General features: G+C 68.8%; 39 protein-coding genes and 4 pseudogenes (2 of these 43 cut by a window edge). 22 read left to right on the plus strand and 21 right to left on the minus strand.

Annotated elements, in window-relative coordinates:
• The 4 genes and pseudogenes from ACIQPQ_RS17200 to ACIQPQ_RS17215 form a co-directional block, all read left to right on the plus strand.
• On the plus strand, nt 1-413 hold the 3' end of the coding sequence (locus ACIQPQ_RS17200; protein WP_401304669.1) for an LLM class flavin-dependent oxidoreductase. The gene continues 1,060 nt to the left of window position 1, outside the view; the window shows 413 of its 1,473 coding nt (coding positions 1,061-1,473); its start codon lies off the left edge, out of view; its stop codon occupies nt 411-413.
• Nucleotides 410-1,188, plus strand: a pseudogene (locus ACIQPQ_RS17205) (DUF1684 domain-containing protein). Before ACIQPQ_RS17200 ends, ACIQPQ_RS17205 begins: the two are co-directional and overlap by 4 nt.
• A gap of 215 nt (nt 1,189-1,403) precedes the next feature.
• On the plus strand, nt 1,404-2,309 hold the full coding sequence (locus ACIQPQ_RS17210; RefSeq protein ID WP_401304672.1) for a S1 family peptidase: 906 nt from the start codon (nt 1,404-1,406) through the stop codon (nt 2,307-2,309).
• 441 nt (nt 2,310-2,750) lie between these two features.
• The gene (locus tag ACIQPQ_RS17215) at nt 2,751-3,833 is read left to right on the plus strand and encodes a S1 family peptidase (protein WP_401304675.1); all 1,083 of its coding nucleotides are present in this window, start codon (nt 2,751-2,753) and stop codon (nt 3,831-3,833) included.
• A 166-nt stretch (nt 3,834-3,999) separates the two neighbouring features.
• Here the strand turns inward: ACIQPQ_RS17215 and ACIQPQ_RS17220 are convergent, their stop codons facing one another.
• The gene (locus tag ACIQPQ_RS17220; protein WP_401304678.1) at nt 4,000-5,121 is read right to left on the minus strand and encodes a DUF3533 domain-containing protein; all 1,122 of its coding nucleotides are present in this window, start codon (nt 5,119-5,121) and stop codon (nt 4,000-4,002) included.
• Nucleotides 5,122-5,230: 109 nt separating this feature from the next.
• Between ACIQPQ_RS17220 and ACIQPQ_RS17225 the strand changes: the two genes are divergently transcribed.
• From ACIQPQ_RS17225 to ACIQPQ_RS17250, 6 genes and pseudogenes are all read left to right on the plus strand, one after another.
• Nucleotides 5,231-5,626: a VOC family protein gene (locus ACIQPQ_RS17225; RefSeq protein WP_401304681.1), complete on the plus strand. Its 396-nt coding sequence runs from the start codon at nt 5,231-5,233 to the stop codon at nt 5,624-5,626.
• A 373-nt stretch (nt 5,627-5,999) separates the two neighbouring features.
• Nucleotides 6,000-8,318 (plus strand): annotated as a pseudogene (gene dnaE, locus ACIQPQ_RS17230) (DNA polymerase III subunit alpha); the annotation flags it as partial.
• A gap of 199 nt (nt 8,319-8,517) precedes the next feature.
• The gene (locus ACIQPQ_RS17235) at nt 8,518-9,918 is read left to right on the plus strand and encodes a hypothetical protein (protein WP_401304684.1); all 1,401 of its coding nucleotides are present in this window, start codon (nt 8,518-8,520) and stop codon (nt 9,916-9,918) included.
• 410 nt (nt 9,919-10,328) lie between these two features.
• Nucleotides 10,329-11,858: a hypothetical protein gene (locus ACIQPQ_RS17240; protein ID WP_401304686.1), complete on the plus strand. Its 1,530-nt coding sequence runs from the start codon at nt 10,329-10,331 to the stop codon at nt 11,856-11,858.
• Nucleotides 11,855-13,966 (plus strand): integrase, encoded by a 2,112-nt coding sequence (locus ACIQPQ_RS17245; RefSeq protein ID WP_401304689.1) that lies wholly within the window; start codon nt 11,855-11,857, stop codon nt 13,964-13,966. Before ACIQPQ_RS17240 ends, ACIQPQ_RS17245 begins: the two co-directional genes overlap by 4 nt.
• Nucleotides 13,963-14,385 (plus strand): hypothetical protein, encoded by a 423-nt coding sequence (locus ACIQPQ_RS17250; RefSeq protein ID WP_401304691.1) that lies wholly within the window; start codon nt 13,963-13,965, stop codon nt 14,383-14,385. The genes ACIQPQ_RS17245 and ACIQPQ_RS17250 overlap by 4 nt, the downstream gene beginning before the upstream one ends.
• 50 nt (nt 14,386-14,435) lie before the next feature.
• Here ACIQPQ_RS17250 and ACIQPQ_RS17255 read toward each other — a convergent pair whose 3' ends face one another.
• From ACIQPQ_RS17255 to ACIQPQ_RS17290, 8 genes and pseudogenes are all read right to left on the minus strand, one after another.
• A complete protein-coding gene (locus ACIQPQ_RS17255) occupies nt 14,436-15,638 on the minus strand; it encodes a hypothetical protein (RefSeq protein WP_401304693.1) in 1,203 nt (400 codons plus the stop codon).
• A gap of 803 nt (nt 15,639-16,441) precedes the next feature.
• Nucleotides 16,442-17,938: a UvrD-helicase domain-containing protein gene (locus ACIQPQ_RS17260; RefSeq protein ID WP_401304696.1), complete on the minus strand. Its 1,497-nt coding sequence runs from the start codon at nt 17,936-17,938 to the stop codon at nt 16,442-16,444.
• Between the two features lie 53 nt (nt 17,939-17,991).
• A complete protein-coding gene (locus tag ACIQPQ_RS17265) occupies nt 17,992-18,480 on the minus strand; it encodes a hypothetical protein (RefSeq protein WP_401304699.1) in 489 nt (162 codons plus the stop codon).
• On the minus strand, nt 18,477-18,827 hold the full coding sequence (locus ACIQPQ_RS17270) for a hypothetical protein (protein WP_401305262.1): 351 nt from the start codon (nt 18,825-18,827) through the stop codon (nt 18,477-18,479). Before ACIQPQ_RS17270 ends, ACIQPQ_RS17265 begins: the two co-directional genes overlap by 4 nt.
• Nucleotides 18,828-19,028: 201 nt before the next feature.
• Nucleotides 19,029-19,361 (minus strand): annotated as a pseudogene (locus ACIQPQ_RS17275) (DUF6083 domain-containing protein); the annotation flags it as partial.
• 160 nt (nt 19,362-19,521) lie between these two features.
• Nucleotides 19,522-19,785 (minus strand): helix-turn-helix transcriptional regulator, encoded by a 264-nt coding sequence (locus tag ACIQPQ_RS17280; protein ID WP_365218625.1) that lies wholly within the window; start codon nt 19,783-19,785, stop codon nt 19,522-19,524.
• Between the two features lie 1,421 nt (nt 19,786-21,206).
• Nucleotides 21,207-22,118: a hypothetical protein gene (locus ACIQPQ_RS17285; protein WP_401304702.1), complete on the minus strand. Its 912-nt coding sequence runs from the start codon at nt 22,116-22,118 to the stop codon at nt 21,207-21,209.
• Between the two features lie 797 nt (nt 22,119-22,915).
• Nucleotides 22,916-23,596, minus strand: coding sequence for a hypothetical protein (locus ACIQPQ_RS17290; RefSeq protein WP_401304704.1), 681 nt, complete (start codon nt 23,594-23,596; stop codon nt 22,916-22,918).
• Nucleotides 23,597-23,623: 27 nt separating this feature from the next.
• Here ACIQPQ_RS17290 and ACIQPQ_RS17295 point away from each other — a divergent pair, with 27 nt between their 5' ends.
• The gene (locus ACIQPQ_RS17295; protein WP_401304706.1) at nt 23,624-28,186 is read left to right on the plus strand and encodes a hypothetical protein; all 4,563 of its coding nucleotides are present in this window, start codon (nt 23,624-23,626) and stop codon (nt 28,184-28,186) included.
• A gap of 656 nt (nt 28,187-28,842) precedes the next feature.
• Here ACIQPQ_RS17295 and ACIQPQ_RS17300 read toward each other — a convergent pair.
• From ACIQPQ_RS17300 to ACIQPQ_RS17315, 4 genes are all read right to left on the minus strand, one after another.
• Nucleotides 28,843-29,751 (minus strand): transposase family protein, encoded by a 909-nt coding sequence (locus tag ACIQPQ_RS17300; protein ID WP_401305228.1) that lies wholly within the window; start codon nt 29,749-29,751, stop codon nt 28,843-28,845.
• Between the two features lie 663 nt (nt 29,752-30,414).
• Nucleotides 30,415-31,182 (minus strand): hypothetical protein, encoded by a 768-nt coding sequence (locus tag ACIQPQ_RS17305; protein WP_401304708.1) that lies wholly within the window; start codon nt 31,180-31,182, stop codon nt 30,415-30,417.
• Between the two features lie 3 nt (nt 31,183-31,185).
• Nucleotides 31,186-33,273, minus strand: a complete 2,088-nt coding sequence (locus ACIQPQ_RS17310; RefSeq protein WP_401304711.1) for a hypothetical protein — start codon at nt 33,271-33,273, stop codon at nt 31,186-31,188.
• On the minus strand, nt 33,270-33,701 hold the full coding sequence (locus tag ACIQPQ_RS17315; RefSeq protein WP_401304713.1) for a hypothetical protein: 432 nt from the start codon (nt 33,699-33,701) through the stop codon (nt 33,270-33,272). Before ACIQPQ_RS17315 ends, ACIQPQ_RS17310 begins: the two co-directional genes overlap by 4 nt.
• A 652-nt stretch (nt 33,702-34,353) precedes the next feature.
• Between ACIQPQ_RS17315 and ACIQPQ_RS17320 the strand changes: the two genes are divergently transcribed.
• Entirely contained in the window at nt 34,354-37,779 is a 3,426-nt protein-coding gene (locus ACIQPQ_RS17320) for a DNA polymerase III subunit alpha (protein ID WP_401304716.1), read from the plus strand.
• Nucleotides 37,780-37,784: 5 nt separating this feature from the next.
• Nucleotides 37,785-38,756 carry a DNA polymerase thumb domain-containing protein gene (locus ACIQPQ_RS17325; RefSeq protein ID WP_401305229.1) on the plus strand — a complete coding sequence of 324 codons (972 nt, stop codon included), beginning with the start codon at nt 37,785-37,787 and terminating at the stop codon, nt 38,754-38,756.
• Nucleotides 38,757-38,821: 65 nt separating this feature from the next.
• Here the strand turns inward: ACIQPQ_RS17325 and ACIQPQ_RS17330 are convergent, their stop codons facing one another.
• On the minus strand, nt 38,822-43,549 hold the full coding sequence (locus ACIQPQ_RS17330; RefSeq protein WP_401304718.1) for a hypothetical protein: 4,728 nt from the start codon (nt 43,547-43,549) through the stop codon (nt 38,822-38,824).
• A gap of 233 nt (nt 43,550-43,782) precedes the next feature.
• On the opposite strand from ACIQPQ_RS17330, the pseudogene ACIQPQ_RS17335 reads away from it, so the two are divergent.
• The 3 genes and pseudogenes from ACIQPQ_RS17335 to ACIQPQ_RS17345 all read left to right on the plus strand — a co-directional run.
• A pseudogene (locus ACIQPQ_RS17335) lies at nt 43,783-45,075 on the plus strand (OB-fold nucleic acid binding domain-containing protein); the annotation flags it as partial.
• A complete protein-coding gene (locus ACIQPQ_RS17340; protein WP_401304720.1) occupies nt 45,072-46,040 on the plus strand; it encodes a DNA polymerase thumb domain-containing protein in 969 nt (322 codons plus the stop codon). The pseudogene ACIQPQ_RS17335 and the gene ACIQPQ_RS17340, both read left to right, overlap by 4 nt.
• Nucleotides 46,041-46,325: 285 nt before the next feature.
• Entirely contained in the window at nt 46,326-47,186 is an 861-nt protein-coding gene (locus ACIQPQ_RS17345) for an esterase/lipase family protein (RefSeq protein WP_383774826.1), read from the plus strand.
• A gap of 83 nt (nt 47,187-47,269) precedes the next feature.
• On the opposite strand, the gene ACIQPQ_RS17350 is transcribed toward ACIQPQ_RS17345, so the two are convergent.
• Together ACIQPQ_RS17350 and ACIQPQ_RS17355 are read right to left on the minus strand one after the other, a co-directional pair.
• Nucleotides 47,270-48,361: a lytic polysaccharide monooxygenase gene (locus ACIQPQ_RS17350; protein WP_401304722.1), complete on the minus strand. Its 1,092-nt coding sequence runs from the start codon at nt 48,359-48,361 to the stop codon at nt 47,270-47,272.
• Nucleotides 48,362-48,532: 171 nt separating this feature from the next.
• Nucleotides 48,533-48,679 (minus strand): hypothetical protein, encoded by a 147-nt coding sequence (locus ACIQPQ_RS17355; RefSeq protein WP_383774830.1) that lies wholly within the window; start codon nt 48,677-48,679, stop codon nt 48,533-48,535.
• 140 nt (nt 48,680-48,819) lie between these two features.
• Here ACIQPQ_RS17355 and ACIQPQ_RS17360 point away from each other — a divergent pair, with 140 nt between their 5' ends.
• From ACIQPQ_RS17360 to ACIQPQ_RS17380, 5 genes are all read left to right on the plus strand, one after another.
• Nucleotides 48,820-49,530 carry a class I SAM-dependent methyltransferase gene (locus ACIQPQ_RS17360; protein ID WP_401304726.1) on the plus strand — a complete coding sequence of 237 codons (711 nt, stop codon included), beginning with the start codon at nt 48,820-48,822 and terminating at the stop codon, nt 49,528-49,530.
• Between the two features lie 97 nt (nt 49,531-49,627).
• Complete coding sequence (locus tag ACIQPQ_RS17365) at nt 49,628-50,131, plus strand: winged helix-turn-helix transcriptional regulator (protein ID WP_401304729.1); 504 nt, start codon at nt 49,628-49,630, stop codon at nt 50,129-50,131.
• A gap of 229 nt (nt 50,132-50,360) precedes the next feature.
• The gene (locus tag ACIQPQ_RS17370) at nt 50,361-51,356 is read left to right on the plus strand and encodes a zinc-binding alcohol dehydrogenase family protein (protein WP_401304732.1); all 996 of its coding nucleotides are present in this window, start codon (nt 50,361-50,363) and stop codon (nt 51,354-51,356) included.
• Nucleotides 51,357-51,391: 35 nt separating this feature from the next.
• Entirely contained in the window at nt 51,392-52,291 is a 900-nt protein-coding gene (locus ACIQPQ_RS17375) for an alpha/beta hydrolase (protein ID WP_401304734.1), read from the plus strand.
• 104 nt (nt 52,292-52,395) lie between these two features.
• On the plus strand, nt 52,396-53,271 hold the full coding sequence (locus ACIQPQ_RS17380; RefSeq protein ID WP_401304737.1) for an MBL fold metallo-hydrolase: 876 nt from the start codon (nt 52,396-52,398) through the stop codon (nt 53,269-53,271).
• A gap of 35 nt (nt 53,272-53,306) precedes the next feature.
• Here the strand turns inward: ACIQPQ_RS17380 and ACIQPQ_RS17385 are convergent, their stop codons facing one another.
• Together ACIQPQ_RS17385 and ACIQPQ_RS17390 are read right to left on the minus strand one after the other, a co-directional pair.
• Complete coding sequence (locus ACIQPQ_RS17385) at nt 53,307-53,804, minus strand: DUF402 domain-containing protein (protein WP_401304740.1); 498 nt, start codon at nt 53,802-53,804, stop codon at nt 53,307-53,309.
• Nucleotides 53,785-54,714: a GNAT family N-acetyltransferase gene (locus ACIQPQ_RS17390; protein WP_401304743.1), complete on the minus strand. Its 930-nt coding sequence runs from the start codon at nt 54,712-54,714 to the stop codon at nt 53,785-53,787. The genes ACIQPQ_RS17385 and ACIQPQ_RS17390 overlap by 20 nt, the downstream gene beginning before the upstream one ends.
• Nucleotides 54,715-54,784: 70 nt before the next feature.
• On the opposite strand from ACIQPQ_RS17390, the gene ACIQPQ_RS17395 reads away from it, so the two are divergent.
• The gene (locus tag ACIQPQ_RS17395) at nt 54,785-55,150 is read left to right on the plus strand and encodes a GntR family transcriptional regulator (protein ID WP_383774850.1); all 366 of its coding nucleotides are present in this window, start codon (nt 54,785-54,787) and stop codon (nt 55,148-55,150) included.
• A gap of 67 nt (nt 55,151-55,217) precedes the next feature.
• Here the strand turns inward: ACIQPQ_RS17395 and ACIQPQ_RS17400 are convergent, their stop codons facing one another.
• The 3 genes from ACIQPQ_RS17400 to ACIQPQ_RS17410 all read right to left on the minus strand — a co-directional run.
• Nucleotides 55,218-56,312, minus strand: a complete 1,095-nt coding sequence (locus ACIQPQ_RS17400; protein ID WP_401304745.1) for a DUF5925 domain-containing protein — start codon at nt 56,310-56,312, stop codon at nt 55,218-55,220.
• A 96-nt stretch (nt 56,313-56,408) separates the two neighbouring features.
• The gene (locus tag ACIQPQ_RS17405; protein WP_401305231.1) at nt 56,409-57,182 is read right to left on the minus strand and encodes a polysaccharide deacetylase family protein; all 774 of its coding nucleotides are present in this window, start codon (nt 57,180-57,182) and stop codon (nt 56,409-56,411) included.
• Between the two features lie 131 nt (nt 57,183-57,313).
• Nucleotides 57,314-57,671 carry the final stretch of a glycosyltransferase family 2 protein gene (locus ACIQPQ_RS17410; protein ID WP_401304748.1) on the minus strand. It continues 764 nt past the right edge of the window, so 358 of the gene's 1,122 nt are visible here — the last part of the coding sequence; its start codon lies beyond the right edge, outside the window; it ends in the stop codon at nt 57,314-57,316.

Raw genomic sequence — 57,671 nt, forward strand, 5'->3', positions numbered from 1 at the left:
TCGCCGGCACCCCCGACGCGGTCGCCGCCCAACTGGAGGCGTACGTACGGCAGGACGCCGCCGACGGCTTCACCCTCCTGCCCGATCCCGTCCCCGTCCCCTTCCTCGGTGCCGGTCCCGGCCCCGGTCACGACGGCGGAACGGCCGACGGCTACGGCGGACTCGACGAGTTCGTCGACCGGGTGGTGCCCCTGCTCCAGGAACGCGGCCTGTTCCGCGAGGCCTACACGGGCGCCACCCTGCGTTCCCACCTCGGCCTCCCGGCCCCGGCCGACCCGCCGGGGAAGCCCACCCGCACGACAGATCCCGCGCGCACGACAGATCCTGCCCGCGCGACAAGTCCCGCCCGCACGGCGGGGTCCGTACGCAGGGCGGGGTCCGTACGCACGGCACGAAAGGAACAGCACCCGTGACGGACGAGGCCGACCGCTGGAAGCAGTGGCACGAGGAGCGGAAGCAGGCGGTGGCGGAGCCCTACGGGCCGCCGGCGCTCACCGGCACGCACTGGACCGAGGACTTTCCGGACGGTCGACTTCCGGACATCCCGGGGGTCTGGGTGGCCGAAGATCACGGGGTGGCGCTCACCGCGGCCGGGCCCGACGGCCTGACCCTGGACGGCGAGCCCTTCAGCGGCACCGTCCGGCTCGGCGCCGACACCGGCCCGGTCGCCGCCTCCCGCGTCGCGCTCGGCGCCCGCCGTCTGGTCGTCCTGGAGCGCGAAGGGGTCTGGGGCGTACGGCACTTCGACCCGGACGCCGAGGCCAGACACCGTTTCCGCGGCATCACCGCCACCCCCTACGACCCCCGCTGGCCGGTCCCCGGACGCTTCACCCCCTACGCCGAGGACCGCACCGTACGGGTGCCCCACGCCGACGGGCGCGAGCGCGGCCTCGGGCTCGGCGGGGAGCCGGCGTTCACCCTCGACGGACAGGAGCACACACTCCGGGTGAGCGTGCGGGGCGACGGCTCGCTCTGGGCGGTCTTCGCGGACGCCACCAGCGGAAACAGCAGTTTCCGATTCCGGTTCCTGCACCCCGCCGCGCCCGACGCCGAAGGACGGACGACGGTGGACCTCAACCGGGCCGTGCTGCAGCCCTGCGCGTTCGCCGACGCCTTCCTCCGCCCCTTCCCGCCCCGGGGAACACGCTGGTCAGCGCGGTCGAGGCGGGGGAGCGGGCGCTGGTCTGAGCCGGACGCCGAACGGGTCGGCACGTAAAAGTCGTTCAAAGCTTGACGGCCGAAAGGTGCCCTTGCGGCGACGGTCCGTCCGGCCGAATACTCCCCCCACAGCGCTTGTCAGGGCCACGGCACGTTCGCAATCCGAACCCGCCGTGGCCTTCGACTGCGCCTCACGGGCCCCGACCCCACGCGGGCCCCCGAATTCCCCTGGGAGGGAACGAAACGTGAGGATCAAGCGCACCACCCCCACCGGCCGCATCACGAGACGCACCCGGCTGATCGCCGTCTCCACCGGTCTCGTCGCGGCCGCCGCCATCGCAGTCCCCCACGCGAGCGCGGCCGACTCCACCCCCTTCAGCGCCGCCGAACTCAAGAGCGCCAGCGGCTCGGTGCTCAAGGCCGACGTCCCGGGCACCGCCTGGACCGTCGACGCCAAGACCAACCGGGTCGTGGTCACCGCCGACAGCACGGTGTCCCAGGCCGAGATCGCCAAGATCAAGGAACAGGCCGGCGGCAACGCCGACGCGCTGACGATCAAGCGCACCGAGGGGAAGTTCCAGAAGTACATCCAGGGCGGCGACGCGATCTACGCGACCAGCTGGCGCTGCTCCCTCGGCTTCAACGTCCGTGACAGCGCGGGCAACTACTACTTCCTGACGGCCGGTCACTGCACCGACGGCGCGGGCACCTGGTACTCCAACTCCGGCCGCACCACGGTGCTCGGCCCGACGGCGGGCTCCAGCTTCCCGACCAACGACTACGGCATCGTCCGGTACAGCAACACCTCGATCGCCAAGGCCGGTACGGCCGGTGGCGTCGACATCACCCGCGCGGCCAACCCGACCGTGGGCACCACCGTCTACCGCGACGGCTCGACCACCGGCACCCACAGCGGCCGGGTCACCGCCCTCAACGCGACCGTCAACTACGGCGGCGGCGACATCGTCTACGGCATGATCCAGACCAACGTCTGTGCCGAGCCCGGCGACTCCGGCGGCTCGCTCTACGGCAGCAACGGCGTGGCCTACGGCCTGACCTCCGGCGGCAGCGGCAACTGCACCTCCGGCGGCACGACGTTCTTCCAGCCCGTGGTGGAAGCGCTCAACGCGTACGGCGTCAGCGTGTTCTGACGCACCGTCCGCACCAGAGGGTGCCCGGGGCGGACGCGTCCCGGGTGCCCGGCACCCGCGCCTGAGCCCCCGTACGCCCGTCGGCGTACGGGGGCTCCGCTGTGCCCGGAGTGCCCGTGCGAGTCTCTCTCCAGAGGGTCCCGGCGCCTCTCGGCGGCTCCGGAACTCATCCGAACCCGCGGCCGCAGCTGTCCCCTCCGGCCTCAACTGTCGCTCCTTCAAGCAGCGTTACCGATAAGTAGCATTTGCACTGTGCATGCGAACGCGAAGGTCGGGAGTGGTGAAGGGGCAGGGGGCGTGCGGTGGCAACCGTGTGCGCGTCCTGGAAGCGACCTTGTGTGCGCCCTGTGAGGTTGAGAAGAGTGGTCGCTCGTCAACCACCCTTCCCGGCCCGGTCGGTCCCCACAACCGTTCGGGCCATCCCCCCACCGGAGGAACGAGTTGAAGCACCGACGCATACCCAGGCGACGGATCGCGCTGACCGGAGCGGGTGTCGCCGCTCTCGTCGCGGCGGGAGTCAGCTTCCAGACCGCGAACGCCAGCGAAGCCGCGAACACCGCTGAGCCGAAGACCCTTTCGGCCCTCGCGGCGGGCGAGCTGGCCTCGACGCTCGGCGCCGACCTCGGCGCCGACGCGGCCGGCACCTACTACGACGCGAAGAGCAAGACCCTCGTCGTGAACGTGGTGGACCAGTCGGCGGCGAAGACCGTCGAGGCGGCCGGCGCGCGGGCCAGACTGGTCGGGAACACCCTCGCCGAGCTGAAGAGCGCCCGCTCCACGCTCAGCAGCAAGGCCGCCGTCCCGGGCACCGCCTGGGTGACCGACCCGACCACCAACAAGATCGTCGTCACCGCAGACCGCACGGTGTCCGACGCCGAGTGGGCCAAGCTCACCAAGGTCGTCGAGGGACTCGGCGACACCGCCGAACTCCAGCGCACCAAGGGGGAGTACAAGCCCTTCGTCGCGGGCGGTGACGCCATCACCGGCGGCAGCGGCCGCTGCTCCCTCGGCTTCAACGTGGTCAAGGGCGGGGAGCCGTACTTCCTGACCGCCGGTCACTGCACGGAGTCCATCTCCAGCTGGTCGGACTCCTCGGGCACCCAGATCGGCACCAACGAGGTGTCGAGCTTCCCCGACAACGACTACGGCCTCGTCAAGTACACCGCCGAGGTGGACCACCCGAGCGAGGTGAACCTCTACGACGGTTCCTCACAGGCGATCTCGGGCGCCGCCGAGGCCACCGTGGGCATGCAGGTCACCCGCAGCGGCTCGACGACCCAGGTGCACTCCGGCACGGTCACCGGCCTGGACGCCACCGTCAACTACGGCAACGGCGACATCGTCAACGGCCTCATCCAGACCGACGTCTGCGCCGAGCCCGGCGACAGCGGCGGCTCGCTCTTCTCGGGCAGCAGCGCGGTGGGCCTCACCTCCGGCGGCAGCGGCGACTGCACCTCGGGCGGGGAGACCTTCTTCCAGCCCGTGACGGAGGCCCTGTCGGCCACCGGCACCGAGATCGGCTGACCGCCGGTCCACTGACCGGCCGGTCCTCTGACCAGCCGATCCACTGACCGACTGATCACCCGGCCGGACCCGAACCATCGGTGAAGTCCCGCCCCGCGCGCGAGGGGCGGGACTTTCCCGTGCGTACGGGCCACTGCGGGCCGGGAGTTGCTGTGAGGCCGTACGGTCACGCCGGACCCGGCTCCGCCCCGCGCCCCGGACCCGGCTCCGCCCCGCTCCCAGGCCCCGCCCCCGCCGGACCCGCTCCCGCCCCCTGCTCCCCGCGCCGTCGGTGCCAGGTGGCCGCGAGCAGGGTGACCGCCACGCCGCCCACCGCCCAGGCGGAGAGGACGAGGAGGGCCGTGGTGGTGTCGTTGCCGTCGAAGTAGGCGATCGAGCGGGCGACCCAGGTGCCCGCGCCCGGCGGCAGGGCCGGACCGATGGCCTGCCAGAACGGGGGCAGCATCGGGGCCGGGAAGGCGCCGCCCGCGCTCGGGTTGCCCGCGATGACCACGAGCAGGATGGTCAGGCCGATGCCGATGACCCCGAACAGCCCTTGGAGGGCGAGGGTCAGCGCGCCGACCGCGAAGATGGTCAGCGCCCCCAGCCCCCACAGGGCGGCCACCCCGCCGGGCAGGGCGTCCAGGACCGGCCCCACGATCAGCGCGCCGCCGAGCCCGCCGACCACGGCGACCGCCACCATCACCGCCAGCCGGATCAGCGCGCGGCGCGGGTTCGCGGGCCGGGCCCCCGCGCTGATGGCGAGGATCGAGGCGCACAGATATCCGCCCACGCACCAGCCGACGACCAGGTAGAACGAGGTCAGCCCGTTGAAGTCCCCGTCGGCGGCGGGCACCACGTCGACGATCCGCAGGGTCCGCCCCTGCTCCTCCTCCAGGGTGGTGACCAGCCGCCCCAGCACGGTCGCGAGGGCCGCGCCGCCACCGGTGGCGACCAGCAGGGTGTCGGCCGTGCCCGCCGGGTCGACGAGCAGCGCGCCGTCGATCTTCCGGTCCAGGATCTGCCGCTGGGCCGACGCCTCGTCGGCCACCGTGCGCGGGTCGAGCGGTGAACCGGGCAGCCCGTCCAGCCGCTCCACGGTCTGCTCGGCGGCCGCCTGCTGGGGCGCGACGACCCCGAAGGGCACGTCCTTGGGCTTCGGGTCGTGCAGGGCCCCGACGTAGGAGGCGATGAAGAGCAGCTGGAGCGCGAGCACGCCGATCACCAGCAGGGTGGCACGCGGGGTGACCGCGTCCCTGGCCTCGGCGAGGAAGGAACGGCCGGACGGGTCGGCGGCGGTCTGTGTCATGCCCCCACGGTCCGGGCCGCGGGCGGTTCCCGCAGGCAGGAGGGGCCCGAACGGATGCCGTACGCGCGTTCGGGTGAACGGGGCCGTGCCCCGGTCCTAAGATCCGCGCATGATCGCCGACCTTCAATGCGTGGTGCTGGACTGCCCCGATCCGGGGGAACTCGCCCGGTTCTACCGTGCGGTCCTCGGGGGCACCGTCGACCGGCCCGACCGGCGCTGGTCCCTCGACGACGACTGGTCCACGCTGCACACCCCCAACGGTCTCGTCCTCGCCTTCCAGCGCGTCGCCGACCACCGCCCCCCGCGCTGGCCCGACCCCGCCGCACCCCAGCAGTTCCACCTCGACTTCGGGGTCCCCGACCTGGACCGCGCTCAGGAGCAGGTCCTGGCCGCGGGGGCGACCGTACTGGACGACGGCACGGGCCGGGCCGGGGACACCGCCGAAGCGGGCTGGCGGGTCTACGCCGATCCGGCTGGGCATCCGTTTTGTCTGGTTCGGCACTGAGGCAGGCCGGGGTCCATCGAGTCGGCGGGGCCGGGGTTGAGCCGCGGGGCCGGGGCTGAGACGCGGGGCGGGGGCCCGCTGGACCGCTGATGAGTCCGGGCTCCGGGTTGTTCCCCCGGCCGTTCACCCGGCATGCCCCCGGCCGCTTCCCGTGGCGGGTCCGCCCGCCCGTGGCGGGAAAACGTCCCCTCCGGCAAGCGGTTGCCGAGAGCGTCCGGACGGTCGCGGGGAGGAGTGTTTGCCCAGGTGGGAAGGGCTCGGAGGGGTGTCGTACGTGTGTTCGATACTTGGTCTATGGTGGAGGTGGGGAAATTAAGACAGGTGTTCGATGGCGGGAAGAGTCGCTGACGGCTCACGAGTGCGGGAGGTGCGCGTGCCGGGATTCACGCACCTCCGTACCGTCTCCGGGTTCTCCCTGCGGTACGGCGCCTCCCACCCCGAGCGGCTGGCCGAGCAGGCCGCCGAGCGGGGCATGGACGCCCTCGCCTTGACCGACCGCGACACCCTCGCCGGTACGGTCCGCTTCGCCAAGGCCTGCGCCGCCGCGGGCGTACGGCCGCTCTTCGGGGTGGACCTCGCGGTGGCCGCCCCGGCGCCCGGCCCCCGGGAACGCCGCCGCACCCCGGTGCGCGGAGGTGTCTTCGTCGATGAATCGACACCCCGCGTCACCTTCCTCGCCCGCGACGGCGCCCGGGGCTGGGCCGAGCTGTGCCGCCTGGTCACCGCCGCCCACGCCGACGTCCGCACCACGGAGGGGCCACCGCTGCTCGCCCGAGCGGAGCTGGGCGCGGCCGCCCAGGACGGGCTGACCGTCCTGCTCGGCCCCGCCTCCGACGTCGGGCGCGCCCTCGCCGCGGGCCGCCCCGACCGCGCGGCCCGGCTCCTGGCCCCCTGGCGGGAGGTGTACGGCGACGCCCTGCGCCTGGAGGCCGTCTGGCACGGCCGGTCCGGCACCGGCGAGGGGTCCCTGCGACTGGCCGCCCGCACCGTCGGGTTCGCCGCCGAGCAGCACGTCCGCCCGGTGCTCAGCAACGGCGTCCGCTACGCCGACCCCGGTCAGGGCCCGGTCGTCGACGTCCTGGACGCCGCCCGCCGTCTGGTCCCCGTCGATCCGGCGAAAGGGCTGGACTCGGGGGAGGCGTGGCTGAAGGGCCCGGACGCCATGCTGCGGGCCGCCGAGCGGATCGTGGAGGCCGCGGGCTTCCGGCGCGAGACCGCCCACCGGCTGCTGGAGCACACCCGCGCCACCGCGGACGCCTGTCTGGTCGACCCCGAGGACGACCTCGGCATCGGCACCGTCCGCTTCCCCGAGGCGCGCCTCGTGGGCGCGGGCCGCCGCACCGCCCAGCGGGCGCTGGCCTCCCGCGCGACGGCGGGCATGCTGCGCCGGGGGTACGCCGGACGGCGGCCCTACTGGGAACGGATGCACCACGAGCTGGACGTCATCGCCCACCACGGCTACGCCTCCTACTTCCTGACGGTCGCTCAGGTCGTGGACGACGTGCGGGAGATGGGCATCCGGGTCGCCGCCCGCGGGTCCGGCGCGGGCTCGCTCGTCAACCACCTCCTCGGCATCGCGCACGCCGACCCCGTCGAGCACGGGCTCCTGATGGAACGCTTCCTGTCCAAGGAGCGGGTGGTGCTGCCCGACATCGACATCGACGTGGAGTCCGCGCGCCGCCTGGAGGTCTACCGCGCGATCATCGGCCGGTTCGGCGCCGAACGGGTGGCGACGGTCGCCATGCCCGAGACCTACCGGGTCCGGCACGCGATCCGGGACGTCGGCGCGGCCCTCTCCCTGGACCCCGCCGACATCGACCGCCTCGCCAAGTCCTTCCCGCACATCCGCGCCCGCGACGCCCGCACCGCCATGGCCGAACTTCCCGAACTCCGCGAGCTGGAGCGGGAGAAGGAGCGGTACGGCAGGCTGTGGGAGCTGGTCGAGGCCCTCGACGCCCTGCCGCGCGGGGTCGCCATGCACCCCTGCGGGGTCCTCCTCTCCGACGCCTCCCTCCTCTCCCGTACGCCGGTGGTGCCGACCAGCGGCGAGGGGCTGCCGATGGCCCAGTTCGACAAGGAGGACGTGGAGGACCTCGGTCTGCTCAAGCTGGACGTGCTCGGGGTGCGGATGCAGTCCGCGATGGCGCACGCGGTCGCGGAGGTGGAACGGGCGACGGGGGAGCGGATCGACCTCGACGCCGTACCGGAGGGCGACCCGGCGACGTACGACCTCATCCGGTCCACCGAGACGCTCGGCTGCTTCCAGATCGAGTCGCCGGGCCAGCGGGACCTGGTCGGGCGGCTGCTGCCGGCCACCTTCCACGACCTGGTCGTGGACATCTCGCTGTTCCGGCCCGGCCCGGTCGCCGCCGACATGGTCCGGCCGTTCATCGAGGCCCGGCACGGGCGGGCGCCGGTCCGCTATCCGCATCCCGCGCTGGAGGAACCGCTGAAGGGGACGTACGGCGTCGTCGTCTTCCACGAGCAGATCATCGACATCGTCGCGATCATGACCGGCTGCGGGCGCGGGGAGGCGGACCGGGTGCGCCGCGGACTGTCCGACCCGGAGTCGCAAGGCCGGATCAAGGTGTGGTTCGCGCAGCGCGCGGCGGCCCTGGGGCACTCTGAAGAAACGATTCAGCGCACATGGGAGATCGTCGAGGCCTTCGGCTCGTACGGCTTCTCCAAGGCCTTCTTGGGGCACTTCAGATCTGTCTCAGCGGCTGCCGCGTAACTCTTTCGGGTGACTGCGGTGCGGGTTGCCTCCCTGCTTCTCTACTGCTCATGGATGTCGCAGGGGAGGAGCAGGCATGCACTTATTTGCAGTTGACTCGGAGGTGGCCCGAGCTCACTTAGACAGCCCGCTGTTGTCTGGTGAGGAGGCAGCAGCGTTGCTCGAGTACCGCGCGATCTCGGATGGCACGCCGGTCTTCCTGGACGACGAGACGATGATGCCGGTGGAACCCCTCTGTTCCTGGGGCCGCGGACTGTCCTATGCGGATCTGGCTGAGGGCACGCTCAAGGAGTACGGCCGCATCTTGGCTCGCTTCGCTCTTCATCAAGAGAAGCGTGCCGGGGACGTGGTGGCAGCCACCGAATCGGATGTCGTGTCCTACAAGCGGTTCCGGACCGAGGAGCAGCGCAGGCCGGTCGGTGTATCGGCTTGGTCGAAGGAATCGGGGCTGCTCGATCAGTTCTTCGGGTTTCTGGTCGAGCGCGGGTATCTGGCTCGTCGACCAGTCCGGGTGGCTTCCAGAGGGCGTAACGCGCTCACTCCGCGGCTTCGGCGAACCATGGACATCCGGCACCTGACGTTCGATCAGTTCAGGTACTTCCGCGACGTCGGACTCGGCGGCCAGCACCCTGACTCCCGGGTCAATCGTTCATTCCGGGGCAGCGCTCCGCATCGAGGACGGGCTGCGGCTGATCTCGCTCTGGGAACAGGGATGCGCTGGCAGGAGTGGGCCACTCTACTGCTGCCGGAACTGGGGTTGGGGCTGGGCCGCCCCGGGGAGGCCTGCGAGTTCACGGTCCAGGCCTGCGCGAAGTACGGCAAAGCGCGCACGATCTATGTCCCCGAGGATTCCATCGACACGGTGGAGACCTATTGCCTGTTGGAGCGTCCCGAACTGGCCCAACGGTCAGCGGCGAACCTTGGTCGGCGCAAGCGGGACATGTTTGTGGTGTCACGGGTCGAGCCCGAGTCCGGCGTCCTGCGCGGTGAACTGGACGGTGTGAAGCGCGAGTTCACGATGGCTGCGATGCCGCCGAAGCTGCGGCGGATCACCGTGAAGGAAGGGGAATTCGGCCTGGAGGCGCTCACGGTGTTCATCTGCCGAGGCGGTCTGATGCCAGGGGCGGATTCCTGGAAGCGCTACCGGCACGCCGCCTGGCGGAGAATGGTGGAGTTGGCGGACGAGACGACACCGCGCTTGCCGGCGAAGTGGTGGCGCTGGCATGACCTGCGGCATACATACGCCCTCCAGTTGTTGAGCTATCTGGAGCGACAGTTGGACGGGTACGAGGCGGAATATGAGGCTCGTGCCCGACGGCACCGCGCCTACCTCACGGGCCATATTCGCTACAACCCGTTGCTGATCGTCAGCCGCCGTCTGGGGCACTCCAACCCGCAAACCACTTATGCCTACCTCGAGTACACGGACGACCTGGTGCACGAGTTCGAGGAGGCCTTCGGTGGTTGGCTGGGGGAAGCGGGTGAGGAGGCTACCTATGCGCAGATCGCAGCGCACGCCTTCAAGGTGGATCGCCCCGCGTTGAACGGGGGCTTGTGATGGCCCCGCGCCGCTACAGCGAAGAGGTGCTACGGCAGGCTCTTGATTCCCCCGGACCTGCGGGGCGCCTGGGCTTGCGGGTCGTGAGTTGCATAACAGAGCACGGTCGTGAGGGGCTTCACTTTGTCGCCCCAGGGGAATATCGCTGCTCGCGGTTGGTTGCCCAACTGGCAGATGAATGGGTCGAGTACGTTGCAGCGACCAAGATATCTCGTGGACCTGTGGCGACTTACAGCCGTGCGATTGATCGGTTGGGAAAGTTCGTGGATGCCACGCCGGAAACATCTGCCCCTGTGGAGTCACTCTCGTTGGAGAGCGAAAGTATGGTCCGGCTGTTGGTCAGGTGGGAGCGGAGCCTGCCCGAGAGGTACTCAGCGGGGTCGAAGTGGCCCAAATTCCTTGCTGACGCAGTGCGGTTGCTGATCGTACGGAGGGACGACCATGCGGAGCGCGACGTGGATGGAGGCTTAGCTCAATTCGCCCGAGGCAAGACACTGATCGCCGCTGGCGAGTCTGCGGAACGCGATGAGTTCACCCTCGTGGAAAAGCGTGCGATGGTACGTGCAGCGTGGAATGCGGTGATCGCGCTGGAGAAACGACTCGCTGAGGGCTGGGCCATGGCTGGACAGGGCCGCCACCCTGACCGCGGCAGCTGGTTAAGTCTTCCCGATCTACTTTGGGGGCTGTCATGCGGAGAGATCGACCTCAGGGAAATTAGCGCTTCCTTGCCCGTTCTCCGTAAGTGGCCTTCAGAACTTCAGAGACTGGTCCAGTACGACGACGGCACCCCCATCTACCCGCAAACGGCAAAGCTCAGGCTCAATTCTCAATTGGTGGCGCAGCTGTATCCTACGACTCAGGACCTCCATGCCTTCCGCGTTCTGCTGGTCGACACGACTGGGCATGCGTCGGAGGAGGTGACCTCTTTCGGTGAAGGCGACGTGGAATTCCTGCCCCACGGGGTGCGGCTGACCTTTGTGAAGAAGCGGGCCGAACTGGTGCGGCACCGAGCCTTCCGTGACACCGCCGCGGAGAGCGGCGGAGACGAACAGGCGAGCACGTACGACATCACGGATGGTCCGCGACGCGAGGCCAGTGCCGTGGTGCGACGCCTGCTTGCCGTGACAGCGAAGGCCCGAGAGAAGGCCCCTCACCTCCCGCACACCCTGTTTGTAGCGGCCAGGGTGCGTGCAGGTCACTCCTTGGTCTTCGACCACTGGGTTCCCAACGGAGGGCCGGAAACAAGGTTCGAAGGTTGGCTGGCCTCGGTCGGCGCGGAGGTGATCGGAGAGAAACACATTGGACGGCTGCGTAAATCCACCAAGGTGGAGAAGGCTATCGCTTCAGGAGGGCGAATCAGTGCGGCTGCTGACGACCACCTGGAGGAAACCTTCGCAGGCCATTACGCCCAGGGAACGACTTTACGCGTCCTGTCCGGGCGGGTGATTGCCACAGCCCAGGACCACTGGTTCCACAAGGCAGTCCAGGGGCCGACCGTAGTCGCTGCGGACGCTGAGGGCGCGCTGAAGGACACAGAGGCACTGAAGTCGCTGGGGCTGGAAGAAGACCAGGCCGAAGGCATCATCCAGGGGCAGCTCGACATGGGCGTCTCGCATTGCAAAGACCCCTACGACTCGCCGTTCAGCCCTCGGGGAGAACTATGCGCGGTGGCACCCTTGCGATGCCTGGAATGCCGAAACGCCTGGATCCTGCCAGGTCAGTTGCCGCAACTGCTGTTGTTTGAACGGCACTTGGAGAACCTGAAACGCCGCATGCCACCGAAGAGCTTCACGGCCCTGTGGGGCCAGAGCTACGTGAACCTTCGCGCGGTGCTGGCCGCTCGCAGCGACCAGGAGCTCGCTCTCGCCCGGAAGAGCATTGAAGCCGCCCGAGCAGAGCTGAATCTACCGCTGACGGCACAAGTGGAGTTCGATCAATGACTATTAACGATCCCGCCGGGCGTCTCACTTCGCTGCTGTTCAGAGACGACGAACCGGTGTTGCAGGGCCGTGCCCTGTTGAGCGCGGCTCGTCGCCCCGGAGCCGGAGTCCCGCTCTTCGGAGACACTGATTCCTGGGACTGCAACGGAGTGCTACGGCGCCCCGCCAATCTCAAAGCCAATGAGTGGCAGGTTCCCTTCACGGTGGAACTGGCAGAACCGTTCTGGAACCTGCTGGCCAGAGAGATGGCCATGGTGATGGCCAATCCACAGCACGAAGCGCTACAGAAGGCGGGCATTTACCTGGGTGACACCCCGGCCTCGGTTAGTACCTTGCGAGGGGCGGTCTACCAGCTGCGTGCCGTGATCAACTGGGCCGACGACGCAGGGCTCCCGCCGAATCCGCGGGAGTGGACAGCGACTGACTTGAAGCGCCGTGTGAAGACTCTGGACGCCTCGCTGAGCGCAGCCAGTGTCATTGGAATCGTGTCCTTCATCCGCAGGATGGTGCGGATGAGCTCGGCGCTGAGCGGCGGATGGCCGGCAGAGGAACCTTGGCCGGGGAAAAGCGCCAAAGCTGTGGCCAAAGCAACCAGAACCGATGTGGTCTCGACCAAGCCCATCCCGCCCGAGATCTGGTTCACTATGGTGCGCGCAGCATGGGCCTATGTCCACACCTTCGCCCCCGATGTACTCCGCGCGATCCGGCGCCGGGATGAACTCCTTCGATCGGCGAGGGCATCCATCATTGACGCCTCACACACTCTCGATACTTGGCTGGCCAACCCAACCAACCAGGTCCCGGTCCACTACGCACGGGACTTGCCCGCAGGTCATCCACCGGCCGTCAACTGGCCGCTGATGACGCTGCTCCTGGGAATCGTCCCGACGCTTCAAGGAGCCGTCTTCGGAGCGCGCCAAAGTGCCCTGGCTTGGAGTAGGCGAGCGGCGGTGCTCGAGGCGGTGGAGCAGGGGCGGTACACACACCAAGGGCTGGTCGAGGATCTCGCCCAAGTCACTCGATCCGACGGCAGTACGGGTCCTTGGCACCCAGGCATTCAGCAAGGCCACATCGAGTACCTTCGGACTGCACTACGCAACGCGGCGTTTCTACTGGTCGCAGCGTTGTCGATGATGCGTGACTCCGAACTCCATGAGATCGGGAGGGGGTGCATCGTCGAGCACTACAACACGCCGGCCGTTGCCTCCACTCTGCAGAAAGGCCATCCAAACCGGCCCCGGAAGCACTGGTGGATCACCGAGCCGGTAGTCGAGGCCATCGAACTCGCCGACTCCCTCTCCCTGCACGCCGAGCGAGTCTTCGCCCCGTTCAAGCGACCCAAGACCAGCGAAGCCATCGACGGCGCCTTGATGATCGATTCCTTCACTCGCTTCGTTAACGCTCATGCCGCATGGTCCGGACTGGACCCAATCCCCGCCGGCAGGGTCAGACCGCACATGTTCCGTCGCACCATGGCTATGCTTACCGACCAATTTGCTGGCTCCGAGATTGCCTTGGGTATCCAGCTCAAACACATCGCTACCCGGGCCTTGGCCAACCGCTCCACTCGTGGATACGCGGCCCCCGACGAAGCCTGGGCCAAGCATCTGGAAGGGGCGATCGAAGCTGCTAGGTTTCGCCGACTCCGGACTCTGTACAACGAGCACAAGGACGGCAAGACGATCGGATACGGTCCTGGCGCCGACCGCGTCAAGCAAGCCTTCGACGACATTGAGGACACCGTTCGAGCTCGTGGAGGCGACTCCCGCGTCGAGGAGGACCTGCTGCGCAAGGCCCGGATCACCATCCGATTCGGAGCCTTGAACAACTGCCTCTTCGACCCGAGCAACCCGTCAGGCGCGATCTGCCTGGAGAACACCGTTATCCCCGAAGGTCACACAGGCCCGCTGGACTGGCGCTGCCGTCCCGACCGCTGCCACAACTCCATGATCGGCATCGAGCATGTCCCCATCTATGACGCGCACCGCCGCGAACAACTTAAATTGCTGGAGACGCCAGGGCTGCCGAGCCTTCGCAAGGACCTGATTTGCCGCGAAGTCGAACGCGCCGAGGCCGTCCTGAAGTTGACCTCGCAGGAGGAGACATGAGTGCCGACGCCCACGCGGTCGATCGCGTGTCCCCGAGGACCGCGCAGGCTCTGGAGTCCGCGATGGAGAGGCTCTTCGCCGGTAAGCCTCAACGCACCGATGGCCGGTTGACAAAAGAGAACCTCTGGCGGGAGGCCCAGGTCAGCCGGGCGACCATGAACCGGGCCACGGGCATCCTCGCTCGGTGGGACGCGCACGTCGCCCACCATGGGAAAACCACCCCCGGCGAGGCGCGCCGCGACGAGGAGATCACCCGCATCCGCCGGAAACTCGCGGACAAGACCCAGGAATGCACCGCGCTGAAACGCAAGCTCCAGGCCGCTGCCACCGCCATCGCCGCCCTCCACCATGACAACCAAGCTCTGCGTGACGAACTCGGACGGCGTGGGGGAACCGTAGTTCCGCTGCGCCGAGATTGAATCCCTGACAGGAGGAGCCCCAACAGCAGCCATGGCCGGTAGGCCGGAAATCAGTCAAAGGCGTGGATGATGGAATCAATGATTGCGCGGATTCCGTTCCAGTCTTCGTCGTCGGCGCTGTTCCCGGCCTGTGCTGCCGCCGCCTTCCGGCGGAATCGCTTCTGCGCGGCCTTTTTGTCAGCGCCAGAGAGGGCACCCTGGCGGCGCCCGAGGCGGGTGACCATGCCACCCCAGTGGACGGGCATCAGCGTGCCGTCGGCGCGGGTCAGCACGTCCTGGCCGAAGTACATCTCTAGTGATCCCGCTGCCCCATTGACATCGGTCGGCGTGAGCACGCCGGTGTCTGGGTCGACAGCAGGGTAAGCGGCGAGAAACTCCAGTGGGGGGTAGTGGAGCACGCGGCAGGACGAAGGATGCTTACGAGCTGTGAGGTTGGCGAGCCCGTCGTGACCGGCTGTGTCGTTATCGGCGATGGCAACGAAGCGGTTGGCTACGCCGGCCACGATGAAGGCGTCCACGGTCTTCACCAAGGCGCCGACGTTTCGTTCGGCCGGAGCCAGACGGAAGTTCATGAAATTGACGAAGCCGACCAGATGCGGGTGCGTGACGCGCATCCCCAGTTCAAGCAGGTCCGCATCTGTGCTCCCCTCGGTCAGCACGAGTAGAGGCGCGTTCTGGGCGACCTCGGCCAGTTGCTCGCTGCGAGCTTGACTGGCGAGAGGCTGGTGCGGGTCCACGCTGATGCCCTCGCGGTCGAGCTCGGACAAGTCCAGACCAGCCAGCGCCTGCGCGGGGCTGCACTCCAGCAGCACCCTCACGAGGTTCCGGATCTCCATGTGCCAACTGAGCCCATCGATGACCATGCTCAGCTTGGGCCAGCGGTCAAAGAACTCCTCGTGGCCCCAGGAGGAGCCGTCGGTAGCGAGGATGGCGCGAAGCTCGTCCAGGAAGTCGGCCCGACCTGGAACGGGATGCGGGAGCCGGTCGGAAGGAGGCTGCTCGGCGAGCGTGTCCAGCGCGGTATCGAGGTCCGCGGCTGCGCGACCGGATGTGATGCCCAGAGCATGAAGCCGCTCGAGCAGGACGTGAGCGGTCGTGAGATAGCCGCAGCTAATGGCGGACTCGCCGTCGGCAGCGTGGAGGCAGGACTGACGCTCGGACTCTGCGAACAGCGCTGCGACTTCAGGGAAGTAGCTGTAGCCGGCAGGCAGGAACCTGTGCCCGCCCACCATGACCCAGGAGTAGTCCGCCATAACTTCATTCTCACGGCTGTTTTCATGGCCGACTGCCAGTCCGGCACCAGTCTGTCGGACCTGAGGCCATGGATCTTGCTCTCGATGTCAGCCGTGCTCATGCGTGTGATGTCGAGGTGGCGTTGCCACACCGCCGCGTTGTCCTCGTCGTTCACGGCCCTCGGATAGAACCGGTCCGCTAGATCCTCGTGCGGCGGGCGCATTTCCGACCTCCTCATCTTCAGGGCCGGATCTGGGCGACTACAGGGCGTGGCCTACCAGCGCGTACCGGGTCCGCCCCGCAGCTCCGCACCTGGGTGGGAGCCTGGCCTGCCGCGCTGCACACCGAGCCGAGCCGTTGCGATCCTCGTCAAGGCCGACGTAAAGCAACGGCAGTAGGTCTAGAGCCGCACGCCGAGCCGGAGCGCCTCTGAGCTGATCCACGCCGCTCGTCGGCCCGCCTCCGCGGCACGGTCGTACGCGGCACCATTCAAATGACTCGGAATGGGGAGCGGGCGCCCCCAACTGTCCAGAAGCAAGCGCGCTTTCCACGGCAGCGGGTACAGGTCTGCGGAGGCGTAGCAGTCGTCCCACGAGATCCAGTGGCCTCGCGGAGGGCAGACACGGTCCGCGTGGACGGTGGCGAGAAGACGGTGTGCATCCTCGCCACCGAGGGCTTCCTCGTGCTGAGGACTGTCCAGCATGCGGCTGACGAACTTGGCGGCGCTGACTCGGCGGTTGTTCATGAGTTCACCCGAACTGTCAGGCCCCGCGCCCAGTGGCAACGGTACGGCCGTTTCTACAGCCGAGTTGAGTGATCGCGCTCACACTCCGCGCTCGTCGCAACCATGAGACGAGTGCTGTCGCCCACCAGGGTGATCGTCGATCCACGACAGGCCACCGAGGTCTAGCTGAAGTCGGGCGCGGGTCACGGCGACGTAGGCCAACCGGGCGTCGGCGTCTCGGACGGGTTCGGGGATCGGGTGCCCTTGGTCGTCGAGCTCGTCCGTGTCCTTGGGTGGGGGGAAGTCGTCCGCGATTCTGACGCTGGACCATTCACGGCCCTTCGCCTTGTGGGCGGTGGAGACGGTTACGTCGGCGCAGGATTCGTCGCTGAGCCGATCCACCGCATTGAGGATCGCCTCCGTACCGTGCTGATCGATGAGATCGACCAGCGGCTGCAGATCCTTGCCCGCAGGGTCGTATGCGGCATAGTCCTGGAGATCGCCCCAGGAAGCGAAAAGCACAAGCTCCGGATGGGCGGTCCGGCGTCCCTCTTTGAGGTCCCGGGCGGCCAACGCCAGGGCACGGAGGGTCTGTCCGCCGCCGACGAGTGCGACGCTGTGGTTTTCGGCGAGCAGGCGCATGACCTCGGCCATGGCTCCCACGTTGGTGCGGCTCAGCACCGCCTTCGGGTGGGTGACGGTCCCGATGTCCGTGGTGATGGTGTCGGTGCCGGACAGGCGGATCGGGGCGTCGGCGATGGCCAGCCAGCGGTTGGCCTGGTCGGCGAGGTGCGGGCCGAACCTGAACGAGCGTGTGAGGGTGAGGGGGACGCCGTCGAAGCGAGACATCACGTCCCGTGCGCCTCGCCAGCCGTAGATGGCCTGGGCGGAGTCGCCGACCATGACGAGCTGAGCGTGGTCGCGCTGGGATGCGAAGACCTGTTCCAGCACGGGGTTGGTGTCCTGAGCCTCGTCGAGCATGAGGAAGTCGGCCTCGATTCTCGGGTGCCTGAGAGACCAGATTTTCAGGTAGTGGTCGTGTTCGAAACGCACGACCCCTTTCTCGGTGTTCTGGAGGTCGGACCAGGCCTGGGCGGCAAACGGCAGAACGAACCCGACGAGTTCACTGTGCGATGACTGAGACTCCAGTCGCCTAAGAGGCGGCACGTGATGGTCAGAGAGAACCCTGTCGGCGGAGTGGCAGAAGCGGGCCACGGTACGCAGCATCGTGTGGGAGAGCGTCCTATGGCTGATGGTGTGGTCACCGATGCGGACAGAGCGGTTGAGGCCCAGGCCCTCGCCGATTCTCCAGGCGGGTTGGCGGGGGCTGTTGAGTCGGCTGGCGTACCGGTGGCCGACGGCTGCGTATGCCGTGGCGTGGGCGGTCGTGCACCGCACGGTGTGAGGGAAACGGGCAGCAGCGTCCCGGGCGATGACCTTGTTGAAGGCGAGGTACCGGCCGCGGCGTTCCGTACTGGCGGCGAGCTGGACGAGGGTGGTGGTCTTGCCAGTGCCGGCGCCGGCCTGGATAACCAGGTGGTGCCCGGCGTGAAAGGCGTCTGCTGCTGCGGTTTGTTCGTCTGTGAGCGTGGTCAACAAGAGCTCCGCATGTGTGGAGGCTGGCAGTTCGGCGGCGGGGCGAGCAACTGCTACCGCTTCGAAGGCGTGCCAGAGCGGTGGGGACGGCTGAGGACGTCGGCCGCGGCCAGCAGAAGTTCTTCCGCGGTGTTGTCAGTGAGCAGACCCTCCAGCCGATCTGTGAGATGCCGGAGGCGTTGGCGCTCATGACGGTCGACGGCTGTGGTCACTGCCTGGCTCAGAAAATCCTGGGGTGTCTGTCCCAGAGCTGCTGCCTTGTGCCGGATGATCCTGCGGATGGCGTGGCTGACGGCCACGTTGAGCAGGATCTGGCCCCGCCGGTCCGGGTAGTGGGTGGTCATGACATCGATGGGCAACTGCACGTCCAGCAGGTGGCGGAGGACACGGAGAGCCCGGCCAGGGCTCTTGGCCTGCTGAACTACCAGGAGCCGGGTGAAGTCTGCGTTCGTGGCCAGCGGAACTCGACGGCGAGCCCGCTGCAGTTCGCTGGCTGTGGCCGGCCGGGTCAGCGTGATCTCGACGGCGTGGTGGGGTGTCACTTCTGATCCGTGGTTCGAGCGGTGTTGCTGGGCCGGGCACGCCGGACCAGCGTGGGCAGACGGTTGTAGATGTGCTCATGGTGGAGGAGCGCGTCGAACACCTCCCACTCCGCCACCGCCATGTCTCCGGCCGTAGGCACGTCGCCGTGCTGCTGACACCGCTGGGCCCGCCAGCGCAACTGGTCTCCGTAGGGCAGACCGGAGAGGTCGTACACGGCCATGACCTCTGCAGGCAGGGCGAGTTGGCCGCAGGGCCTCGTGGCCGGCTTCAGGGTCCAGGTCCCGGCGGGTGTGTCCGGGGTGAGCAGCAGATTGCCACAGCGGTGCCTCCGCCTGGTCTGAGCCACGCACTGGATCTCGTCGACAGGCTGGGCGGCGAGATAGCGAAGGTACAGGAGCTGCACGATGGGACGGCTCGGGCGGCAGGTGGCCGGGGCCGAGTCCTCCGAGTCGGAGGAAGTTGTCGACGACGGGGTGAAAGTGCCGGCGTCGAGCAGGCGGCGAGTGTTGAGGGCCAAAGCGCGGCGGAGCGGTACCAGTTCAGGCGACGCGGAGGTGGCATCGCGGGTGGGGCACACGACGGCATGCGGCAGACGGCACCAACGTGTGCCGTCGTCCGACGGGTACGCGACGCCCGAGCTGACGTGCCAGCGGCAGGCGACGGGAATGCGTGAGGTCGGCAGCTCCCGGGGGTGCAGGCGGATGGGCTGGCCGTCACCGCGGAGATACCACTCGATCCGGTTGCCGCAGTCACGGCATCGGCCGTTCTGGCCGCAGCGCAGGAGTCGACTGACGCCGTCGGGTGTGACGCGGAGGGAGCGTCGCGTCCGGGCGGCGGTGCCATCCCAGCGGCGCCTCGGAGGCGGAGGTGCGGAGTGCATGTGGGCGAACCTGCCAGCCAACACGCCGTAACCGACGTGTCGCTGCTGTCGTGTCCCTCGGCTAGCCGAACTGGTGGCAACTGGCGTACGAGTTGGCACTCACGTGTTCGAGCGCGCGTCGCCGGTTTGGGTGGTCAGTGAAGGCCGCTTCGGGCGGAGCTCACTCCTGGGTCTCCCCGGGCGGCTCGTGCCCGCGGCACAGGTTGCCGAAAAGCATGTCCAAGGGGGTGTCCAGGGCGTGAGCGAGGGCGTGCCAGGTCTTCAAAGTGCCGACGGTGCGGCCTTGCTCGATCTCGATAAGGGTGCGTCTGGCCAGGCCGGTGCGGGCGGCGAGCTCGTCGTACGTCCACCCTCGCGCCGCCCGCAGGCGCGCCAGCTCCAGGCGTAGCGCCTCGAAGTCCGGATCGGGCGGCAAGATCGTCATCCCACCATTCGGCGGTGCAGACCCCTGCCCTGTCAGTGCAGACCTCTGCCCTATTTGTGCAGGTGACGACGCGAGCGGAAGGGCAGATGTCTGCACTACCGTGTGCCGCCGCCCCCTCTCGGCGGGTGTCGGCGCCAAACACGATGGGAGGAGCACGAGCCCGATGAGGCTCCGCACAACATGCCCTGCGGGGCGGCGTACCTGGACCGTCGAACTGCGCCCGCAGACCGGCGGGCCAGTACTTTTCTGCGAGCAGTGCCCGGCGGGCGGCAGGCCTCTAGCCGCCGCATCCGCCCGCTCGGCCGCCCTGGCCCACCTCGCCCGGCACGCCCGCTGCGACGTCCTGCCGGTGCACATGCGCACCTGCCAGTGCCACGAACGCGGCTGTCGGTGGCACTCCCGACACCGTGGGTGCGCCGGCCCCATCCGGCTACTCCTGGCGCGGGAGCGCGGTGGACGGGTGTGGCGACTCGCCGACTCCTGCGCTGCCTGCGCTGCGGCCACGGACCATGCGGCCGTCGTACCCGACACGATCCTGTCCGCGTCAGTGCTGGCAGCATGCGAATCCGGTCGCGGCCGGCGCGGACGGCTGCCTCGCGGACCGGGCGAACAGACCCGGGTGCGGGAGATGCTCAGCTACCTTGCCGCCGCGCTGCCGGACGGCACCGAGGCTTCTGCCCGGCTCCTCGCCCTGCAGTGTGCCTTGAGGATGAACGCGGTGGCGGAGGTCCGTATCCCGGCAGGACTGCTGCGCGCTCTCCGCCTGGGCAATCGCACAGATCCTTGGCGGGAACTGGAACAAGCCCGGTGGTTGAGCAGGTTCCCAGGCCCGGCGGACAGTGGCGGCACTGCGGTAGTTGCCCGGTTGCTCGATGCCGGACTCCTTACTCAGTCCCCAGCGCGGCCCGACCGCAGGCGAGCTGCTGACTGGGCCTTGCGATCAGCTCTGCCTGGTCGGGCGGCTGAGGGTGGACCGCTGCCCCAACTGGTTGCCGTGTGGCTTACTGCGTACACAAGTCCAGAAAGAGGTGATGGACTCATGGAATCGGACCGGATGGCGCGTGACTGCGGGTTCGACCTGTCTGCTCTGCCGGACGTACTCCGGCAACTTGATGCAACAGGGCTCCTCAAGTCCTTGGACGTATGTCCTGACTCCGGAGACCTGCGCTGGAAGCTGGCAGAACAATGGCTGCCCCGCCAGGGTGACCACGGCGCACCGTAAGACGCGTAGCCTGCACGGATCCCCCGTGTGCGGGCAGCGAACTGCTCCCGCTCGAAGCGGTAATCCGGGGGCGTCGGTGGCAAGTTTGAGCAGTTCGGGGAGCAGCAAGAGGACCTCCTAGCGGGGTGTGCGCAGGAAGACCAGGTGCGTTTCGGCGTATGCGAAAACCCCGGCTCACGGAGCCGGGGTTCCACGGCGCCTAGCTTTCCTGTGTCCCGTTGTCCGAGTCGGGCAGCTCGTCGTAGGCGGCGAGTCCCGCCAACTCCACGAGTGACGCCAAGTTGGTGCCTGCTGCCTGGATTTCCTCCGCGCTGTTCAGCCGGAGCTGGCACCACGGACAACTCATACTCACGGCTGTGAAGGCCATCTTCGGTGAGGCCGGATCAGGCTCAGCCTTCACGATCGCCTGACGCTCACAGGCGGGACAACCATGGGTGCCGGTCACGGTCACGACGACTTGGTCAATGTCACGGTTTGCATCCTGGAAGAAGACGCTGAAGCCGGACTGCTCAGGCACTCGGAGCTTGTACGGCAGGGGCAGTCCCTTGAGGCGATCATCGAGACCATGTCGAGCTTGCCTGATGCGGAGCTGGACGTCCCGTTCGATGTCGCCCCGCCGCTTGTCCACGGCTACGTTCATCGCGCTCGTCCAGCGACCCCAGAAATTCTCCTCAGGAAGGTCGATGTCTTTGAGCATAGCTGCGATGTTCTTGGCGAGTGTTGGGAGCAGGGTCTTCGCCTGATCGCCGATGGTTGTATGGGCGGTGCCGTTGCGAAGTTCGATCAGCAGGTCGAGCTCGGAATCAGGTGGAAGCAGCCCCAACGTGCGGAGCCGCTTGATGGTGTCCTTGGCGCCGACGGTGCGGACCTTGTCCGCGCTCACCTCTAGGTGGCCACCGAGGTACAGGAGCATGTCGGGGTTCCCGTTGCGCATCTCCAGGAGGTACACCGGGTTCTTCGAGACCAGCACCGCTTTGGCGAGCCGCTCCACGGCAACACCGCCATGGAGAGCGAACTCGTCGTACTCGCCGCGCCCATGGTCGTCCATGGCTCTGTGGGCGGCCTTCTTGGCTCCTTCAAGGAAGTTCTCGAAGGAGAGGGATTCGTCCATGGACGGACGGTAACCGCCCCTGCACTACAGGCTCGATCGAATTGTGAGACCCGGTCCTTCCGCTGACGCCTCAGCATGACTCACAGGCGTGGAAACGGCCGCTTTACCTCGCTGAGAGGGTCGGCGAAGGCGTCGAACTCGCTGGTCATCTTCATGGCGAGCGGAGGCCAGGAGAACGTCTCCCGTACGGGCCGCAGCGGCTGGACGTAGGGAGAGAAGTCTCCGTGCCCGATTTCGTCCGCAGCCCCTTGGGACCGGCGGCCAGGACCTTGCTGCTGGCGCCTGTCGCATTGCCGACCGCGTCCCCCGCAGCTGCTACGCTGCCCGGCCTTGAGGCGCTCACCTGGTGCTGGCCGACCGCAGGCTGTGCCTGTGGCAGTGCCGGAGCTGCGCGGCGGGTCACCTTTGCGCCTGTGGCCGTAGCGTTGCCCACAGCGCTGCCTGCTGCGGCCACGGCTCCCGGACCGCCCGCCTGCACAACACGACCGCTTGGGCCCGCCCGCCGCACCTCGAAGTAGACACTCAGAGCGCAGCCCGGAAAACCGGCGCACGCCCCCGCGACGCTTGCGACCTTGTCTGCCGAATCCAGGTCTGCCCAGAGCGCCACGGACGCCAGGGCGAGGCCCGCCACGGCAAACCCTGCGGCCAGTACCCGTAGCACCACGTGCCCCATGAAACCTCCGCCTTGGCACTCAGGCCCACCCGACACCGTCGTCCGTCATCCTAGAAGGAGCTCCACGGTGCGCTTTGCGGCGTGAACGGAGCCCGCCCGCTCGGTGCGGCCGCCCCGAAGACGCTCATCCCTGGGATCGACCTGCAGTGCCGATCATGTCGGCCTCCCCCTCATTCTGGAAACGCTGTGCGACGCCACGATTGTGGGTGACGATGGCAGCATGTTTCTCGCCGCACGCTACGGTGAGCCGTGCGGCAACTGATAGCACAATGCCACCGAGGAGCACATGAACGAGCCCGTTGGGTCGGACGCTGCCGCTCGGTCCGAAGGTGAGCCAGTATCTGGACCGGGGGCCGCTTCCCAGGATGCGGCCGTCGGGGTCGCGACCGCCGCGGCCGGTGAAGCTGAGCGAGGATCGAGTACCTACGCGACCGGCGGTGGCGGCGTTTCGTTCGCGCACCGCGTCGCGGCTGTCTATCTCGCTGGCATGTTGACTGGCGAACGACGGGCGGAGGTCTCTGAGCTGCCGGTCCGGAGGGTGGCTTTCCAAACCGGTCCGGCGCACCCGGTGGATGATCTTCTGATCGAATGCGGCGATGACGTAGCCGAAGTCATCCTCGCCGTGGCATGTCGAGCAACGCCGAACTTCGTCCAGAGCCACGGCGACACTGTGAAACTCGTCGGGTCGCTGCTCGCCGAGGTCGAGAAGTTCGACACCGACACTCACCAGGTCGCCGTCGCGACCGCCGGTCGGTCCGATCAATGGGACCAGCTTGCAACGCTCTGCGGCATCGCGCGTGCTCATGCCGACCCAGAGTCGTTCCAAGCGTCCATGGACGTCGATGGCCGCTGGTCGAGGCCAGTGCGTAAGCGCCAGGAGCATTTCCTGGAGATGGTCGAGAAGGCCGTCGGAGACGACACAGCGCCGGAAGAGGTCCTGCGGCTGGCGTGGCGGCTGCTTGGCCGGTTGCACATCCTCGGTTTCGCGGTTCAGAGCCCGGGTGAACGTGACCGTACGGCGGTCGCGACATCGTTGGACGGCGTGGCCTCGCCCGCCGCCGACGGGATGGCGGTCCGGGACCGGCTTGAGGTTGAGGCAACCCGCTACGACGCGACCGGCGCCATGGTGGACCTCAAGGTGCTCCGCCGTGACATTCACGTGGTCTTGGACTCGGCCGCGACTCGAAGTCGGCAGGCGTGGTCGGTGCTTGCGGACCAACGCAAGTTGGCCGTTGCCGGTGTGCGGACCACTATCGGTGACGAGTCATCTGGCGGACCGGTCGAGATCTCGTTCGCCGACCGCCGCGAACAACTCGCTGAGGCCCTGCGCGAGGCCGGTACCAGTGCTTCGGCTTTGCTGGTATCCGGCGAGTCAGGCATCGGTAAGAGCGCATTGACGCTGTCGGCCGTTGCCGAGTTGGAAGCCGCGGACCCCGCCGGGTTCCAAGCGGTGGTGGTCAACTTCCGCAGCCTGCCACAGTCGAGCCTGGAGCTGCGTACTGCGCTCGGGATGTCGATGGAGGACGTGCTCGCGGAATTGTCGGCACCTGCTCGGGTCTTGGTCATCGACGCGGCTGATGCTGCTCTGGAGCGGTCTGCCGGCCTGTTGAGTGACCTGGTGCTGACAGCGGCTGCGGCTGGCGTTGGGCTCGTAGCGATGACATCCGACATGGCATCGGATTTCGTGCGGGAGCAGGTAGAGCTGGGGTTCACGAAGCCCATTTCATCTTTCGCGATGAGACCGTTGAGCGACGAGGACATCTCGATCGTCTCAGACCACTGTCCGCTTCTACGCACGGTCCTGCGAGACCTGCCCGCGAACTCGCTGCTGCGCAGGCCTGTTGTGCTGGACCTTCTGGCTCGGACAGGGTCGGAGCCAGACAGCTCACTGGGTGAGTGGGAGTGCCTTGAGCTGGTGTGGAGCAGGCTTGTTCGGGGCGATGGACGCCCCGGTGTCGGTTCGGCGGAGGCACGCGAACGGACATTGCTCGCGGTGGCTGCGACGACGCTGAAGCTGCCCGAGGGCCGTCGACCTGACGCAGGCGTCGATGCTGCAGCGGTCGACATGCTGCGTCGGGATCATCTGCTCGCGCCAGCGAGCCCGTACCGGGGCCAGCCGGAATTTGCACACGACGAAGTCCGACGGTACGCGACCGCCATCATTCTCGTCCGTGGCCAGAGCCCGACCGAGTTGCTGCAGGCAGCTGGGGCGCCCCGGTGGGCGCTGTCGGCTACTACTCTTGCGTGCAGGGGGCTACTGAAAGCACCCGACGCTCGGCCCGTCCGGAAGTTCGCCGAACTGTACTCGCAACTGCGGATGTTCGCGGCAGCTCATGGACCCCGGTGGACGGACGTCCCGGTGGAGGCGGTTCTGGAGACGCCGTTCGCGTATCAATGTCTGAAGTCGGCGTGCACGGATCAGTCGGTCGGCCTGGTGCTCGGCGACGTGGTTCGAGTCGTTCAGCAAAGGCACAAGGTCAACGGGTGGGTCGACCGTCTGATCACGAACCCCATCGTGCGGATTCTCCTCGATGACCAAAAGCCGTGGGACGTCTCGAAGGAGTCGTTCGAGCTGCTTGCGGACTGGCTGCAAGCCCTGTCCCTGGCAGACGTTCCAGCTGGCAATGAACTGCGAAGCCGGCTGCGGGACCGTCTCCTTGCCTACTGGAACTCGCTCCCCCTACGCGAAACCAGCGGGGGCCAACTGCCCGGGTCGAAGTCACAGCATCGCCAGCGCCGACGCCGACGCACGCTGGATCACCACCTGACCAATGAAGAGTTCGTCGAAACGTTGGCGCTGCTCGGACCGGACATCGACGATGCTATCGAAGCGTGCCTTCGGGCCATCGCCGATGACGCACCAGCGTTCCTGGCTCCGGCTGTGGACTCGCCGTTGAGCGCCCGCGCCTTGGCCCAGAAGGACCCGGAGCTATTGGCGACGTTGATGGCGGCCTACTACATCGACGACGAGCCAAGCTGGCATCGAGATGAGGGTGTCCGGAGGCATCAGGGCCGGTGGAGCGGTATCGGACCACCGTTCTTCCAGTACTACTTCGGCGGGTTCTGGCAGCTGTTTCAGACAGCGTCGTTGTCGACCTCGGTGCGGGTGTTGAACAACATCTTGAACAGCGGTGCGCGGGCGCGCGTAGCAACGCTGTCTCGGCATAGTTCGCCTGACGCCTTCGCTGGGCCCGCCGGCGCCCGGAGCGAAGACGCCGACGGCGAGACGGAGAACGGAGAGGGCGGAAACCGCGGTGCGATTCTGAACCTTGACGGCACTGCTCGCCTGTACGTCGGCGACAGCCACGTGTGGTGCTGGTACCGGGGCACGTCGGTCGGTCCGTATTCGGCGATGAGTGCGCTCCAGGCGATGGAACGCCTTGCCGACATGTGGTTGAGCCAGGGTGTGTCACCGAGAACGGTTGTCGAAGTTCTGCTGAATGACTGCGAGAACCTCGCAATTCCGGGGATGCTGTTCGGCCTGCTCGTGCGCCATATGGAGAACGTCGACACCGACCTAGACCCGTTCCTTGCTGAACCGGTCGTATGGGAGTTGGAGTTCGGTCGTACGACGAGGGAGTACTCAGGGCTGCGTGCCGCAACCGAAGGGCTCGCTAACCTCGAACGCCGCCAGTGGACGCCGCGTGAGGTAGCCATGCGGTTGATGATGCGCGGTGGGCAGGAGCGTGCCGAGGCTTTGAAGAAGGTCGCCGACAAGCTTGTCGAGAACGGCGACCTTCTCGGCATTAGCCAGGAGGCAACGAAGAACTGGGCCGCCAGCCTGGACTGGGACCGATACCGAATCAAGCAGCATGGCGATGAGATGTACATCGAGGTCGAACCGCCGCCTGAGCTGCGAGCCGCACAAGATGCGCACGAGGCTCACCAGGAAGTCGTGCAGACCAGCTTGCGGCTGCAGAATCGGTACTGGGGCTCGTCCAAGCAGGACGCCGAGTACGTGCCGCCCTCGTCGGAGGAGATCGCTGCGGACCTGGCGGCAGGCCGCGCCTTGCTCGAGTCCGATGGAGACCTGATGCCGAACCGGCCTGTGGACGCCGTTGCCCACGTCGTCCGAGCAGCCGTCGAACGAGCCGCCGCCGGCGATATGGAGGCGCTGGGCAACGAAGGGCAGTTCGCAACGGAGCTCGTCATCGGTATCGCAGCGTCGTTCCAGGACGTTGAGGATCAGCGTCACGAGGACCAGTACTTCGACCTTGGTGCCGACCGAGCCGTGGCTCAAACCGTGCCCGCGTTCCTCACACCCGCACTGGCAGCGCCCCTGGAAGCCGCCGGCGGTTCGACCGAAGATGTTGCCGAGGCCGGTCTTGCGATGGCAGGCAAGGCGCCCTTGGAGACACGGCTGTACCTGGCGCGTGGATGCGATGTCATCTGGGCGGCTCCATGCCATTCCGACCCTTGCATCCACCGGACTGCGTTGAACTGGTTGCTCGAGACCGCCCGTGGCGCAGAAATCGGTCCGTGGGACCAGGGCGGCCAGCGACGGCAGAACGTTCAGATTGCGGGCGACGTTGCCGAACGACTCCAGGAACTATCGGGTGACTCCCTTGACATCGCGGTTCTCGACGCAGCCATTCGCGGACTCGGTGTAGCCGCGTCGACAGACCACTGTTGCACCGACGACGCAACCACGCTCCTCGTCGCGTTCCTCGACGTCGAGCGACGCGCCATGGTCGCGCAGGAGAATGAGGGCTGGACCGCGGACGACCGCGGGACGCACACCCTCGTCGCCGCACGGGCCCTGCTCGAAGGCTTTGCGAAGAACAGTGACGCCGGACCGGTGCTCGAGCACCTCGACGCCCTTCGCGCAGACGCGGGACTGATGTCCAATTTCCTCCACGGTCTTGCCGCAGCAGGCGCAGAGAACGAACGGCTGGCCGAAGCTGCACGAGGTGTCTGGCCATCTCTGCTGCGCCACGCCGTTGACTACCTGAGTGACGACCCGAGCCCCTACCGCGACCATCACTGGGGCGACTGGGCTGCTGCTGCCCTGCTACCGGACCCTCTTCCGTGGGCGCAAGGCCTGCACAACGAGGTTATCGGTGGACCCATCGACTGGGTCCGCGCTGAAGACCTCGTGGAGTTGATCGACGATTGGCTGCCGGTCGCTCGTGGGGAGGCCAAGTCCGTCGACGCACTCATCGGCGTCCTGCGGAAGCTCCCAGAGGAAGTGCAGGCTACCCGAGGCGTGCGCTGGGTCTCCGACCTATGCATTCAAGACGAACGTGTCACGGTCAATCACTCGTGGTCTTCTAATAGCTGGCTCAAGGAAATCCGCAGAACGGCGGAGGAACTCGGCACGTTGGACGAGTGGCAGATGCTCGTCGACTCCTTGGTCGTCGCCGGAAACGAGGGACTGGCGCCATACAGCAGGTGATGGCTCAGGGGTCCTGCCTGATTCTTGGTGAGACTTCCGGACCTGTGACCAAGGCTGCTGAATTAGGCGGCGGTACCTCGTCGTCGTAGGTATGGCGGGGTGGGATAGGCCAAGGCGCCTGCGGGTGAGAGGCTGTCGGACCGAATCGCGCCGGGGGCGCTGACGCAGGCGTATGATCGACGCCTTCGCCGCCTTCGCCTCCAAGGGAACCCCGGCGACCCGGATGGTGCTCAGCGACGCCCGCCGCAAGGCGTGGGGCGACGTGAGCCCCTTCGCCCTCTGACGGCACCGGTGGGACCACTTATCCGCGATGGTCCCAACGCGTAAGGGATCAGGAACCGCGAGTTCGTTTCATGGTGCTGGCCGTGCTGCTGAGTCAGTCAGGCTGAACCACGGCTCGACCGTGGCCCTCAGCCAAGTCGGTCCATGCCAGTTCTAAGCCGTGGTCAACTGTGTACCCAGGTGCCGCTTCTAGCGGACTTCTTGGTCGCGATGCCGTACTTTCCCGTTGATGATCAAGATCGTGTGGTGCGACCACCTGGCGTAGCAGTCGTCACAGACGGTCTTGATCCAACCTGTTGGGGCATCGTCGCGTCGCCTAACGAGTTGGTGCGTGATAGCGGGTGAGGCGTGTCTGGCTTGGTCGTGGCCTGTTGTCAGGTGGTGGTGCGGTCGGATACGAGGCTGGCGATGGCGCGGTAGGTGTCGGGCAGGCGGTCGCGTCGGTGGGTCCAGCGCGTCAGTTGCTTCCAGCGTTTGTGGTCGGCGAGGGTGTGTTCGACGGTGATGCGGTCGGAGGAGTGTTCGTGGCGGTCGCGTTCCCACTGCTGGACTCTGCCGGGCAGTGCTCCCGGACGCGGTTTCCTGGGCGGTGTGATCGCTTGCCCGCGGTGGTCGCGGCTCAGGCCGAGGTAGCCGTCGTCCAGGAGGACCTCGACGTCGGGGAAGTGCTGGAAGCAGACGGCGATGCCCTCGTTGCGGGCGGCCGTGGCATCGTGCATACGACCAGGCCGCAGGGTGTCGGTCCATAATGTGCGGCCCCGCCAGTCGGCGATGACGGTGGCCTTCATGGTGTTCTGTTTCTTCTTCCCGGAAACGAATGCGCGCCGGCCGCCGCGGCCGGCCGGTGGTCGGCGGACCTGGATCTCGGTGGCGTCCAGCCGGAGCTCGATGCCTTCGGCCTGGGCGTAGGCGAACACGTCGGCCAGAGTCCGTAATCGCAGACCGGGGCGGTCGGGGACCGCACACCCCCGCTCGGCCAGGAGCGTGCGTATCTCTGCGATCGCACTGATGGTGGAGCGGTCGACGCCGAACAGCAGCCCCAGTGCCGAGTGCGGCAGGTCGTGCCGCAGATGGATCAGCGTGGCCACCAGCCGGTCGGCGAAGACCAGTTGGTGGCGGGCGCCGGCTCCCGCGGCCCGCTTCCTGGCCCCGCCTCGTGCTGCATGGCGACGACCCTCGACCCCGGCCTGCCACGGCACCGCCAACTCCTCGACCAGGCACGAGAGATGACGCTGAGAGATCCCCGTGAACAGCCGATGCGCCAGCACTGCCCGATTGACCATGATCGCCACAGACGGATCATGCCACTGGCCAGGAACGACGCCTCACCCGCTATCACGCACCAACTCGTAAGACGCCCAGGTTCCCCGCAGAACTCACAGATGGTCTCAGACTGCTTCTCGGCTTCAGTGAGAACGCCGCGCATCTCCGCGAGCGCAATAGCGGAGGCAGCCGTGACATGGATCCGGACCCCGCCGAGCTTCTCCTTCAAGTCCTCGATCCGGTAGCCCGGCTCAAGAGTGAGGAGCCGCTCGTGTAGCCGCAGAAGCAGTGGGTGCCAGCCCGGCCCGACCGCGTGCAGTCGATCCGGCAGCTGCCGACGCGGCGGTCCGCTTCTGACATGGAGTTCTTGCATGGCTCCATTCTTGCTTTCCCTCCGAGCTCACCGCTCGCCGTCGGATGGCCGAGCTGCACGAGGAGGCAGGTCGCTGGGGGACGACGGGTCCCTGGGAGAACGGTGGCCGTACTCCAGGTAGGGCCTTTCCTCAGGATGCCTGTCCACTCGTGTACGTCGCCAGGCAGTATCGAAGGAGAGGGTGCCGTCGCTAGCCTGTACAAGGCGCCACGCATGCCAACTGGTCCGGGGTGATAGCAGCCACCGCAGTGCGAGCGTGCTCACCGGCATCCCGCCGTTCTGTAGGCAATGCGGGGAGCCCTAGGGCCGGTCACGCGTCACCCGCCAGGACGGACGACGCGTGCCCGTTCAGCAACGCCTGTGCTTTCAAGGCGTGTTGAGGTCGCTGGGCGCTCTCCATGCCCGCGGCCAGCAGTGTGTAGAGCATGCGTTTCTGACTGGGCTCGGGGAAGCTGGCCAAGAATTCGCGTAGCACCTCAAGGGCCTGATGCTCGACCGTCCGCTCGTGCTCGGGCCGGTACCGGGCGAACGCCTCTGCCACCTTGTTCGCGTCGCTGAGAACGGTGGAGAGCTTGGACCAGTCGGCGTCGTCCTGCTCGACCCATCGCACCAACAGGGCAACAGGGTTGGCTAGTTCGGAGGCAACCGCTTCGGCCGCCTGCTGGCGCAGGATGTCGGTCACGGCCTGCTGTCGCTGAGCGGACAGCAGAGCGGCGACGGCGGCCTGGTCGTCGGGAGGCAGATCGAGCGCAAGCAAGGCCCGAAACTCGACAGGCGGATCTGTGGACAACGAGCGCTTGGCGCGCAGGTGCTCCCCGACAACATCCCGCGCTGTGGCGAGATCCGCCGGATCGCACGCTACGGCGACATCGGCCGCCGCTTTCCTGAGGACCCCACGGACGGCCGCCGCGAGCTCCTCGCTCGCGGCCGGATAGGGCGGCTCGGTGAGGACGGTAGCCGTGATGCGGGCGACGAAGCCGATCCCAGGACGCGAACTGCGCAGCCGGACCTCGAAATCGGTCAGGCCGCGCCGCACCGCCCTGCGCATACGGCGGCGCGACCAGGTTGAGGAGGCCACGGATCAGGACTCCACAGGAGCGGACTCGTAATTGAGGCGCGCCGCAGAAAGGGCCGCAGGCAGCCTGAGGTCCTTGCGCAGCTCGATCACGGCCTCGTCGTTGGCCACGCCGGGTTCGCCGAAGATGAGCGCCGAGATCGGCGTGGAGTACAGGTGCTGTACGACGATCTCGTTGAGGATCTCCGTGACGAGCTCGCGCGACACCTCGGTCGTCTGCCGGAACTGCGCCCAGGCGGTCAGCAGCTCCCGGCACTCCGCGTCGACCCGGTCGTCGGCCAGCGCCACGTTCCAGCCCTGGATGAGCGCCTCTTTGACGTCCTCCTTCTGCTCCGCGGCCGCCAGCATGACCTGCAGCACGTACGGATCGACGCGTGGATCCAGGAGCGAAAGGAAGGCCCGGTGGCCGGCCAGGTGTTTCTTCTCAGTGGCCCACTTGATGACGGTGCTCCATACGCGGGGCAGTTGGCCCTCGCGCGCGGCGATGTCGCGCAGCGCCCGCTGTGCCGCGAGTACGGCGTCATCGGGGCCGGGCCGGTCGAGGATGTGCCGCAGGCGGACGAGGGCCTGGCGCGGGTAGTGGTCGGCGAAGTCGCCCTGGCAGACAAGGGCGACGACTGTCGCCACGGCTTCCGAGGTCTCCTGCGCCGAGTCCAGCAGCAGGGAACGGACCTCGGCGCCCAAGGTATCCGCCTCGGCGGCGACGGTGAGGACGCGAGCGATAAGCTGCAAGTGCTCGGCGCTGGTGTCGCCGTTGTCGATCCAGGCGTGGATCTGCTTGATGACGCGGATGTCGTTCTCCGCGACGGCCAGCTCGACCAGGAGGTCGCCGATGGGGGCGAGCCGATCGGCGCCGGGCCCCTTGGGCGACGTGATGGTGTCGAGCCACGTCAGTAACGGCGGGTGGATGTCGGCCCGTTGTTGCCAGAGATGCAGCAGGACGGCACGGGCGTAGCCGCGCTGGTGGTCGAGCGTGACGGTCCGCCCGGTGACCTTTGCGCCCAGGGCCTTGAGCCGAGTGGTCAGATCGGGCCCCGTCAGGATCGTCCGAACGCTGGTCTCCCTCGGCTCATCCAGGAGCATCCTGGATCCGTCCTGGATGGTCAGCGCGTCCTTGTTGTTGAGGAACAGGGTGGAGACGAGCAGCGCGCGGTCCTCCGGCTTGTCCTCCGTCTCGGCGAAGACCTTCTGCACGTCGGACCGCCACTCCTGGAAGGCGCTGAGGGCCGCCTTTAGCCCTTCTGCGGAGTTCACGGCGGAGGCGAGCTTGTCAGCCAGGCGGGCGCCATCCGCTGGACGGCTGTCGTCGGTCAGCAGATGTGCGGCCTCGCCGACCAAGCCTGTCCCGGAGGAAGCCGTGTTCAGCCAACGGAGCCGGTCCGGCCTGCGATGCACGTACTCCAGGTGCGTCCGTGCCACCCGTTGGGCGCAGGGCTTCGTCGTTGCGCGGGCGACGACCCGGGCTAGTGTCCCGGAGGCGGCTTCGGGCCACCCGTGCTCGTCGGCGATCACGACCAGGTACGAGCCCACGTAGAGCAGCTCCTCGGCATAACTCACCAGCTGCTCCGCGAAGTTGCCCACGTTGCGCCAGGAGCTGATCTCCGCGGCCACATCCAGCAGGTACCCCGTGCCTGGCTCGTCGGGCAGTACGGAGATGTCCGGGGAGCGGGGCCTCTCCCAGTCGGGCCGGATCTCCCGAAGGGCCAACGGCCTGCCGGGAGCGGCCTGTTCCTTCTGGGAGATCTCCCACAGGGCTTTGATCCCGGCAGTGCGTTTGCCATAGCCGGCCGGTCCGGCGACGACGGCCAGCCGGGGCCCGCCGCCGGTCAGACGGTCGAAGGCCTCGCCCGCCGTCCGTACCTCTTCGTCCCGCGAACTCAGGCCCACCCACGCGAGGCGTACGACGTCGAGATCAGCTTGCGGAATGCCGGTAACGGGCAGCTGCGGTTTGCTCGTCATGGTGACGGAGCCGGCAGCCACGATGATCTTCGAGTTCTGGTTGTTGCCTACGTCCACCCGCAGTTCGGGCGCCGGGATGGCGACCGGCGGAGCGAAAGGCGGCGGGACGGAACCGGGTCCGGTCTCCTCGCTCACCGGCCCCCCTCCGGAGTCCTGTAGTGGAAGCTGCCCGAGGCGTTGATGGCACCGCCGGCGATAACGACCTGGCTGTTGGTGTTGCCATGCACGCTCGTCCGTGCCCCGGATCCTTCGTCAGCCTCCTGGACCTGGTCAGCCAGGCTCTGTAGCTCCTGTGCCGCGTCCGGATGCTTCTGCAGGAACGCCGCCAACTGGATCATCAGCTGGCCGCGCAGTTGGTCCTCCACCGAAGCCCGTTCGCCCTCCGCAGTGCCGACGAGCCGCTGCCGCGCTGTGTCGATGAGCTGCAGTTCCTGCTCAGCGCTCTCCTCACCGCCGCGCTGGAAGAAGCGGGCTACCGAGTCCCGTACGGACTCCCAGGTGTTCTTGACCATCTCGGTGACAAGGGCGGCAGCCCCCACGCCCGCGACCTGCATGATGTCCAACGCGTCCCCCATGGTCGATTCCCCTGCCCAGTGAGGTGCGCAGGGGTCGGCGGCATATTCGACACATCAGGGTGGATGGCGGCGTGGAGGTCGGCAATCGAAAGTATTTGCCACATACCGGAATAAGTAATTATCAAGCACATGAATCCGGCCGTGTCGGATCCGAGGTGTGAAGTGCCGGGCCCGGCAATCCTCCGTAAAGCCCAGGATGGGCGGTGGTTCATGTTTCGACTACGGCGCAACTTGGCCAAAGCGCTACTTTGGGTGATTGTCCGGAACCGACTAGAACGCACTGGTGTGGGTGCTGTGAATCCGGTACACGCCCGGTGGCAGTGGGATGCACCGGGGCCCTCGGCGGTCCAGGTCGGGTGGGCAGGCTCTGCTCGTTTAGGTATGGGAGCGGCGGGTGTCGGCCTGGCCCGGCCACGGGTGTAGGCGATGCGGTAGCTGTCGAGCGGATGGCCGCTTCCGGGCTCCGGATCTGCGTGTCTTCAACTGCTGATTCGACCGGCTGCCCGGCCGTGTGCTCATCACGCAAGGGGCGAGGTTGTCCCGGATGCGATGGTCGAACGAATGTGCGACTCTTGAGTTAGGGTGATGACCTCGCGGGATGAGGCGGACGGAGGGGGCTTGTGGGTACCAGGAGGTGTGTATGTCTTTTACGCACCTCCATGTCGCCAGTGGCTACTCCTTGCGCTACGGGGCCAGCCATCCACATGCGCTTGTGGAGCGGGCGGCGGAACGCGGACTGGATGCTCTTGCGCTGACCGACAGGGACTCCCTTGCCGGCGCCGTGCGCTTTGCGAAGGCGTGCGAGCGAGCTGGAGTGCGACCTCTGTTCGGTACTGATCTGGCAGTTCCCGGCGTGCCGGGATCCCGGTTGCCTGGGACGGAACGGCAGCGCACTCCGGCCAAGGGCGGTGCCTTTGTGACGGAAGCACCCTTCCGAGCGGTGTTCCTGGCTCGGTCCGCATCTGGCTGGGCCGAGCTGTGCCGTCTGGTATCGACTGCGTCGGCCGAGGGAATCCGATGGGAGGACCTGGCCGGTGGCGACGATGGGGTGTTCGTGCTGCTCGGGGCGGGTTCCGAGGTGGGCCGCGCGCTGGCATCAGGGCGGCCGGACCGAGCGGCGCTGCTGCTGGAGCCATGGCGGGAGCGGTTCGGAGAAGCGCTGCGGTTGGAGGTGGTCTGCCACGGTCGACCTGGCACCGGACCGGGGTCACTGCGCCTGGCCGCACGAATGGCGGGCTTCGCCGCCGAGCAGCAGGTGGAGGCTGTTCTCAGCAACAGCGTGCGGTATGCCGACCCGCACCAGCGGGAGGTCGCCGACATCCTGGATTCCGCACGTCTGCTGGTGCCGATCGACAGCCGGGACGCGGCACGGCTGGACAGCGGGCAGCGATGGCTGAAGGACGCCGGAGAGATGGAACGGATGGCCGGGCAGGTCGCCGAGGCGATGGGCGGACGCGGGGCTGAGGCACAGCAGCTACTGAAAGCGACCGAGGAAACGGCGGCGGCCTGCGTGGTCGATCCGGGCGAGGCGTTCGGACTGGGGCGGCTGAATCTGCCGGAGCCCGATTTGGTGGGTGCCACTGCGGAGTCGGCCGACCGAGTACTGGCCGAACGGTGCGCGGCGGGCATGATGAACCGCGGCTATCACCGGGAAGTAGCGCGGTGGGACCGGCTGGAGGATGAACTTCGGATCATCGCCGGGCACCGCTTCGCCGGCTACTTCCTGACCGTCGCCGAGGTCGCGACGGAGGCCAAGAAGCTGGGCATCCGGGTCGCGGCGCGTGGCTCGGGAGCCGGGTCGCTGGTCACTCACCTGCTGGGGATCAGCCCGGTCGACCCGGTGGCGCACGGCCTGGTCATGGAGCGGTTCTTGTCTGCGCGGCGATCCGCGTTGCCCGACATCGACCTGGACGTGGAGTCGGCTCGGAGGCTCGAGATCTATCAGGCGGTACGCGAGAGATTCGGGGCGGCGAGAGTGGCGACGCTTGCGGTGTACAAGACGTACCGGGTGCGTGGGGCGATCGAGGACGTGGCGCGGGCGCGGGGCTTGGACCCTGATCGGGCTGCTGAGCTATCCAAGGCGTTTCCTCACATCCGGGCCCGGGACGCGCGGGCGGCACTGACCGAACTGCCGGAGCTCCGCGAAGTCGCCGGTGAGGATCACGGCCGGTTGTGGGAGCTGGTGGAAATGCTGGACGGCCTGCCGCACGAGGCCGCCATGCACCCGTGTGGACTCCTGGTGTCCAACGCCGGGCTGCTCGCGCGCACTCCGGTGATGCCAACCACCGTTGAGGGCATCGCCATGGCCCAGTTCGACAAGGAGGACATCGAGGACACTGGCCATCCGAAGATCGACATCATCGGCGTGCGGATGCAGTCAGCGCTCGCCCACGCCGTCGCCGAGATCGAGCGGGCCACCGGCGAGCACCTCGACCTGGACGACCCGGCGCAGGTGCCGCCCGACGATCCGGCAACTTACGACCTGATCACATCCGGTGACACCTTGGGCACGTTCCAGCTCGAAAGCCCAGGCCAACGCGAGCTGGTCAGAAATCTGCGGCCACGGTCGTTCCTCGACCTGATCATCGACATCAGCCTGTTCCGGCCGGGCCCTGTGGCCGCGAACATGGTGAGCCCGATGATCGAGGCCCGCGACGGCCGGACCTGGGCCCGCTATCCACATCCGCACCTGAAGCCGATCCTGGAGGAGACCAAAGGGCAGGTGGTCTTCCACGAACAGGTCATCGCGATCATGACCACGATGACCGGCTGCGACCGTGGAATGGCCGATGAGGCCCGCCGGGCACTGTCCGAACCGGACCGACGCGGCCGCATGCGGGCCTGGTTCGCCGCTGAGGCCCGCGTCCGCGGTTACAAGGCGCAGGTCATCCGAGAGGTATGGGAGATCCTGGAAAGCTTCGGAAGTTTCGGCTTCGCGAAAGCGCACGCAGCGGCATTCGCGCAGCCTGCGTACCAGTCCAGCTGGCTCAAGGCTCACCGAATGGCGGCTTTGCTGGCCGGACTGCTCACCCACGATCCGGGGATGTACCACAAGCGAGTCCTGGCCGCGGATGCCCGTCGGCATGGGGTTCCTCTCCTGCTGCCCGACATCAACCACTCGCAGTCCGCACACATAATCGAACTGGTGTCTGGTAAGTGGGGAGTTCGGGTTGGTTTGTCCCAAGTGCGCGGCATCACCGAGGCCGAGGCCGAACGCATCACCGGCGCGCAGCCCTACACCTCGCTGGGCGACTTCTGGCAGCGCGCCCGGCCCAGCCGCCCGCTGGCCGAACGCCTGGCCCAGGTCGGGGCGATGGACGCCTTCGGGCCTCGGCGCGAGTTGCTGCTGCAGATCGCAGAGCTTCACCGATCCACCCGAGGTCACGCCTCCACCTCCGGGCAACTCCCTATGGGCAACGACCTCGACACGTCGGGGGATGGCAGCAGTACGGCGGGACTGCCGGTCATGAGTACCTCCGAACAACTCGCCGCGGAACTCGACGTACTCGGCATGGACATCTCCCGGCACCTGCTGGAAGATCACCGGTCCTTGCTGACCGACATCGGTGCGACTCCCGCCGCCGACCTGCCGAACCTGCGGCATGGCACCCCTGTCCTGGTCGCCGGCATCAAGGTCGCCACCCAGACCCCGCCAGTCCGCTCCGGCAAGCGCGTCATCTTCGCCACCCTCGACGATCCCAGCGGCCTGTCCGACCTGGCATTCTTCGAGGACAGCCACGCACGCTGCGCCCATGCCGTCTTCCACAGCAGCCTGTTGCTGGTGCGCGGGACGGTAGCCCGGCGTCCACCGCGTGCCCTCAGCATCACCGGCATTGCCGCCTGGGACCTGGCCGAACTTATCGACCTGTATCGCGACGGAGGCCCGGCCGCTGTCGCCGATCGCCTCGCCCGCCCGGCGGCCACCGCCGGTCCGACCGCCGCACACCGGACCATCACCCAGCCCACCGGCTATGAACTGCACCCCTGGGCCGACCTGAAACCCCCTGGTGCCCCGGCCATCAACGGAAGAACCTTTCATCACTCCAGTCCCGGAAGTGCTGGGTGACCGCGATGATTCTCTACATCCACTTCGGTCCATGCCGCGAAGAAACGTTTCGTCAACTTCTGGGAATGCTTGGCGAGATCACCCCGGTCGTCCAGGGGCTGCCACCCGACGCCGCATTCGCCGACGTGTCGGGGAGCACGCGGTACTTCGACCGCGACGCCACCGACCTCGCGGCCCTGATCCGCATGCGCGCTGCCGCAGGCTTCGACGCCGACTGCACGATCGGCGTCGCCCCCAACCCGCTGCTCGCCCAGCTGGCCGCCAACCGTGGAGTACCCGGCGCGATCCGCACCATCCCCGACACCCCTCAGGACATCGTCACCTTCCTCGCAGGCCTGCCGGCGGCAGCCCTGCCAGGAGTAGGGCCAGCGACCGTACGTACCTTGGCCTCCTACGGCCTGACCACGCTCGACACGATCGCGAGCACCCCGCTGTCCACACTCCAACGCATCCTGGGCACGGCCGCCGGGCGGCAGTTGCACCAGCGGGCGGCCGGTATCGACCCCACCCGTGTCACCCCCGGCGCCCCGCCTCGATCCCTCTGCGCGGAGCACCGCTTCGGGCGGGACGAACTCAACCCCGACCAACAGCGCCGTGTCCTGTCCCACCTGGTCGAACGCCTTGGCACTCAACTCCGCAGCGAACAACAGGTCTGTCGATCCCTGAGCCTGACCGTCCGATACGCCGATCATTCGACGACCACACGCAACCGCACCTTGCTGGAGCCCACCGCGCACAGCCCACAACTGCGCCTTGCCGCCTACGCGTTGTACGCCACCCTCGGCCTGCAGCGAGCCAGGGTCCGAGGCATCGTCCTGCGGGCGGACGGCCTGTTCGACGCGAACTCGGCCACCAGACAGCTCACCTTCGGTACCAGCGACGATAAGACACGCCGGATCGAGGCCGCGGCTGACAGAGCTCGGGCCCGCTTCGGACCCAATGCGGTGCGACCTGCCAGCACAGCCGGACTGACCTGATCCCTTCGGGACGTCGACCGCGCCGGACACGGAGAGCTATCGCGAGATCTCGCTCTGAGCCGTTATCACTGGCCTGCCCACTCGTCGGTCTTCCTGTCGATGTCGATCGCGCCGGCCTCGACCAAGGCGTCCAGGAGATCCAGAGTGTGCTCACGCTCCGCGCTTCCTGGCCGAGTACTGGCGTAGAGGGAGAGAACGACGTCGGCTACTTCAAAGGCGATCGCGGAGTCGCGTGTGCTGATGTCTCCGACAGTCCGATTGCCGGCACCGAGCCACGTTTCGCACAGGGACAGAGTCGCAGCGACCGGCAACTCCGCACCCGCCTGGTCAAGTGCGTGAAAGACCTCCTGTGGGAAATCGGCGAACGCCGATGTCGACACCAGAGCTGTCAGGAGCCGCTCGCGCCTGGCCAACGATCCGCCTATATGGCGCACGAACCCGATCGCTGCTTTGCGCACAGCCTGATCTTCATCGTCGAGTAGACGTACGAGCAGCCCCTCATCTGCGCTTACCTCGGCATCCTGGGCACCTGACACCTGAGGCAGATCCTCGACGCGAACGGCCAGCGCTTCGGCCACTCCACTGCGTGAAGCCGCATCACTAAGGCTCTGTTCGAACAGATCCTGCGGGCGCGGTCTCCGCTCAGGCTCCAGCGCCCCGATGCCCAGGAAGGCGGCCATCGCGGCGAGCGCACCGCCCCGGCAGCGGACATCAACTGAGCCGGTCTCCAGCATCCGTTGGACGAGGGTAAGTCCCAGATCCGCATCGCTGTGGAGGAGTTGCCAGGCGAGCCGGTCAAGGTACGGGGCGATGAACTGGGCGTCATCGGCCAGGCCGAGCCAGTTTCGGCTCAGTTCGGAGACAACGGTCTGATCTGCCAGGTGGACGCGGATCAGGATCACCGGGCACCAGAGGCGGACCTGGTCTGCGTCATCGACTGCGAGACTGCGGATGGCCGGCAGGAGTGCCTCCAAACGCTCCGCTCTGTGCTCCCCGGGGCCAAGCAGTTGCGCAATGCAGAAGGCTGCTGCCCCTCGGTCGGAATTCAGACCCGCGATGACGTGCTCCTCGCCGGGATCGGACACGGCCATGGGGCTCGGGTCGACCGCAGTCGTAGCGACGGCGACGAGCCAGGCGAGTACCCGCTCAGGCAGGTGAGCACCCGCAAGCTTGTCCAGCAGGGAGCACAGCGGCCGATTGAAGGTTTCGACTCCCCAGCTCGATACAGCTGCAACCATCTCGACGACCGCTCCGAGTTCGACATCGGAAGGCAGATCAAGGGCGCTGACAATCCCACGAAGGATGGCGAGGGTGCACCGGTGATCGTGCTGCGGGCCGATACGAGCCGTCACGAATCCCGCAAACCGCACCGGCTCAGAACGCGCTGCCGACTCCAGAGTCCCCAGTTGGACAGGGGATTGGTCGTACTCGTCGATCGCCTCGATCCATTGGTCATCGGTAAGCGGTCCCGATTCAGATTCGGAGTCTCCTTCGTCGAAGAGATGCACCCAGGCGTCGGAGGTCTTCGGTACGGGCCCGAACGCCTCCGTCAGCTGAGTGAGTCGGGCACGTGCTGATGGAGCGAGCCGGGGACCGATCCGCCGTTCGATAAGGGAGAGCGCCACGAGCTGCTCATGGGCCAGTCGCTGATCTCTGTCAGCGGACGCAGTATCTGACCTGGAACTACTGGCCGAGGCGGAGATAGCGTCAAGGTCCAGTGACGCATACGGTTCCATGGCGAGAGCCACTGCGCTTTCGCGGACCGGCTCCGTGCCCGTGTCCGCGAGATGGGCCAGAACCTCACCCCACGCCCAGGCGACTGTGGAGTTCAGAGGGAGGCCACGCACATCGTCTCGTGAAGCCCATGCCAGAGCAGCCGGGTGCAGCTCCGGCGCGCACTGGCTGAAGGCCGATGCCGCGAGTTGATGGGCCAAAAGGAGATCGGACGAGGTGCACTGTTCAAGGTAGAGCGCTGCCTCTGTCGGATGCTCGGCGGCAGCCAGACGCAGCGCCGTCCGCCATCCCTCGACCACTTCACCTTCCAGATCAGGAGGCAATCCGGCGGCTGTGCCGATACCGCTGTCCCTTAGCCCTGAGCCGTCGTTATCCGGAGTTCCTGAAGGATGCCACCGCACCTCGAATTCGATCTCGTCGAACTCTGTGAGCAGCGGCTGGGTCAGGTTCTCCAGGAAAGCGACTGGATCGCGCTCAGCGGCACGCTGGAAGATCCGCAGACCTGATCCCTCCCGGTGCGGAAAGAACGAATGATCGAAAGCGTTCCGAGCTCCAGAAGCCCTCGCGATCTGTGCCCGGCTTTCAAGCCAGGCACGCAGAGCGATCGCGACTGGCGCGGTGGTACGTCCCGCAAGGGTGCTGAGAGCATGAAATCCATCCGAGCCGAACAGTGCGGCGACAGCGGCGCCAAGTGCGGTCTGCTCAGAGGTGATTTCACCCGCTGCGGTATCAGGATTAGCTGCGTAGGTGTTCCCGATCGTCGTCGCGGTCGCGCAGTAGAGGTCTACGGTGGTTTGACCTGCGGTTGAACCAGCGAGGAAAACCGTCCAGAGAAGCATGCGTGCCCACGGCACGGCAATGCTCGGGTCACGCGCCACAGGTACCAGGCCCGCGCAGATCTCTTCGGGTGAGACCCTTGCTGATTCCGTTAGCATCCATCGGGCTTGGTCCGGAGCGAACCCGATCAACCCACTGGTTGGGGATGCCGATCTTTCGGTATCAGGGTCGAAGCTGGCACTGATGCTGTTCATCAGCCCATGGCTCAGCAGGTGGGGGACGAAGCCAGGACTCACCAGAACGGGCATGGAATTTCGAGTGAGAGGGTCGGCGGGACTGAGAGCAAGGTTGGTGATGTGTTCGAACTCGTAAGGCGTTGCTGAGGAATGAGATCTCAGCCAAGTCAGTACGGCTGCGCGGATGTGCGATCGGTAACCCGTTGCATGCACGAGTATGGCTTCGAGGTCGTCTCTGTACTGGTCCAGGTCGAGCTCGCGTTCCAGAGAAAGGACGGCACGGACCAGGCGTCGGCACAACAAGTCCTGAGATTTTCCCTGGAGCAGGCTGACGGCTGAGCCGCTGGCCTGGATGTGCTGCCTCGCGAAAGCGTAGTCGAAGTATTCCTCGTGGAAGAAGCGCAGTCGGCCGCGGTCCTCTACCAGTACGCCTTCCCCGATGAGTGCGTCCAGTGTGTCCGGACCGGGTTCACCGATGACACCGCGAGGGGCGGAGAGGGATCCTGTGCGGCTCAGTCGGCGCGCGAACTCTGCGATACCTCGAGCGTAATTGTCGACTCCAAGACGCTGGTTGAGTCGTCTACGTATCTCACCGTCGAAGGCTTCAAGCAATTGTGTCAGTGTCGTAGCACGAGTGATGTCGAATTCCGTTTTCCCATCGATGTCAGAATCGGAGGCTGATTCCGCGAGCAGGCGCAGCGCGAATGGACTGCTCAGCAACTTCTGCTGCCTGGCGGACAGTGCAGCGGGATCGACTCCCAACTCCATCAGGGCTTGGCGGACATGCTCATCTGTGAGCGGACCGAGATCGATAACCGTGAAGTCGCCCAACAGTCCCTTGAGCTGACGGTCGTTGGACAGGTCGTAGCGACGGCAAGCAACGAGCAGCCGCATGTCTCCACTGGCCCGTGCTGTCTCGAGCACTTCCCGGACTCCGCCAAGGGCTGGCTCGCCCTGGCCGCTGAAGCGGGACAGCGCGTCCAGTTGATCAATCACCAGGACACTCGGCTCACCAGCAGCCGCTCGCTCCAGAACCATGGATGGAGAAGCGCCGAAGCCAACGGCATCCTGCGCTCCCAACTGGCGTGCCGTATGGGATGTATCCGTCACATCGAGGCGTAGCGCCCCGACGACCACACCGTCTGCGGCCAGTCGCGCACACACCTCGGCCAGAGCAGTGGACTTTCCGGCGCCGGGAGCGCCGGCCACGACTACACCAGGTCCTCCGGCCGGGTCCTTCAAAAGGTCGACGAGCTGCTCGACTTCGGGTCGGACAATCAGGGAAAGGGTCTGTGGCCTTCGCCTGCGCACACCTTCGATGTAGCGCTCATTGACCTGTCGCACGGTTACCACAGAAGAGTGGTCGTAGCCATCACGAGGCGCGTATCCCTCATCGCGCAAGGCCGACCACAGGAATTGAGGTGTCAGCCGAGTCGAGAGGTGGTCCAGGAGCAGATCGCCGAGGAACAGCAAGGCATTCTTTGGATCTCCGGTTACCTGCGTCTCCAAAGAACCTAGCGCTGCGTCCTTGAGTGGATGATCGTTGATCAAATGAAAGGTGAAGCGTCGCAGCAGACTATGCACCCCGGAATGGTCGGATTCCCATGCGTCAAGGAGTGTTTCTACGTCTCCTTGTTCGGGGGCGGTGAAGGACGTCGTCCAATCTTCGACAGAGAGGCGACGGGCTTTGTCCGACAGGTTCTCCAAAGCGCATGACGCGCCTGAGACGAACACCACCTCGGTTCCCTGACTCAAATGGCGCCCGAAGGGATTCAGCAGACCCTCTGTCCTGAGGGCATTCAGCGTCCATGACGAGGCGCGGCTGCGCTTGCACTGATGAACCTGGTCTGGCCCTGACGGCTGATGGCCGTAGAGGCGAAATTCCACTGCTTCGCCAGGGGGCCCCAGAGTCTCGACCTGGATGGCGTCGTACTGGCCACGAAGGACCGGGACCACGCCTCGCCAGATCGTCCACCAGCCTTCGTAGCGGTTGCCCAACTTGTCGGCAACTCCACCACCCATGGCCGACGCCCGTTCATCTGCCACGGACCTGACTCCTCCCCGGGACCCCTGTAGAGCGCATTGCAATACGAGTGCCATATGTCAAGTCAAAGCCCCGAGAAATCACCCGATCGGGTATGGCTCGAAAGGGATTTTGCCTGTGATCCACTGTCTCACCCCGCCACTCGTCGCGCTCGCCAGCCGATCATAAGAGGCTGTGGAGGGGCGGCGTTGGTGGCTCGGGTCTATGTCTCATGAGACATGCGGATCGCGAAGAACGCGCTCACGCGGTCGCCTTCGCCGTCCCGACCTACCAGTCGGCCTGGCTCAAGACGCACCACCCGGCCGCCTTCTACGCCGGGCTGCTCACCCATGATCCGGGGATGTACCCCAAGCGGCTGCTGCTGGCGGACGCGCGGCGGCGGGGCGTGCCGGTGCTGCCGCTGGACGTGAACCACTCGGGAGTCACTCACCATATCGAACTGGTGTCTGATTCAAGGGGGGTGGAGACGGCGAAGGCGTGGGGGCTCCGGCTGGCCCTCTCCGACGTGCACGGCATCAGCGAAGCCGAGGCGGGGCGGATCGCGGACGGACAGCCGTACGCCTCGCTGCTCGACTTCTGGGAACGCGCCCGGCCGAGTCGCCCGCTCGCCGAACGGCTGGCACGCGTGGGCGCGTTGGACGCGTTCGGCGCCAACCGGCGTGACCTGCAACTGCACCTGACCGAGCTGCACCGCTCCGCCCGGGGCGCCCGAGGTGCCCAACTCCCCCTGGCCGGGGGCCGGGAGACCGCCCCGGCCGGGCTGCCCGACCTCACCGACCAGGAACGGCTCAGCGCCGAGCTGGGCGTGCTGTCGATGGACACCTCGCGCAACCTGATGGACGACCACCGGGACTTCCTGTGCGAGCTGGGCGTGGTCACGGCGCGTCGCCTGCGGACGGCACGGCACGGCGAGACGGTGCTGGTCGCGGGGGCCAAGGCGGCCACCCAGACCCCGCCGGTCCGCTCCGGGCGCCGGGTCATCTTCTCCACCCTGGACGACGGCACCGGCCTGGTCGACCTCGCCTTCTTCGACGACTCGCACGACGCCTGCGCGTACACCGTCTTCCACTCCTGGCTGCTGCTGGTGCGCGGTGTGGTGCAGCGGCGCGGGCCGCGCAGCCTCAGCGTGGTCGGCGCCGCCGCGTGGAACCTCGCCGAACTGGCCGAACTCCGCGAGACGGGCGGCCTCGACGAGGTCGCGTCCCGTCTCGCGGTCCCGGCGGCGACCGGGCGGCGCCGCGGCGCGCCGGACGACAGCGGGCGAGCCGCCGAGGGGAACGGCGGAGCCGACTCCGGTGGAGGCGAGACCGCGGGCGGGGGCGCGAACGGGGGCGGCGCGGGCGAAGACGGTGGCGGTGACGGAGGCGAGGGCGCGGGTGGTCCGGGCCGGGACCGGCGTATCCGCATGTCCACCGGCTACGAGATGCACCCGTGGCCGGACCTGCGTCCCGCGGGACAGGAGACCGCCGTCCAAGGCCCGGCCACCGTCAGGAAGTTGTGGCACCAGAGTCCAGGGAGCGCGGGATGACCATCCTCTGTGTACGGTTCCAGCTGCCGCCGATGTACGAGGCCGCCCTGCCGGGGCTGCTCGGGCTGCTGGAGGAGTTCACCCCGGTGGTCGAGGCGCTTCCGCCGGACGGGGCGCTGGCCGATCTTCGGGGCGCGGAACGGTACTTCGGGCGGGACGCGCTCGATCTCGCCCCGGTGATCCGGGTCCGTGCCCTCGCCCGGTACGGCGTGGACTGCCTGATCGGCGCGGGCACCGGACCGCTGCTGGCCCGGACGGCGCTGGGAGACGCCCGCCCCGGTGTGCCGGGGGTCGTTCCCGCCGACGGGGCACGGGAGTTCCTGGCCGGGAAACCGGTCACCGCGCTGCCCGGTGTGGGCCCGGCGACCGCCCGTGTCCTGGGCGAGTACGGCCTCGACACCCTCGGCCGGGTCGCCGCCGCACCGCTGTCCACGCTCCAGCGGCTGATCGGCGCGAAGGCGGGCCGGGACCTGCGCGAGAGCGCCGGGGGCGTCGACCGGGGCCGGGTCGTCCCGGGCACGCTCTCCCGTTCCCTGGCCGTCGAACACTCCTTCACCCGCGACGAGTTGGACCCCGTACGGCACCGCCGGGCCCTGCTCTCCGCCGCCGGGGACCTGGGCGCCCGGCTGCGCGCGGAGGAACAGGTCTGCCGCACCCTGACCCTCACCGTCCGCTACGCCGACCGCTCCACCACGGTCCGCAGCCGCACCCCGAGGGAACCCACCGCGCACTCGGCCGACCTGACGAGGACCGCGTACGACCTCTACGCCGCGCTCGCCCTCCAGCGCGCCCGGGTCCGCTCGGTCGTCCTGCGCGCCGAGGCGCTGATCCCCGCCGGACAGGCCTCCCACCAGCTCACCTTCGACCCGGTCGACGAGAAGTCCCGCCGGGTCGAGGAGGTCGCGGACCGGGTCCGCGCGAAGTTCGGGCCCCGAGCCGTCCTGCCGGGAACGCTGGCGGCGTGAAGGGGATGGGAAGAGCGCGAGGTTCCGGGTGAGGGCGGAACCCGCGTGTTGTGCCCCGTTTCGCCGTTATTGCGGCCTACGGTCCCCCCAGGCCTGTTCGGTGGTGACGGGTGTTGATGGGTGCCGAAGGGGGGCGGGTGTCCTGGGGGCCAGCAAGATTTTACTGACGCGTAACTTCACAGTTCACCTACTCGCCCGTAACTTGACGAGTGAACAGCTCCTTGTGATCCGGATCACCAGGCGTTAGGCCGCCGTATTTCCCTTGAGCCGCAAGGAGATCACGCGATGCTGCCCTGGAAGCGTCTGCTCAGACCGTTTGCCGCCGTCCTGCTGGTCCTGGCGGCAGTCCTGGCCCCCATCGGCACCGCACAGGCCGCCGCTCGCCCGAGCAGTGGCTGGAACGACTTCGACTGCCGGCCCTCCGCCGCGCATCCCCGGCCCGTGGTCCTCGTCCACGGCACCCTGGGCAACTCCATCGACAACTGGCTGGGGCTCGCGCCGTACCTGAAGAACCGCGGGTACTGCGTCTTCTCCCTCGACTACGGCCAGTTGCCCGGTGTCCCGTTCTTCCACGGCCTCGGTCCGATCGACAAGTCGGCCGAGCAGTTGTCCGCCTACGTCGACCGGGTGCTCGCCGCGACCGGGGCTCCCAAGGCCGACCTCGTCGGCCACTCGCAGGGCGGCATGATGCCCCGCTACTACCTCAAGTTCCTCGGCGGGGCGAGCAAGGTGAACGCCCTCGTCGGTATCGCCCCCAACAGCCACGGCACCACCCTCGCCGGACTGACCAAGCTGCTGCCCTACTTCCCCGGCGCGGAGGACCTCATCAGCGCCGCCACCCCGGGGCTCGCCCAGCAGATGGTGGGCTCCGACTTCATCAACCGTCTCAACGCGGGCGGCGACACCGTGCCCGGCGTCCGCTACACGGTCATCGCCACCAAATACGACGAGGTGGTGACGCCGTACCGCACGCAGTTCCTGAGCGGGGCGAACGTCCGCAACGTCCTGCTCCAGGACCTCTGCCCGGTCGACCTCTCCGAACACGTCCTCATCGGCCTCACCGACCGCATCGCCTTCCACGAGGTCGCCAACTCGCTCGACCCCGCCCGCGCCACCCCCACCACCTGCGCGTCCGTCCTGGGCTGACCCGTACTCCCGCACGAGCCGGCCCGCCGGGGCCTGACCTGCCTGAGCCGCCGGTCAGGCCCCGGAGTCCGTTCCCGGCCCGGTCAGCGACCGGACCGGCCGACCGCGGCCCGCCGCCGCACCGACGCGAACAGCACCGCGGTCCCCAGCGCCAGGACGCCCGCGCCGCCCATCGCCAGATACGGGGTGCTGCCGTCGCCGCCGGTCTCGGCGAGGTCCGTCCCCGCGCCCGCCGGAGCCGGGGCGCCGTCCGCCGGGGCGCTCGCCGCCGGGGCGGGGGCGGTCGAGCGGTCACCGGCCGGTCGGGCGTCCGAGCCCGCCGGGGCCGTGGGGTCCGTGGTGGTCGCCGGGTCGTCGTCGCCGTGACCGCCGTGCTCCACCGTCGACTTGCCGGCACCGTCCTCGATCTGCGCCTCGGACGGCGCGGACGCGGCAGGCGCCGGTGCCGGGGCCGCCGGGGCGGACGCGGAACCCCCGCCCGAGCCACCTGCGTCACCCGAACCACCCGTACTGCCCGTGCCGTTCGCGCCGCCCGACGGGCCGCCGTAGCTGACGTCCGAGCAGGAGTAGAACGCCTCCGGGCTGTCCGACCGCTGCCACACCGCGTACAGCACATGCGTGCCCGACCGCTGCGGCAGCGTGCCGGAGAACGTGTAGAAGCCGCCCGCCGCCACCGGGTCGGTCGCCGTCGCCACCGGCCGCTCCAGGTCCAGGTCGGACCAGGCGAGCGGGCGCGTCGGGTCGTAGCCCGGCTTGGTGACGTACACCGTGAAGGTGCCCTTGTGCGGGGCGGTCACCCGGTACTTGAAGGTGTACGACCCGCCGCGCACCGCCGTCGTCGGCCAGTCGGCGCGGGCCAGATCCAGCCCCTTGAACGCGGCGTCGTTCGCGCTGCACAGCTTGCCGTCCGGGATCAGCTGCCGGTGGCGGCCGGCCGCGTCGCCGATGCGGATGCCGTTCCAGTCGTACAGCGCCTGCGTCCCGCCCGCCGCGACGGCGGCCCGGCACGCGGCCGACCTCGGGCTCTCCGGACCCTCCGCGTAGCACTGGGCGACCCGGCTGACCGGGTCGCCCATCGAGCCGTGGGCGGCCGCCGGGGTCGTGGCCAGCGCGCCGAGGGTGAGCGGGGCGAGGCCCAGCGCGGTGACGGCGGCGGCCTTGCGGCGTGCGGACATGGGGATCTCCTCGGTACCGGTCGAGAGGTGGTGCCGGAACCAAGAAACCCCGGATCGGACCACCGGGGGAGTGCCCCCGGTGATCTTTAGGGCGGCCTTAAGGAAGCGCTGAGCCTCAGCTCAGGTTGTCGGCGGCTGGTCTCTGGTCGCTGCCAGGCGGCCGGTCGCCGGTCAGCCTTCCGGCCACCAGGTGCGCGCGATGTCCTCGCGCACTTCGGGGCGGGCGGCCGGGCGTTGCCGGTCCGCCTCCTCGCGGAGGCGGCGGGACTCCGTCCTCTTCTTGAGGTTCAGGGGCTTCTGCACGGTCGTACGGCGCATGGCTGCCTCCTTCAGGGGCTACCGGGGTCCGTGATCCCACGGAGGTAGACCCGTGGGGGGAGGGTTCCTCATCGCCGCCCGTTCTGTCAGTGGCCACTGTCACGATTCGATTGTCAGTGGGGGGTGTCACCCTGGGGCGTATGACGGATCGGAGCGGTGGGGGCACGGTGGGTGGCGGGCTCGACTGGGACGCGCTGGCCGCCGGGTTCGACGACGAACCCGACCACGGGCTGCGCGACCCCGTCGTGCGCGCCGCCTGGGCCGGGCGGCTGCGCGACTGGCTCCCGGCCCGCCCCGGCGGTCCCCCCGCCCCCTCCGATCTCCCCGACCCCTTCGATCCCCTCGGCCTGCCCGACCTGCTCGATCTCGGGTGCGGCACGGGCAGCCTCGCGCTGCTCGCCGCCGAGCAGGGGTACCGGGTCACCGGCGTCGACCTCTCCCCGGCCATGCTCGACCGGGCCCGGACCAAACTCGCCGGGTGGGACGCGGTGTTCCTCCTCGGCGACGCCGCGGCGCCCCCGGTCGGCGCGGACCGGTTCGACGCCGTGCTCGTCCGGCATGTGCTGCGGGCCCTGCCCGACCCCGCCGCCGCCCTGCGCCGCTGGCGCGGACTGCTGCGCCCGGGCGGGCGGCTCGTCCTGGTCGAGGGCGTGTGGGGCACGTCCACGCCGGTCGGGATACCGCCGGACCGGCTCGCCGCCCTGGTCACCCCCCTGACCGGGCCGCCGGTCCTGCACCGCCTCTCCGCCGACCCCCGTCTGTGGGGCGGCCCGGTCCCCGACGAGCGGTACGCGCTGGTGGCGACCGTGCCCGCCCGCCCCGGCGACCACCGGGAACGGGGCTGTCCGTGACGCCGTTCCCGTGACCCCGTTCCCCGACCCCGTGACACCGTCCCCCGGCCCCGCGGGCCCCGGCGCGGCCCGGACCCGGCGGACTACCATCGGCCTCATGACGCGTACCTCACGCCTGGAAGCAGGCGGTGCCTGCTCGATAGCCCGCAGCCTGACGCTGTTGGGGGAGCGGTGGACCCTGCTCGTCGTGCGGGAGGCGTTCCGCGGGCGGACCCGGTTCGCGGAGTTCAGCGCCGCCCTGCGGATGCCGTCCGAGACGCTGACCGACCGGCTGGGCAAGCTGGTCGACGCGGGCGTGCTGACCCGTACCGCCTACCAGGAACCGGGCAGCCGCGAGCGCGCCGAGTACCGGCTCACCGAGTCCGGCCGCGCCCTCTATCCCGTGCTCGCCGCCCTCCAGCAGTGGGGCGACGGCCACCTCTCCGGACCCGAGGGGCCGCCCGCGTATCTGCGGACCAGGGACGGCGGGCGCCCGGTCCGCGTCGCCCTGGTCGACGACGAGGGGCGCGAGGTCTCCCTCGACGACATCGTCTCCGTACCCGGCCCCGGAGCGAGCGCCGCACCCGGCACCGGCCCCGGAGTCGGCGTCCCGGCACGCTAGCCGGAGCCGGAGCCCCCACCGCGCACCCCGCGCCCCCCTCACTCCCGCACCACGACCGCCCGACGGCCCGACGTCCCACGACGTCGGGCCGTCGCCCGTTTCCGGACGCCCGCGCCCCCGGCCCGGCCCACCTCCCCACCCCCCTGGCTTGACTTATCGAAGTCAGCTACTAGGCTGACTTCGAATTATGAAGTGAGAAGTTGATGGAATGCGAAGGGAAGCGACACACATGAGGGCTATCCAGATCTCCGCGTTCGGCGGCTACGACCGGCTGCGGCTCGTCGATCTCCCCGCCCCGGAGCCCGCTCCCGGCAAGATCCTGGTGCGGGTGCGCCTCGCGGGGGTCAATCCGCTGGACGACACCGTCCGCTCCGGCGCGCTGCCCAGCGCCCGGCAGGTGCCGCTGGTCCCGGGCACCGGGGGAGTCGGCGAGATCGTCGACAACGGCGGCGTCGAGGCGCTGAAGCCGGGCACACACGTGGTCCTGGCGGGCCGCGGCTTCGGGATGTTCCGGGACGGCACCTGGCAGGAGTACCTCCTCGCCGACCCGCAGGACCTGATCCCGCTCCCGCCCGGCGCCGATCTGACGGACGTCGTCGCGTTCACCACCGGCGCCGGCTATCTCACCGCGTACCTCTCCCTGCGGGAACTGGCCTCCTTCAAGCCGGGCCAGACGGTTCTGTCGCCCGGTATCGGCGGCTCGGTCGGCCTCGGCACCGTCGAGGTGGCCCACCGCCTCGGCGCCTCCCTCGCCATCTCCACCGCCAGCCGCACCGACAAGGCCGAGCGGGCGCGTGCCGAGGGCCACGAGGTCATCGACCTGTCACGGGAGTCGCTGCGCGACGGCGTGGCCCGGCTGACCGGCGGGCGGGGCGTGGACGTCGTCGTGGACGGCGTCGGCGGCTCGTTCACCGGGGAGGCGCTGGCGAGCCTCGCGCCCGGCGGCACCCTCGTCTCCGTCGGCTACTCGGGCGGCAAGGAGGCCACGATCAACGTCACCGACCTCATCTGGCGGTCGGCGCGGGTGCGCGGCTTCATGTTCACCCTGTTCTCCCCGGAGACCCTGGCCGAGGCCCACACCAGGCTCTTCCAGTACCTCGCGGAGGGCGCCTTCCACCCCACCGTCGCGCGCACGTTCCCGCTGGCCGAGGCCGCCGAGGCGACCCGCCACCTCATCGAGGACCGCCCCTACGGCCGGGTCGTCCTGGACGTCGCGGGCGCCTGACCCCACCCGCCCCGCCGAGAATCGGAGAGCCCCGTATGGAGTTCACCCCGGAAGAGATCCGTGTCCCCGTCGACGACGGGATCGACCTGCACACCTGGCTGTACCGGCCCGAGCGGGCGACCGGACCGGTCCCCGTGATCACGATGGCCCACGGCTTCGCCGGTCTGAAGTACCACGGACTCGACGGCTACGCCCAGCGGTTCGCCGCCGCCGGATACGCGGTCGCCGTCCACGACCACCGCGGCTTCGGCCTCAGCGGCGGACAGCCGCGCCGGGACGTCGACCCGTGGCGCCAACTGCACGACTGGCGGCGGGTGATCTCGTTCCTCACCACCCTCGACGGCGTCGACCCCGAGCGGATCGGCCTGTGGGGCACCAGCTACGCGGGCGGCCACTCCCTGGTCCTCGCCGCGAGCGACCGCCGGATCAAGGCCGTCGTCGCCCAGATCCCCACCATCAGCGGCTTTGAGCAGGGCCTGCGCCGTGTGCCCGCCGAACGGCGGCCGCTCCTCGCGGGCGTCCTCGCCGCCGACGACCGCGCCCAGCTCACCGGCGCGCCCGCCACCCAGCTCATCAACAGCCTCGACCCCGACACCGTGGCCGTCTACCACTCGCGGGAGATCGAGGAGTTCCACGAACGGTTCCCCACCCCCGCCGGGATCGAGGACGACCTGCGCGTCACGCTCCGGTCGACCCTCAAGGCCCAGATGTACGACCCCGGGGTGTGGGTTCCCCGCGTGGCGCCGACCCCCCTGCTCATGATCGTCGCCGAGCGCGACGACATCACCCCGCACGACCTGGCCGAGGCCGCCTTCGAGACGGCCGGGGAGCCGAAGCGGCTGGTCCGCTACGACGGCGGCCACTTCGACGCGTACGCCAAGAACCTCGACGAGACCAGCGGCGCCGCCCTCGACTGGTTCGCCCGCCACCTCTGATCCCCTCCCTCTTCTCTGTCCCGTTCTCTGTCCCCCCTTCTCTCCTTCCCTTCTCTTCTTCCCGCTTCCCTCTGTCCGCTCCGTACCACCGAGGAGGTCCCGCCATGGCGGACCCCACCCAGTCCCGGCCCACCCGGACGCAGCCCGGCGCCCTCTCCTACGACGTCCTCGTCCTCGACGGCGTGGTGCGGGTCTCCGAGCAGCGGCTGCCGGACGGCGGCCCGCTCGTGTCGTCCCCGCTGGCCGTCACCCTGATCCAGGGCGAGCACGACGCCGTGCTCGTCGACCCGCCGTTCACCCACGACCAGATCAAGGAGGTCGGCGACTGGATCGAGCGGTCCGGCCGGAGGCTGGCGTACATCTACGTCACCCACGGCCACGGCGACCACTGGTTCGGCACCGGCGAACTCGTCGCACGCTTCCCCGGTGTCACGGTGTACGCGAGCGCGGGCACCATCGACGTCATGCACCGCGCCGTCCAGGACCGGGCGATGTGGGACGGCTTCTTCCCCGGCATGCTGCCCGAGACGCCCGTCCTCGCGGAGCCGGTCCCCGCCGACGGGTTCCTCCTGGAGGGCAACGTCCTGCGGGCCGTCGAGGTCGGGCACACCGACACCGACGAGACCACCGTCCTGCACGTGCCGTCCCTCGGCCTCGTCGTGGCCGGTGACGCCGTCTACAACGGGGTGCACCAGATGCTGCTGGAGAGCGGCGACGGCGGACTGGAGTCCTGGCTGGCCGCGCTCGACGTCATCGAGGCCCTCGCCCCGCGCGCCGTCGTCGCCGGTCACAAGAACCGCGACCTGCCCGACGACCCCCGGACCGTCGACGAGACCCGCCGGTACCTGCTGGACGCCGCCCGGCTGCTGGACTCCAGCGAGAACGTCGCGGCGTACGGCCGGGCGATGCTGGAGCTGTACCCGGACCGCCTCAACCAGGGGCCGCTGTGGTACTCGGCGGCGGCGCTCCTCGGCCGCTGACCCCGCCCCCGCCGGGCGGGCCCCGGCGGGGCCCGTCACCCCAGGTCGGCGAAGCCGGTCCCGCGCGCCCGCGCCTCCAGTTCGTCGAGCGCGGCCCCCGCCGCCGCGGCCGCCTCCGGGTCCCGCCCGGCGAGCCCGCTCTCCGCGAACTCGTCCTCGTCCAGCCGCCGTACGTCCCCGCCGTCGGCCGAGCACCACAGGTCCAGGTCGAGATCCTCGACGGTCAGCGCGGCGCCGGAGCGTACGGCGGGGCGGGTCACGTCGCAGTACCAGCCCTTGCGGACCCCGGCCGCGTCGCGGACCTCCTTCACCGCGTACCAGCGGTCCCGCCAGTAGTGCTCGGTGAACACGTCCCCCGGCTCGAACCGGACGAAGCCGAAGTCACGGACGTCCGTGCCCGCCCACGCGGCCCGGACGGTGATCCGCACGCCGTCGTCGGCGAGCAGCTCCGCCGGATAACGGATCTTCGTACGGCCGCCCTTGACGAGGACGACCTCCACCGGGCCGGTGCCGTCAGCCGAGTTCGCGGGCATACCGCACCTCCGTCGCGCAGATCCCGTACCCGAACCAGGTGTTGATCGCGAGCATCGGGGCGTTGTCCGTGTCGTTGCCGGTGAACGCCTCGGTGTACCCGGCGGCGCGGGCGCGGTGCAGGGAGGCGTTCTTGGCGAGCTTGGCCAGGCCGCGGCCCCGGAAGGCGCGGGCGGTGCCGGTCATGCCGGTGGCGTAGCGGGTCGCGCCGTCGGTGTGCACGGCGGTGAACGCGGCGGGCACCCCGTCGACGACGGCGACCGTGGTGAGCCGGTGGTCGAGCAGCGGATGCCGCCAGGTCTCCGTCAGCCAGGTGTCGTAGTCGGTGAACTCGGTGCCGATGTCGCCGGGTTCGTCGGCGGTGGTCTCCGCGTCCAGTGCGAACAGGGGGCGCGGGTCGGCGGCGAAGTCGGCGCCGGGGCGCAGTTCGACACCGGGCGGGGGATCGGCGAGCGGGGGCAGCGGGCCGTTCGCCAGGTCGAGGCGGAGGAAGTGCGCGGAGCGGCGCGGCCGGTAGCCGTGCCGCTCGGCGAAGGCGCGGTTGCCGGGCTCGTCCAGCACCCAGGAGTACACCCGGGTCGCCCCGGCCGCGGCGAGATGGTCCTCGCCGGTCCGCAGCAGCAGCGCGCCCGCGCCCCGCCGGGTCCGCTCCGGGTGCACGTACACGTTGACGGAGCCCTGGCCGGGTTCCGGGCTGTCGTGGGCGAGGCGGACCTGGGCGGTGCCCACGACCTCCCCGTCGCTCTCGGCGAGGAGCTGCCGGTGGCGGGCGTCGGGGTGGGAGCCGGTGAGGTCGTGGAGGACGGACTCCGGCGTGCCCACCATGAAGGGCAGCGCCAGGCGCCGTACCCGCACGAAGGCCTCGACGTCGGCCCGTACCTCCGGGCGCAGATCGCGCACGATGACGGTCATGCCCCGCACGCTATGCGCCGTCCGCGCCGGGCCGCCTCCCCTTTTCCGGCGGGTGGGGGACAATCGGGCCGTGACCTTGAAGATCTCCATCCGTGAGGGCGTGGCGCCGTACGAGCAGGTGCGGGCGCAGATCGCCGAACAGGCCCGCTCGGGCGCGCTGCCCGTGGGGCACCGGCTGCCGACCGTGCGGGGCCTCGCCGAGTCGCTGGGGCTGGCCGCCAACACGGTCGCCAAGGCGTACCGGGCGCTGGAGGCGGACGGGGTGATCGAGACGCGGGGCCGCAACGGGACGTTCGTCGCCGCGTCCGGGTCGGCGGCCGAACGGGAACTGGCCGCCGCCGCGGGCGCGTTCGCGGAACGCGCCCGGCGTCTCGGCCTCACCGACGCCCAGGCCCTCGCCGCCGTGCGGGAAGCCCTGCGGGCGGCGGGAGACTGACGGCGCGCCGCCCCCTGATGCGGCCGACGCCACCGGCCTACGGACACAGGCCCTACAGGTATAGGCCCTACAGGTACAGGCCCGCGTCCGCTCCGCCGCGCGGTTCCGGCAGGGCGGTCGGGGAGACGCCCCGGCGCAGCGCGTACAGCTCGGCGAGGGTCGTGCCGTCGCGGCCGACGCCCTCCTCGGTGCCCAGCCAGTCCACCGACTCGCGGCGGGTCAGCGGGCCGACCTCGATCCGGGCCAGACAGCGGCCGGGCCGTACGACCGCCGGGTGCAGCCGTTCCAGGTCCTCGTTGGTCGTCACGCCCACCAGCACGTTGCGGCCCTGGCCGAGCAGGCCGTCGGTGAGGTTGAGCAGCCGGGACAGGGCCTGCCCCGCGGTGTGCTTGGCCTCGCCGCGGATCAGCTCGTCGCAGTCCTCCAGCAGGAGCAGCCGCCAGCGGCCCTTCCCGGTGGCGTCCTCCTCGCCGATCGCGATGTCCATCAGATAGCCGACGTCGGAGAAGAGCCGTTCGGGATCGAGGACGCAGTCGACCTGGCACCAGTCCCGCCAGGAGCGGGCCAGGGTGCGCAGCGCGGAGGTCTTGCCGGTGCCGGGCGGGCCGTGCAGCAGGAGCAGACGGCCCGCGATGTCGTCCGGGCCGGTGGTCATCAGCCGGTCCATCGCCTCCGCCACGGGGGCGGTGTAGTTGGGGCGGATCTCGTCCCAGGTGCCCGCCGAGATCTGGCGGGTGGTGCGGTGCGGTCCGCGCCGGGGGGAGACGTACCAGAACCCCATCGTCACGTTCTCCGGCTGGGGTTCGGGCTCGTCCGCGGCCCCCTCGGTGGCCTGGTTCAGCACCTTCTGGGCGAGTTCGGCGGAGGTCGCGGTCACGGTGACGTCGGCGCCCCGGTTCCAGCGGGACACCAGCAGCGTCCAGCCGTCGCCCTCGGCGAGGGTGGCGCTGCGGTCGTCGTCGCGGGCGACGCGCAGCACGCGCGCGTCGGACGGGACCAGGTCGGCGCCGGCGCGCACCCGGTCGATGTTGGCCGCGTGCGAGTACGGCTGCTCGCCCGTCGCGAAGCGGCCGAGGAACAGCGCGTCGACGACGTCGGACGGGGAGTCGGAGTCGTCGACGGTGAGCCGGATCGGCAGGGCGCCGTGCAGGGGAGCGGACATGTCCGCCATGATCCGGCACCGGGGGCCCCCGCGCACCCCGTTTCCGCTCCCGCGCGCGTCGGTGTGTCGGCGGGCCGCCGCCGGGGGCCGGAAGGTTCAGACCAGGGCGTCCACCGTCCTGCGCCCCAGCCGCCGGGCGCGCCGCACCACCGCGTAGCCCTTGGTGAGGGCCCGGTCGCGGGCGAACACCCGCCCGACGGACCTGCCTTCGAGCAGCCGGACGAACTCCGCGTCGTCCGTGGTCCGCCGCACGGTGACCCGGCGCAGCGCGTACGGCCCCTGCGCCCGCCGGGCCAGGGCGTTGCCGACGGCGAGCGCCTGCGCGAACCCGTTCTCCCGGACGGCCGTGCGCACCCGGCGGCTGGAGTAGCCGTACGGGTAGGCGAACGACGCGGGAGGCGCGCCCAGTTCGGCGGCGACCAGGTCGCGGCAGCGGGTCAGCTCGTCGCGCAGGGCGGTGTCGTCGAGCTGGTCGAGCTGCGGGTGGGTGTGGCTGTGGCCGCCGATCTCCACGCCCGCGTCGGCCAGTTCGCGCACCTGGTCCCAGTCGAGCATGGTGTCGAGGGCGCCCCCGGTGTCGTGCGCGCCCCGCAGCCAGCCGGTCGACACGAACAGCGTCGCCGGGAAGCCGTGTGCGGCCAGGGCGGGCAGGGCGTGCCGGTGGACGCCCTCGTAGCCGTCGTCGAAGGTGATCAGCACCGGCCGGGCGGGCAGTGGACGCCCCGACCGCCAGCGGGCGGCCAGGTCGGCGGTGCCGACCGGGGTCAGCCCCCGCTCGGCGACGCGCGCCATCTGCGCCGCGAACGCCTCGGGCGTCACCGACAACGCCCGCGTGGCGTCGTTCGGTTCGGCGGCGACCGCGTGGTACATGAGGATCGGCACCCGCTCGTCGACCGCACGGCGCGCCAGGGCACCCTCGGCTCCCTCGATTCCCTCGGCTCCCTCGGTCAGGGCGGGTTCCCCTGCTCTCCCGGCCGTACGGCGGCCGGCCGTCGCGTCCGTCATACGGCGGCCCCCCGGTCGGGGTCCGTGACCGGGGGCGCGTCCGGGGCCGGGGCGGCGTCGGGAGCTTCCGTACCGCCGGCCTGCGCCGCGCCGTCGAGGCGGACGATCTTGAACGTCGTGCCGTTGCGGCGGGCGCGGACGCTGCCGACGAGGTAGCCGCCCGCCGCCGTGACGACGCCGGTGACGATGGCGCCCGCGCGGCGGGCGCCGCCGGGCCGGGCGAGGGCCTGGTCGCGCAGGCCGCGGACCACGCCCGCGGGCAGCACCCTTGTGGTGTACCGGCGTTCGGACTCCAGGCCCTTGCCCGCGCCGACGCTCCGCGCGACCAGCGCCTTGGAGAGGCCCTCGGCGTAG

This window comes from Streptomyces sp. NPDC091281, assembly GCF_044757425.1.
Taxonomy (GTDB): Bacteria; Actinomycetota; Actinomycetes; order Streptomycetales; family Streptomycetaceae; genus Streptomyces.

Coding starts and splice junctions, on each gene's coding strand:
- ACIQPQ_RS17390 (WP_401304743.1), bottom strand. CDS start 54,714: ATGACCGTCATCGTGCGCGATCTGCGCCCGGAGGTACGGGCCGACGTC.
- ACIQPQ_RS17405 (WP_401305231.1), bottom strand. CDS start 57,182: ATGTACCACGCGGTCGCCGCCGAACCGAACGACGCCACGCGGGCGTTG.
- ACIQPQ_RS17220 (WP_401304678.1), bottom strand. CDS start 5,121: ATGACACAGACCGCCGCCGACCCGTCCGGCCGTTCCTTCCTCGCCGAG.
- ACIQPQ_RS17320 (WP_401304716.1), top strand. CDS start 34,354: ATGTCTTTTACGCACCTCCATGTCGCCAGTGGCTACTCCTTGCGCTAC.
- ACIQPQ_RS17380 (WP_401304737.1), top strand. CDS start 52,396: ATGGCGGACCCCACCCAGTCCCGGCCCACCCGGACGCAGCCCGGCGCC.
- ACIQPQ_RS17325 (WP_401305229.1), top strand. CDS start 37,785: ATGATTCTCTACATCCACTTCGGTCCATGCCGCGAAGAAACGTTTCGT.
- ACIQPQ_RS17340 (WP_401304720.1), top strand. CDS start 45,072: ATGACCATCCTCTGTGTACGGTTCCAGCTGCCGCCGATGTACGAGGCC.
- ACIQPQ_RS17295 (WP_401304706.1), top strand. CDS start 23,624: ATGGACGTCGATGGCCGCTGGTCGAGGCCAGTGCGTAAGCGCCAGGAG.
- ACIQPQ_RS17400 (WP_401304745.1), bottom strand. CDS start 56,312: ATGTCCGCTCCCCTGCACGGCGCCCTGCCGATCCGGCTCACCGTCGAC.
- ACIQPQ_RS17250 (WP_401304691.1), top strand. CDS start 13,963: ATGAGTGCCGACGCCCACGCGGTCGATCGCGTGTCCCCGAGGACCGCG.
- ACIQPQ_RS17375 (WP_401304734.1), top strand. CDS start 51,392: ATGGAGTTCACCCCGGAAGAGATCCGTGTCCCCGTCGACGACGGGATC.
- ACIQPQ_RS17255 (WP_401304693.1), bottom strand. CDS start 15,638: ATGGCGGACTACTCCTGGGTCATGGTGGGCGGGCACAGGTTCCTGCCT.
- ACIQPQ_RS17370 (WP_401304732.1), top strand. CDS start 50,361: ATGAGGGCTATCCAGATCTCCGCGTTCGGCGGCTACGACCGGCTGCGG.
- ACIQPQ_RS17360 (WP_401304726.1), top strand. CDS start 48,820: ATGACGGATCGGAGCGGTGGGGGCACGGTGGGTGGCGGGCTCGACTGG.
- ACIQPQ_RS17365 (WP_401304729.1), top strand. CDS start 49,628: ATGACGCGTACCTCACGCCTGGAAGCAGGCGGTGCCTGCTCGATAGCC.
- ACIQPQ_RS17350 (WP_401304722.1), bottom strand. CDS start 48,361: ATGTCCGCACGCCGCAAGGCCGCCGCCGTCACCGCGCTGGGCCTCGCC.
- ACIQPQ_RS17300 (WP_401305228.1), bottom strand. CDS start 29,751: ATGGTCAATCGGGCAGTGCTGGCGCATCGGCTGTTCACGGGGATCTCT.
- ACIQPQ_RS17290 (WP_401304704.1), bottom strand. CDS start 23,596: ATGAGCACGCGCGATGCCGCAGAGCGTTGCAAGCTGGTCCCATTGATC.
- ACIQPQ_RS17245 (WP_401304689.1), top strand. CDS start 11,855: ATGACTATTAACGATCCCGCCGGGCGTCTCACTTCGCTGCTGTTCAGA.
- ACIQPQ_RS17345 (WP_383774826.1), top strand. CDS start 46,326: ATGCTGCCCTGGAAGCGTCTGCTCAGACCGTTTGCCGCCGTCCTGCTG.
- ACIQPQ_RS17285 (WP_401304702.1), bottom strand. CDS start 22,118: ATGGACGAATCCCTCTCCTTCGAGAACTTCCTTGAAGGAGCCAAGAAG.
- ACIQPQ_RS17280 (WP_365218625.1), bottom strand. CDS start 19,785: ATGACGATCTTGCCGCCCGATCCGGACTTCGAGGCGCTACGCCTGGAG.
- ACIQPQ_RS17355 (WP_383774830.1), bottom strand. CDS start 48,679: ATGCGCCGTACGACCGTGCAGAAGCCCCTGAACCTCAAGAAGAGGACG.
- ACIQPQ_RS17225 (WP_401304681.1), top strand. CDS start 5,231: ATGATCGCCGACCTTCAATGCGTGGTGCTGGACTGCCCCGATCCGGGG.
- ACIQPQ_RS17385 (WP_401304740.1), bottom strand. CDS start 53,804: ATGCCCGCGAACTCGGCTGACGGCACCGGCCCGGTGGAGGTCGTCCTC.